Raw genomic sequence first — 57671 nt, 5'->3', positions numbered from 1 at the left:
AGAACCGGACGACGGACTCGAAGGCATCGAAACGGAACGCGAGAACCAGTTGCTCGACCCGACGGCGACCACAGTCGCCGTCGTCGGTCTCGGCTACGTCGGCCTCCCGCTGGCGGTGGGCTTCGACGACACCGGTTTCGACGTCGTCGGCTACGACGTCAGTCAGGAGACCATCGCTGCACTGGAAGCGGGAACGGACACGACGGGTGACCTCGGTGACGAGGCCATCGTGGAGAGCGAGGTGTCGTTCACGACGAGCCCGGACGCCATCTCACGCGCCCAGTACGTCGTCGTCACGGTCCCGACGCCGGTCGACGACGACGACCGCCCGAGCATGGAGTACGTCGTCGCGGCGGGCGAGGAGGTCGGACAGCACATGACCCGCGGGACGACCGCCGTCCTCGAATCGACGGTGTATCCCGGCGCGACGCGCCAGGAGTTCGCGCCGGCGATCGAACGCGGCTCGGGGATGACCTGTGGTGAGGACTTCTTCGTCGGCTACTCACCCGAGCGGGCCAATCCCGGCGACGAGGAACACGGCCTCTCGAACGTCATCAAGGTCGTCAGCGGCCAGGACGAGACCGTCAGAGAGGACGTCGCGGCACTGTACGATCTGCTCGTCGACGCCGGCGTCCACCGGGCACCCTCCATGGAGGTGGCCGAATCCGCGAAAGTCATCGAGAACGTCCAGCGGGACCTGAATATCGCGCTGGTCAACGAACTCGCCACCGTGTTCGAGGAACTCGACGTCGACACGCGCGCCGTCCTCGAGGCCGCGGGGACCAAGTGGAACTTCCACGAGTACGAACCCGGGCTGGTCGGGGGCCACTGCATCCCCGTCGATCCACACTTCCTCGCGTACCGCGCTCGCCAGGCGGGAGCCGAACCCGAACTGATCCAGACCGCCCGCGCGGTCAACGAGTCGATGCCCCACCACGTCGCCGACCTGATGGTGAAGGCGCTGAGCGAGGCGGGACACCCCCTCGGCGAGAGCCGCGTGCTCGTACTCGGGCTCTCGTACAAACCAAACGTGGGCGACCTGCGAAGTTCGAAAGTCGCCGACGTCATCGCCGCGCTCAAGGAGTACGGGATCGACGTCGTCGGCCACGACCCCTACGCCGACGACGAGGCGATCGAGGCGCAGTTCGACGTCGAAGCGCAGCCGACCCTGTCACTGGAGGGATTCGACGGCCTCCTCCTGGCGACGCCCCACGAGGAGTTCCGCGACGTGGACCCGCGCGTCCTGGCCGACCGACTCGACGACGACCCGGCCATCGTCGACGTCGACGGGACGGTCGACCGGTCGCTCCTCCCCGAATCTGTCAGTTACCGGAGGGTGTAGATGTACCGCGACCACACCGTCGGGGTGGTCGTCCCAGCGTACAACGAGGTCGAACACGTCGGAACGGTCATCGAGAAGGTCCCGTCGTTCGTCGACCGGGTCTACGCCGTCGACGACTGCTCGACGGACGGGACCTGGGAAGTCATCTGTGACCACGCGACCTGTGAACCCGCGGCCGAGACTGCGCCGTCCGCGGCGACGGCGACCAGAGCGACGCCCGTAGCCGACGGCGGAACGGCGGCGACAACCGTCGTCCCCATCCGCCACGACCAGAACGCGGGCGCCGGCGGCGCCCTGAAGACCGGCTATCGCCACGCGCTGCTCGACGGCATGGACGTCACCGTCAGCATCGACGCCGACGACCAGATGGATCTCTCCCGGATGGATCGGCTCCTCGACCCGGTCGTCGAGGGAACGGCCGGGTTCGCCAAGGGGAACCGGCTCGCCGACGCGAGCAGCCGCGAGGAGATGCCGACCTTTCGCCTCGTCGGGAACGTGATCCTGACCGGCCTCACCAAGATTTCGAGTGGGTACTGGCGGATGCGGGACCCCCAGAATGGCTACACCGCCATCTCCTACGACGCGCTGGCCGCGATCGACCTCGATTCGGTTCCGGACGGCTGGGGATACCTCAACGACCTGCTCGCGCGGCTGAACGTCGCCGGCGTGGCCGTCGCCGACGTCAGGATGCCCGCCCGGTACGGGGACGAGGAGAGTACTATCGACTTCTGGCAGTACGTTCGGTACACGTCGCTGTCGCTGCTCCGGATGTACCTCTGGCGCCTGCGAGAGACGTACGTGCGACGCGGCGGTGACTCGACGGAGGGCGAATACGGATGAGAGTCGTCGTCACGATACAGCACGCGGGCCACGTCCACTTTTTCAAACACGCCATCGCGGCACTCGAGGACGAGGGCCACGACGTGTTCGTCTTCGCCCGCGAGAACGCCATGTCGACCGCACTGCTCGAACGCTGTGACATCGACTACGAACTACTGGCCGGCGAGTCCGATTCGATCGTCTCGCTGGCACGGGCCCAGTTCGTCTACGAGGCCCGGCTACTCGGTCGCGCACGCGAGATTCAGCCGGACGTGATGACGGCAGTCGGTGGCGTCGCCGTCTCCCACGTCGCCTCGCTCGTCGGCGCGCGGAGCGTCGTCTTCTACGACACCGAGCACGCCTCGATCATCCGGAACCTCTCCTTTCCGTTCGCGGACGTCATCTGCACACCCGAGTGCTTCGAGGCGGACCTGGGCGACAACCACCACCGCTATCCGGGCTACCACGAACTCGCCTACCTCCACCCGGACCGGTTCACGCCGGACCCCGACGTGCGCGAGGCCGTCGGCGTCGCGCCCGAGGACCAGCTCGTCGTCCTTCGCCTGGGCGACTGGGGAGCGTCCCACGACGTCGGCGAGGGCGGCTTCGACGACCACCGGTCCGTCGTCGAGCGACTGGAGGCCGCCGGGGCGACGGTCCGCATCACCGCCGAGGGCGACCTCGACGACGACCTGACGGACTACGAGCTATCGGTCCAGCCCGAACGCCTCCACGACCTGCTCGCCGCCGCCGACCTCTACGTCGGCGAGGGCGCGACGACCGCGGCCGAATGCGCCGTCCTCGGGACGCCGGCCATCTACGTGAACTCGCTCCCACTCGGCTACCTCACCGAACTCGAAGCGGAGTACGGACTCGTCCACGCGTTCACCGACGACGGCCGACACGTCCGTGCGGTCAATCGGGCCACGGCGATTCTGCAGGAAGGCGAAGAGAGCGAGCCGTGGCAGCGCCGGCGCGAGCGCCTGCTCGCCGACAAGTGCGACGTGACGGACGTCGTTCTGGACCAGGTCGGTACGGCGGCACCAGTCGAACCATGAAGGTGCTACAGCTGACGACGACGCCGCGATCGTTCTTCGAGAACCAGGTGACTGCGCTCGAACGACAGGGAGTCGACTGCACGACGCTGGCCATTCCCGGCAGCCATCGCCCGGACTCGCCACGAAGTGTCGGCGACTACCTGCAGTACGCGCCCACGGTCCTCGGCCACTCGCTCGACGGATACGACGTCGTCCACGCCAACTACGGACTGACACTCCCGTTCGCGCTCGCGCAACCGACGCGTCCCGTCGTGTGCACGCTCTGGGGGACCGACCTGATGAGCGACCGCCGGTGGCTCACGGCACTCAGTCGGTTCGGTGCTCGCCGCGCCGACGGGGTCGTGGTCCCCAGCGACGCGATGGCCGCCGAGCTGTCCGTCAACAACGCCGTCGTCCCGTTCGGCATCGACGCGGAGATGTTCCGACCGATTCCCAGGGACGAAGCCCGTGAGCGCGTCGGGTGGGACCCCGACGGAACCTACGTCCTCTTCCCCTACGAGTCGACGCGCCCGGAGAAAGACTACCCACGGGCGAGGCGGATCGTAGAAGGGTGCACCGCGGACGCGGAGTTGAAGCAGGTCAGCGGCGTCGACTACGAAGAGATGCCATACTACATGAACGCGAGCGACGCCCTGCTCGTCACCTCGCAACGCGAGAGCGGGCCGATGGTGGTCAAGGAGGCGGCGGCCTGTAACGTCCCCGTCGTCTCGACGGGCGTGGGGTTCGTCGAGCGAACGCTCACCGACGTCGACAACTCGTTCGTCGCCGACTCGGACGCGACGCTCACTTCCTCCCTCGACGACGTACTCGCGAGCGACGCGCGCTCGAACGGCCGTGCGGTGCTCGACGGACTCGGCCTCGACGCCATGGGCGAGCAGTTGCTCGGTGTCTACGAGCGAGTGCTCGACGAACGAGGGGAACGCGCCGCGCTGCCGTCGCCACGATCGGTCACGCGGTAGCGGTGCGTCGGCGGGGAGCCGTTCTCAGTACTCGGTACCCGTCTCGACGACGTTCGTCGCCCCCCAGTCGCTGACGCCGTCCGGGAACGTATTGTTCTTGAGCCGGACGTCGTTGGCCGTGTCGTACAGTCGGATCGAGTTCACGTCACGCGTGGAGTTGGAGTAACAGTCCTGGATCCAGACTTCGTCACCTTTGACGGTTATGCCGCGACCAGAGGTCTGGATGTCACAGTTGTACACCAGGCTATCCTGGCCGAGCAACGCGATGCCGCGGCGTTGCTCGCCGGCCGTCTGGTCGATCGTGACCGCGCGAAACGACGCGTTGTTGCGTTCACACCGTATCGCGTGGCGCATCAGATTACCCTCAGCGTCGCCGGTGATAGAGACGTCCTCGACACCTATTTCGCCGGCGTCGTCGCCTTCGGCCAAGATGGCACAGTTGCTGTCGTTCATCTCGAACTCGGTGTTGACGATGTAGGTCGGTCCGGCACTGGGATTGATCTCGACACCGAGGTACGCCGGCGTCTCCATTCGTATCGACGAGTTCTTGATGGTCGTCCCGTCGACGTCGTTCTGGATGTGGATCGCTTCGCCGTGGGGCTGGTCCATCTCGATAGTGACGCCGTCCACGATGTGCCAGTCGCCGTACTCCAGCCGGATCCCCTCCTGGTTGATGTCCCAGGGCTGATCGTCGACGAAGACCGTCGCGTTCCTGACGTCACCCCGTCTGGCACCGATACGGATCGACGCGGTTCCGCTGTTGTAGTAGCGGCCGCCTTCGACGATGACGCGACCCGTTCCACCCGACGCGTAGAGCCCGTTGTCCGGAAACGCGCCGAGTTCGCAGTCCACGAACCGTATCGTTCCCGCGTGGCCCTGGTTACAGAGGATGCCGTTCGGGCCGACGTACCCGTCGCCGGGCGAGTTCTCGACGAGTGTCCCGCCATCGTGTGCGCGGAAATCCTTGACGAGCCCGTCGCCGTCGGGGTCCGTGACGACGAACAGTCCGGGCCCCCACGTCCCGCTGTCGTGTCGCCCGACGACGTTGATATTGCGGACTTCCAGGGTGTCCGAGGCGTACGTCTCGAACGCGCGGATACCGGTGTCCTCGGCCGTCTGGTCGACGGTGAAGTGTCCGATGCGGAGGTTCTTCCCGGGGGCGTAGTGCGTACCGAGGCGGAAGAGGCGGTACTGGGGCCCCTCGAAGTCGTACCAGTTCGCCGGCACCAGCGTGGCGTCGTTCCCCCGGAGCCCCAGGTTGTCGAAGTCGGTGAAGCGGACCTGTTCGTCCATGTAGTACCGGCCCGGCGGGAACTGGAGCAGCGTGTCGTCCTCGATGACGTCCCTGATGACTGGCGTGATGGACTCGTTGCCCTCGTTGTCCGCTCCGGCGTCGACCACGTCGACGACGGATCCGTAGTGGTCGGTGCTGACGTCGGCTGCGGCGGTCCCCGTCGTCGCCATCGACGCCGCTGCCGTGGCGGTCACCCCACCTGCGAGCGACGTTAGATACTTCCGTCTGCGAATCCCCCGTGTTGCCTCCTGCTTTGCCATAGTTGAAGCTAACCCCCTGGGGCATATACTATACGGGCCGTAGTCGGATATATTTCGATATTAAGTTCTGGAAAGGCCGGCTATCGGGCCGGCCAGAGGCCGCCAGTCCGGCGGGACTGGTCGTCTGCGTGAGAGCGAATCGGCGACGGTCCGTGATTCCAGCCGCTTCGAAACCCGTTCCGTGACTGTCGATCCATCCGACACACCAGTGCGTACACGAGACGCGGGGTCAATCAGAAGTCAGTATGTTCGTCGAACTCGCCGACGAGGGTCGAAGCTGCGCGGCGTCCGAGGAACGTACACGAGTGGTCCGTATTCGTTCAGTGAGCGGAATCGGAGCGAGTTTAGCAATGTCATAAACCCGCAATCGACCGCCGGAGAGCGGCCCCGTCGCCGGCCCGAACGGGTGGTTAGCAGCTGTGTAGTAAGGGAAGCGCAGAGCGTGAATCCGGTATCCACAGCCGCGCCCATGGCGAAGACGACACAACGACTGTCACGGTCGTCCCGGCGTGGTGCACTAACGGGCCCAGCTGCCTCGACGATCTGTCGTCTCTCTCGTCTGAGGACGTACGCCCGATGGCGAACACGGAGGAGACTTCCACGTGAACAAGGATCATCTGCGACCGACGACTCGCATCGACGGGCCAACCCAGCTGCGGTCGGTTCAGGGGCCAGCGCACCGACTGGCAAGACGCGGCCGCTGGAGGGGCACCGATGAGTAGCGCGCTCCGTCACCGGGTCGCGACGGCGCGATTCGACATCGTCGCCGCGGCCGTCGGACTCCTGATCGCACTCGCCCTGTTCCCGCTTCGCTTCTTCGCCTCGCAGATATACATCCGGACGATACCGATCGTCCTCGGCAGTTCGTGCATCATCTACCTGCTGGCGACGTATCGATCGTCCCCCCGTATCCAGGAGTTACCGACCCTCTCGAAGGGGTTCAGGCGAGCGCTCCCGTCACTGGTGTTTCTGTGCCTCGCCGTTCTGGTCGCGCTCGCGGTCCAGGACGGCCAGCGTTCGCCCCGGTTCCTGGTCGTCGCCGGACTGACCGGGACGCTGATCTTCCTGCAGATAGCGTTCGTTCGCTCCGAGGGGTTCAACAGGACGCGCGTGCTTGTACAGATCGTCGCACTGGCGGCCGTAGTCAGGTTCGCGGCGCTGTACACGACACCGGGACTGATCGGTATCGACATCTGGACGCACATCACCGGGCTGGCAGGAGACGTCTTCGCCGCGGAATCCCTGGAAGCGATCAGCGACAACAAACACTACACCTCACCGCTGTACCACCTGCTCGTCGTCGCGACGGCGCTACTCGGAGACGTCTCGCTTCGCCTCGGCCTCTACCTGTCACTCGGAGTCGTGATGCCGGTCTCCGTGCTCCTGGTCTTCGCGTCGGCGAACCTGCTCGTCGACGAGCGCTGGGCCGCCTTCGCCGCGATGCTGTACTCGGTGGGCGATTACGTCATCGAGTGGGGGATCCACCTCATCCCCACGAGCATGGGGCTGGTGCTGTTTCTCGGGCTCTGCTACTGGCTCGTCCGGACGATGCGGACGGGGCAGGACAGAGTCGCACTGTCGTTCATGTTCGTCCTCAGCGTCGCCATCATCCTCACCCACCAGGTGTCCTCGTTCATCACGCTCGTGATGCTCGGCGGCGCGTTCCTCGCGTATCTCTTCATGGGACTGGACGTGTTCCGGCCCTCCATCCTCGACCCGGACGTGTTCCGCATCAACCAGCCGGTCAACATCGCCGGCCTCATCGCGTTCGACCTCGGCTTCAGCACGTTCCTCTGGTCGATGACTCCCTACAAGGGAGAGACGTTCCTCCTGACGCTCCTGAGTTACCTCCGGCAGACGCTGATCTCGAGCGCGGGCGTGTTGAACCTCGCTGGGCCGAGCTCCGCGGACGGCGCAGCCCCCGAGGGCGCCGACCCGACGCTGATCGACGTCCTCGTTCCGTACATCGACACGCTCGGCTTCCTGCTGCTCCTGTTCGGGACCTTCCTCGGCTGTCTCTACGTCGTCAACCGAACGCGGGCCCGGCAGTCGACGTTCACGCTGCTGTTCAGCGCGGCTATCATGCTCGTGTTCGTCCTCGGACTCCCCATGTTCGGCATCCGGAGCTTCATCCCCCAGCGCTGGTTCGCGTTCCTCTACCTCCCGCTCGTCCTGCTGACCGTCATCGGCCTCCGCCACCTCGAACTGTCTCTCAATCGACGCATCGTCGTCGTCGTCCTGCTTCTCTTCGCGGCCGCGTTTCCGACGGTGATGATGGTGTCGGCGAACGGGACGGTCGACAACCCGGTTTTCGAGGGACAGGGAGCACAGCTCGCCTACAATCAGCAGGAACTGGCCGCCGTCGACACCATCGGGCGGATCACCGGATCGCCGGACAGCGCGAACATCCTCCCGGAACAGTTGCTCTACACCGACCACCCCTACCAGACGGTGTTGAATCGGAACGGGGCGTATCCGTCCCGGACTGCCGGGATCAACGGGACCGACCCGGTCGACCACGAGATGGTCGTCTACCGGCAGGAGCAAGCGAGAGACACGACGTTCTTCGAGAGCAGCCAGGGGTTCGGCGTGAGTCGTGACGTCAACGAATCCGCGGTCTGTCGCCCGGAGATGGCCGTCGTCTACACCAACGACGAAGTCCGTATGTGCACGCAACCGCCAGCGGCGACGACGTGACGGCCCGGGTGTTCACCGGAGGTCCGTCACGGCACCCCTGGACGGCACGCCCGGACAGCCGTCCCGGAACCAGATCCAGGCAGTGAACGACAGCAACAGGAGTTCCAGCGACAGGAACGCCAGCCCGCGGTCCGTCGTGAGGAAGAACAGGAACCGCAGCGCGTAGTACGCGACGTTGTCGAGGAAGCCGCTGCTCGCGGAGGGGGCCGCCTCGACGAGCGGCCAGAAGAACGGGCGGAGTTTGATCTGGCCGTCGAACACCGCCCCGTACACCGCGTCGGCGGGGAGGTGGGAGAGGTAGCCGACGACGAACGCCGCGCCGAGTTTCGGCCGTCCGACCCGACGAGTGAGGGCGACGACGACGGCCGAGAGCGCGACGGCGGTGAACACCGAGTGGGCGACCGAGACGCCGCCCTGGAAAAGGTCCAGCAGCCACCCGAGCGGTTTGTCGACCAGGTCGGGGAACTGCGTCCCGAACGCGACGGCGACGAACGCCGCCGTCGTCGGCGGGTCACCGGACCAGTATCGCGTGAGCGCCGAGTAGAGGAGGTAGCCGACGGCGAGGTGTTCCCAGGGCCACATCCGATTCAGGCACCCCCGGCGTCGGCGTCGGTCGTGACGTCGATCGGGAGCCTGAGGGACCGGTAGGCCGAATCGATAGCGGGATCCGCTGGCGGACTGTCCTCGTACAGCAGGACGACGAGGCGGCGGTCGGTCCCGGTCCCGGTCGGTGAGACCGACAGCGGGAGGACCGTCCGCTCGCCGTGGTCGAGCGACACCGTTCGCCGGTCGAGTTCCGCCTCGGAGCGTACCGACGCGTTCTCGCCGGCGCCGTCCACCCGCTGTTCGAGGACGACCAAGTGGTAGTCGACGGACCGCTGCTCGTGGTTCTCGATACCGACGGGCAACGTCCGGGTCTGTCCGGGCGCGAACTGCGAGGGGTACGTCGACTCCACGTCACCGGAGATGTTCTCGGTCTCGACGTAGAATTCGGTGAATCCCGCCGCCTTGGTCTCCTGTGGCGGATTCACCGCGGCGTAGCCGAGGCTCGTCGCGAACACCAGAATCGAGAGGCCGAGCGCGACGTCGAACATCGTCGAACGGGACTCGTTCCCCCACGACGCGGACGGGCCACCGGAGAACCGGAGTGCGGAGACGAGTCCAAGCGGTCGGGGGACGTATCGCTCCGCTGGGTCGAGCCGAACCCGGCGGACCAGCGCCCCTAGCGTCCACAGCAGCGTCCAGCCGGCGACGCCGAACAGGATCGGGACGACGCTGACGCCCCAGGGAGTGAAGTTCGCGATCAACGCGACCACCGCCACGACGACGACGCTCAGGAGGACCGAGAACGCGAATCGCTCGGCCCCGTCGACGCCGGACTTCGTGGGCATCGGATTCTCGAGCCCGCTCTCGTTCCGGTCGAAGGGATACGTCCGGTGAGTCCCTCCCCGCGGGAACAGGGTGGCGAGGAGCGTGTAGCCGGGAAACAGCGTCACGAACGGGACGATCGCCGCCGCGCGTACCCAGCCAGTCGCGCCCTGTGAGACGAGTGTGACGGTGAAACAGGTCCAGAGTACGACGAACGCCAGATCGAGAAACCAGCCGAACCTTCGGGTCATCGCCCAAAGCTCTGGACCACACGACCGTTATTATCTGTTGGATAAGCCCGCTCGTCCCCGCTCACTCCAGGGATCTGACCGCCGTGACCACGCCGTACAGAACGGCGACCGCCACGAGTCCGACCACGACGGTCGCCGGGGTGGAGGCGCGATGTCGGAACCCGGAGACGCCGGCCCAGGCGAGTCCCGGCCAGTGGCGCGCCGGGACGTCGGCTCGCAGGAGGTGGGCGACGGCTGGCGCGAACTTCCCCTCCTCGAGGAAGCGCATCCCGAGCAGGAGTTCGTGAGCCTGCCGGACGCGGTAACCCTGGGACTCGGCCTCCCTGACGAGCTCGTCGTGCTTGGCCAGGTACTCCTCGTCCGCCCGGCGTATCGTCTCCGCGTCGGGCGTCGCCGTCTCGTAGCGAACCACCAGCGGTTCGTCGACGTAGGCCAGTTCCCCCTCCTGGATGACGCGCAACAGGAACTCCGGGTCCTGGAACCGGTCGAGTTCCTCGTCGAAGCCCCCGATACGGCGGGCGACCCCGGTCTCGACGAGCAGTGTCGACCCCGCCCCGGAGTGGAGGTTGTCTGCGAGGATCTCACCGGCCAGTTCCTTCCCGCCCTCCATGAGGACGTCGCCGTCGGCCCTGGCCAGCAGCGACGCCACCGCCCCGATGACGCGACCGCCCACGCCAGAGTGCGAGCGGTCGGCGTCGCAGTACGCGGCGACGTACTCGCCGTCCCGGACGCGGTCGAGCTGGCGCTCCAGCTTTCGGGGGCGCCACTCGTCGTCGGAGTCGAGGAAGGCGACGTACTCGCCCTCGGCCTCCTGGATGCCCGTGTTTCGCGCCGCGTTGGCCCCCTGGTTCGTCTCGTGTTCGACGACGCGCAGTCGCTCGTCGTCGTACGCTTCGAGGAGGGCGACCGTCCCGTCGGTCGACCCGTCGTCGACGACGAGCAGTTCCAGGTCCGCGACGGTCTGGTCGAGGACGCTCCCGACCGCCCGTGGCAACACGTCGGCCCGGTTGTACGTCGGAATGACGACGCTGACGGTAGTCATAGTACACGAGATACCCCGCTCCTGAATTACTAGTCACCGGGTAAACGGCCAGGTGTCGGCGGGCCTGGGCCGGCGGCTGCGGGCGCGTCCCGGTTAGAAACTCGTCGGGAACCGTACCAGTGAGAGGATCCCGCCCGATCCCGAGTCGTCCGTCGATTCGGTCTCGTCGCCGGACGTCGTGTCTGTCGCCGACCCGTCTGTTTCGGTATCGTCAGTCCCAGTCCCGTCCGTTCCAGTGTCGGTGGTCGTGTCCTCCGGCGTATCGGTCTCGGTATCCGACGCCGTCTCCGTGTCGCTCTCCGTCTCGGTGTCAGTGTCGGTCTCGGTTTCCGTGGCCGTCTCCGTGTCGGTGGCCGTCTCGGTCTCTGTCGGGGTGTCCGTCTCGATCTCCGTGTCCGTCTCCGTGTCGGTGGCCGTCTCGGTCTCCGTCTCAGTCGCCGTCTCGTTCTCCGTCTCCGTGTCGGTATCCGTCTCCGTGTCGGTGTCCGTCTCCGTGTCGGTGTCCGTCTCGGTCTCGGTCGGGGTGTCCGTCTCGTTCTCCGTCTCCGTGTCGGTGTCCGTCTCGGTTTCCGTGTCGTCGGAGTCGTCGGGGTCGTCGGAACCGTCGGACCCACCCGAGGAACCGGACCCGCCCGACCCATCGGAGTCGTCCGAAGAGTCGGACCCGCCGGAGGAGCCGGATCCACCGCCGGATCCGCCGGTGTCGTCGTCTCCGTCGTCCGCGTCGGTCCTGATGTCGATCGGTGTGACGCTATCGCTCTCGCGCTGACCCCGGTCGACCGTTCCCGTCCCGTCCGACGACGACGCAGTGGTCTCGCTGTCCGAGGCTGTCGTCGGACCGGCCGTCGCGTCGGACGGTATCGGGGTCTCGGTGCCGTTGATCGCCGACGACTCGTTGCCGCCGCCGTCCAGCACCGCCGTGGCGAGCGCGAACCCGGTCCCGGCCGCGAACAGCAGGATACCGAGGACGGCGAGCCAGCGCTGGCCGTTGACGACGGCGCGTTTGCTCATCAGCGCCGGCCGGTCGGGGTCGCGGGCGCGGGCGACGAGTCCAGGAACCGGCCCAGGGAACGCCGAGAGGAGGTCCCAGCACTCCTCGACGTCGAGTGCCCCCGTCACGAAGGAGAGTGCGAGGAAGATCGCGAGGCCGACGGGCGGAACGACAGCGATGGCGACCCAGCTGGACAGGACCGTCGGGAGCAGCAAGATGGGGACCGCCGACAGCCCTGCCGTCACGGCGATGCGGGCGAGTCGCGAATCACTCAGCGGGTTGAAACCGAGCTTGCGAGCGCTCCAGACGTGGAAGATGAACATCGACCCGTAGCCGACGCTCGTCGCGACGGCCGCGCCACGCATTCCGGCGACGGGGATCAGTATCGCGTTGAGGACGAAGTTGATCCCCGCCGCAGCCCCCGTCGCGTACAGCGAGTATCGCAGGTTGCCGTGGCCCTCCTCGATGGCGAGCGTCGGCCGGACCGCCGCGAAGCCGAGGGCGCCGGGGAGCAAGAACAGCAGTGGCGTGACCACCGGCGCCGAATCCTGGCCCCAGTATATCGGAACCACGATCTCGGCGAGTGACGCCAGCCCGAGACACATGAGACACGTCAACAGGAGCGTGTACCGGGTCGTCTTCGAGGCGATGTTCGCCACCCGGTCTAACTGCCCCTTCGACCACATCTCGGAGGTCGAGTGGATGTACACCGCCTGGATCGTCGCCGGGACGAACCACAGGAACTCGGCGAGTTTGAGCGCCGCCTTGTAGTGGCCGACCATGTCGCCCCCGCGCAGGTTCTGGAGCATGATGACGTCGACGTGGTACAGCGACAGCATCAGGAACGACAGGCCGATGGCGCTCGTGTTGTAGGTGAATATCTTCTCGCGCGGGAAACCCGGGTGGGGGTTGCGTACGAGTGCACGGACGCCGACCTGTCGGACGACCAGAAGTATCCCACCAATTGCGGCGATCAGCGTCCCGAGCATCTGCCCGGCCAGTGCGCCAACGACGCCGTATCCGAGCGAGACGAATCCAAGCGCGAGAACGCCGAAACCCACCCATTTGACGATCATCAACGGCTCGGAGTGGCGCTCGAGACCGAGACCCATCAGTCCCCGCCGGGCGAACGACCAGGTCTGCGAACTCACGACCGCAGCGATCATGATCAGGAAGTACGTCTCGAACGTCGGGTCGTACAGCCACGCGATCACCCCGAACCGAACGGCCAGGAAGTACACGAGCGCTCCGGCGGTAGCGAGTGCGACTGCGAGACGAAAGTAGAACCCCACGACGTGTGCTTCCCAGTCGGGTAAATAGCGGTCCTCGGCGACGTACTTCTGGACGCCACGCGTGATGCCCGAGCTGACGAAGATCATGAGCAGCGCGTGTGTCGAGAGGACCGTCGCGTACTCCCCGAACTTTGCTGGTCCGAGCATCCGATACAGGAGCGGCGAAGCCACGAGACCGATGACCAGCGTGACCACTTTCGCCGAGACGACCGAGAGGACGCCGCTGACAATATTCCGTGACATATGATATAGCAGCTGCCCGTTTCCGGCTCACCGCATCAGAAGACAGGGAACGCGTCTGTCCCTGCAGTGCGTCGCGGAGAGGCGGACCCCGTCGAATATGGATCGTGGGCGGACAGTTTGAATAGATAGTCGGCCCTCACTGGGATTATTATACACCAGCTATCCGAGCGCACGCTGGCGTTCGGGCCCCGGTGACGGGGATGCCTGCCGCCAGGAGCGACTGAGTAGGCGGTCGAAAAAACCCCGGCATGCGCTCAGATACCGCGCCCGATCGGGCCAGATTCGGCGATAGAGACGTGATTCGCGTGACGTGAACCGGGTTGGACGGCCTCGTGGCAGAGCCGCATACGTCTGCGTCGGCTCCGTCAACCGTTTCGCCGAAACGCGGTGGGGCCATCACGGATGAGAGTCCCGCACTACGGCGTTTTATCACATCCATAACCTTGGCCGGCGGCGTGGTCGGATCCGGTAATGGGATCAGTCGTTATCTCTCTCGACGCCGAGCTCGGGTGGGGGTTCCACCACGAGCGGCCGCTTCCCGCCGCGCGAATCCGTGACGCTCGGTCCGCGTGGACCGACCTCCTCGGACTCTTCGACGAGTACGAGATTCCCGCGACGTGGGCGGTCGTCGGGCACCTGTTTCTCGAAGACTGTGCGGGCGGTCACACCAACCATCCGGCCGGATCGCAGTGTTGCGTCGACGCCCCCGCCGGCATTCCGAGGGACGACGCGTGGTTCGCCAACGGACTGGTCGACCAGGTCGCAGACGCCGACGCCGACCACGAACTGGCGAGTCACGGCTTCAGCCACGTCCACTTCGCCCACGAACGCATGAACCGGGACCTGGCCGAGTCGGAGTGTGCGGCCGCTGCCGAGACGCTCGCACCGTACGGTACCGAACCACGATCGTTCGTTTTTCCGGTGAACGAGGTCGGGTACCGCGAGTTACTCGCGGAACATGGATTCGCCTGCTATCGGGGCTCGGCACCTGCCGATCGGGGGCCCGTCGAGAAGCTCTGGAACGGCCTCAGAACCCGGAACTCTCCCCCGATCGTGAGACCGGCCGTCGACGAGTACGGGCTCGTGAACGTCCCCGCTTCGCTGTATCTATTCTGCTTCGAAGGCCTCGTACGAAGAATCATCGAGGGGGTCCACGACGACCCCATCGTGGATGCCGTCCGCCTGGGGATCGAAGCGCTCCGGGAAACGGACGGTGTCCTCCACCTCTGGCTCCACCCCCACAACGTCGTCGACGAACACGACCGGGAACGGATGAAACGGGTGCTCGCGACCGTCGACCGCGCCCGTCGAGAGACAGACGTGACCGTCGAAACGATGGGGGACGTCGCTCGGCGAGTCAGAAACGACGAACCAGCGAGCAAGCCGTCGATCGTCTAGCGTCGTGGTACGGGTCCGACGCTACTGTGAGGAAAAACCAGTCTAGAACTCGTTGCCGACCAGCTTCAGCCCGGCAGAGCCGGCGTCCCTGATACCGCCCCGGAGGCGATTGTTCTTCAGGTAGACGTCTTCGCTGTCGTCGTGGAGCGCGATGGCCTCGCGGTCGCCGTAGGAGTTGGCGTAGTTGTCCTCGACGTGGGTCCCGGTGCCGGCCTCGAGCAGTGGGTAGTTCGCGGTCCGGACGTTCGACTTGTACACGAGGCAGTCGTCCCCGAGGTTGACCAGGCCGTAGCGCTTCTGGCCCCCGGGCTGGTCGATGGAGACGGCCCTGAAATCGACGTCGTCGCGCGTGTTCCGGATCGCTGCGCGGGCGCCCTCGTCCCCCACGTCACCGACGATGTCCACACTCTCGACGTGGGCAGAGGCCGACGCATCGGGCCCCTCGAAGACGATGCCGTACCCACCGGGTGCGCTCATGTCAATAGTCGAGCTGTACACCGTCGTCTTCCCCGCGTCGGGGGAGACCGAGATCGCCGTGTTGCCGACCGACGAATCGACGGTCACGTCCACGTCTTCGATCCAGACCGTCCCGGCCGAACCGGGAACGTGGATGGCGGTGACCCCCTGGTCGACCCGGACGTCGACCGTCGTCTGCAGAATTTCCGCGTCGGCGGCGTTCTGCAGCCGGATACCGCGCTGGTCGTCGAACCCGACGGCGGGCGTCTCGTCGACCGTCACCGTGACGCCTCGAACGACGGCCTTCGCCCCGCCGACCCGGATGTTCGGCGCGTTGCTGTTCCGGTAGTGACCACCGTCGACGATGATCCGGCCGGACCCGCCGGACGCGTAGAGACCGTTGTCCGGGAAGCCACCGAGTTCGCAGTCCTCGAACCGGAGCGTGCCCGCGGTCATGTTCGCGAGGATACCGGTCGGCCCGCGCCAGATGTTACCGGCGTTGGGCGTCTCGCTCTCCCACTGGCCACCGTCGGGAGCCCTGAACCGTCTGACGAGACCGTCCCCTCCAGCGTCGAGTACGTTGAACCGGCCTGGCCCGAAGGTACCGCTGTCGTGACGTCCGTCGACGTAGACGTCCTCGACGTGCAGGCCGTCGTCGACCACCGCATCGACGACGCGGATTCCGGTGTCCGGCGCGGTCTGGTCGACGGTGAATCCCACCACCAGCAGGTCCGTCCCGGGACTGTAGTGGGTCCCGAGGCGGAAGAGCCGATACTGCGGCCCGTCGAAGTCGTGGAAGTTCGCCGGCACGAGCGTCGCGTCGTCCCCGACCAGTCCGACGTTGTCGAAGTCCGTGAAACGGACCTGCTCGTCCATGTAGTATCGACCAGGGGGGAACGCCAGCAGCGTGTCGTCGTCCAGGTGTTCCTGCAGCACGGACGACACCGGTTCCTGGCCGGAGTTGTCCGCGCCTGCGTCGACGACGTCGACGACGGTCTCGAATCGGTCGGCGTACTGGCTCGGGTCTGCGGCCGCAGCCGCACCAACCAACCCGCCGCGCTGAACGAGGCCACCAGCCAGCCCGGCTGCGCCCAGTCCCCGAAGATAGCTCCGGCGGGAAAATGTCGTAGTACTGTGATCGGTCGGTGCGTCCGTCTCGCGAGTTTCCGAACTCCGGTTGTCTTCCTTCGTCACGGCATGTGACTCTTGTGTACTTTCTCGCAATACCCTTGGCCTGTCCCACTCCAGTGTTTAAGAGGTCATTAAGCCAGGTAGGGATCGATTAGTTACCGATTAATCGTGGAAAACTGACGTGAACTGGAGTGCCTACTGCCCGGGATTATCTTTATATTTTCACGATACCCAACACAATAAAGTCCTGCCGGTAAACTCGCTGCCTTTATCTTCCGACCCCAGTCTCACCAGCTTCGACTGGACGCCGAAAGACTCGCTTCGCTCGTCGTTCGAGCCCGGCCACTCACAGTTCGGTCGGTAGTCAAAACCGAGTCCGGAACCTGGAGGACGCCAGCGTCTCGGCGAGCAACTGGTTCGTCGCGCGACGGATGCGCTGGGAGACGGCCGACGGCGAGATGTCCAGCTGCCTGGCGAGTTCCTCCTGTGTCGCGCCGCGTGGCACCTCGAAGTAGCCCATCTCGTGGGCGGTCGAGAGCGTGTCCCACTGGCTCGCGGTCAACCCGAGGTCGTCACCACGCGTGTGCTGTTCGTCCGCAGAGAGTTTGAAGAGCCGAAGCGTCACTTCGTGACTCGAACAGAAGTTCCGAAAGGACGCGAAGGCCTCGTGCGACGGAAAGCGGACGTGAAACGACCAGCTTCGACCCGCCGTCCGGACGTCGTACAGGAGCGCCCCGAGATCGGCGAACACCGGTGAGAACTGCAACGCCTCGGAGCTAAACCGAACGCGGTACGTGCAGGCGTCGTCGGTTCTCGCCAGGAGTTGCGGGTCGCGGACGGTGTGGTCCGTCGACAGCGCCGCGTCGAACTCGACGATAGATTCGCCTGCGGCAGTAAACACGAGGACGGCGGCGCCGCCGTCGGTCGTCCGGTAGTTCGGTTCGACTGTGACCGACGGCGCAGCACGGATGGCCTCGCCCAGCACGACGTCGCGGTGTGAGACGGCAAGTTTGGCGACGACCGGGTCGTCGTCCCGGGCACTCCCGAGCGAACACAGGACCACCTCCGAGTCGGATGGCTCGTCACGCCGATCGGCGTCGTCTGCCCTGGCGTCGGAATCCATCGGATCGCCGGCAGAGTTCCACATGGGCCCACATGTGGATTCCCTCTAATGGATTTTCTCGCTACACTGTTCGTACCAGAAGCGATCGGTTACGCTAGCATGCTAGCTTCCGAAACGATCGAGCCTTCATGACTGTTCGACGACGAATAGCAGCGACAGCAGCTTGCGCTCGGCGGTCCGGAGGTGGCGACTGAACGTCGGTTGCGAGATGTCCAGCAACTGGGCGACTTCCTCGCCCGTGCTCTCACGGGGCCACTCGAAGTAGCCGCTCAGATACGCCGTCCGGAGCGTCTCCAGTTGCCGGTCGGTGAGGGACTCCTCGAGTTTCGCCCAGACGTGCTGCTCACGGGCGACCGGCCGGGTCCGCTCGCGTCGCGACCGGAGGCCTACCTGGTCGTACCGCCGTTCGAGCGAGTCGACGAACCCCTCGACGTCCGCGTCGGTCGGAAGTGTCAGGACGACACGCGTCCCGTCCGCAGTTGCCTCCACCGACTGGGGAACCGCGCCGGCCTCGACGAAGTGCGACAGGAGCCACTCCTCGCGCAAGAGCACCTCGAGGCAGTCGGCGTCGTCCCGGCGCACCGGTTTCACCGAAGCGACCGCCGGGTCGCCGGCGAGCGTGGACTCGACCGAACCGTCGCCACCGCTGGCGGTCGTCAGAAACAGAACGAGCTGGCCGTTGCTCGTGGTCACCCCGTCGAGTCGGAGGTCGGTCTCCGCCGCCCGTGCGATCCGTCCGAAGACGTCGTCACCGCCGACCAGCTGTAACTCCAGTTCGACGACCGCGTCGGAGAGCAACGCCCGCTTGCGGTCGAGGGACCCGACGGCGTGGGTGACGACCGCTGCGACGTGGTCCAGCGTCCGCCGCCACAGGTCGGTCCCGGCGCTGTCGTCTGCCGAGTACACCGCGAGGACCCCGGCGAACCGGTCGTCGACGGTGAGCGGAACCGCCTGGGCCGACTGCACGTCCCGGGCGAGCGCTTCGCGCCGCCACGACGCCGACCGGCGTCCGCTGGCGACGGTACCGACGGTCGTTGCCTCGCGGTCGCGGGCCGCGACGACTGCGGGCTCGGAGTTCGACGACGTGAGCGTGCGGTCGACCGCATCGAGGTAGCCCCGCTCGCGGCCGGCGGTCGCTGCCGGGACGACCCGTTCGTCGTCCGGACCGACGTGACCGATCCACGCGAAGGCGACGCCCTCGCTCGCCGCGAGCCGTTCACAGACTGCTCGTTCGATGTCCGCCCGGCACGTCGCGGCGGTCACTGCACGTTCGAGCCCGAACACCACGTCGGTCACGTCGTCGAACCGGGCGAGGCGGGCACTATCGCGCTGGCGGTCTCGCGTACACCGGCGAAGCCCACGCTCGCATTCGATCCGTTCGAGTCGGTGCGTGGCGACCGCCGCGAGCGACGTGAGAAGCGTCCTGGATTCACCATCGACGGTGGCCCCACCGGTGACGGAGACGAGGGTGCCGTAGCCGCCGAGCGGTTCGATGGTCGCGCTGGCGGCCGTCCCGCTATCGGTGTTCAGTTCGGTACAGACGACCGGGTCGCCATCCAGGTAGGCGTCCCGGGCGATAGTCCCGATCCCGTCGGCCAGTGACCGGTCGTCCCGGTCGAACGTGCTGGCCGTCTCCCGGAGACTGCCCGCCGTCCCGTCCACCAGGAACGCTGCGGCGCCGTCGATTCCCCGGATGGCAGTCACTACCTCGACGAGCACGTCCGCGACTGCCTGCGGCGAGGCTGCGGCGGAGAGCGCCTCGCTCGCGGCTCGGACGCCGCTCGCACGTCGTCTGGGGGCTTCGTCGCGGTCAAGCATCCTCGATAGCCCGACCGATGTGGCCGCTTTCGGCGCCAGGACGCATCGTCACCGACCCCGGATCACCCCGTCGATTCGACGACGATGCGAACCGAGTCGCCGTCCTTCATCACGTACTCGTCCATATCGACCGGTTCGTCGTTGACGGTGACCTCGACCGTCGTGTCGTCGTCCGCGGGGTCGTACGTCGTTCCGTTGTACTCGACGACGCCGTCCGCCGCGTGGATCCCCTCGAGCGTCGAGAGCGCGTACGAAAGTGTGATCGACGTGGAGTGGGCGTGCCAGATCTCACCGTCCCCGTGCTCGTAGTGGAAGTGCCGGTGGCCCGCCTGGTACTTCTCCTTCGAGAAGTCGAGTTCCTCGCCTTCGACGACGAAGCGCATCTCGCCGTGTGCGTGTTGCTGGGCGGCCTTGATGTAGGTTCCCGGGCCAGACACGTTCGTCTCCGCCGTGGTGACGGTTATCCAGACCATGTCGGCGTCTTCGAGGACGTACGCCTCGGGGTCGACCGACTCGCCGTCGACGCGGTAACTCACCGTCGTCCCCTCGGTCGACTCGGTGTAGCGCTCGCCGTCGACCGCGAGTGTGGACTCGGTTGCGTTCACGTCGAGACCCGACAGGGCTGCCGCGAGCGTCATATCGGAGTCGTTGGCGGTCCAGGTGTGCTCGTCGGACTCGGCGACGCCGAACGCGTCACCGTCTCGGTCCCGGTCCTGGAGGTCGAGTTCGGAGCCGTCGACCGCGATAGTCATCTTCCCGTCCAGTTCTGCCAGCGACGCGTTGGCAGGCGCTGAGTCGGCGTCCGCGTCGTCGCCGGTCTCGTTCCCGGCGTCGTCACCGCCGTGGCTGTGGCCGTCGTGGCTGTGGCCGTCGTGGCTATGCCCGTCGTCCGAGGTCGATTCGCTCTCGGTGGCCGTCGCCTCGGTTCGGTCGTCCGTGACGTTCTCGGCCGTTCCCTCGGTCGATGATGCACCGACGTCGCCGTCACCGAGACCGATCCCGGAACACCCGGCCATGAGGACCAGGGCGCCTGCGAAGACGAGCGTCACGACGGTGCGCGTCGAAGTCGTCTGCATAGTGTTCGCTCACACCCACGCGACCATCGGGGATTACTATCCATCGGGTATGCCCCGCTTACCCCCCGCATAAGTACGGTATCGGCGGCCAATCTGTCGGTTAGATGACCGACGGACGCCGTTCGGACTCCGAGGGGGGCGGGCCCACCGAATCGACGGAAGAGGGGTGGTGGGGCCGTGGGGCGACAGTATCGACGGACCGAACAGGGATCGATGCGGGCCGACGAGGACCGGCCGAGATGGAGCGATGAACCGCGAGCGAGTGGTCGTCGTTCTCTGTGCGGCCTGCTGTTGTTTCGCGCTGGTGACGCTCTCCTCGTCGCTCGACGCCACCGTCTCCGGGAGCCCGGAAGACGAGTTCGACGTCGGCGCGGACGAACTCCCGCTCTCCGACGACGACACCGGCGAACTGAAAGACGCGTACCAGTCCGGCAGCGGAGCGGAGGGAGAGTCGTCGAGCAGCGACCAGAACGGGGAGGGCGCGCCTGCCGCCGCGGAGAGCCAGAATTCGGACACGGGAGAACAGGATGGCGACGCGAGTAGTGACGCCAGTAGCACGCGGACGGCGACGGACCAGGCGGCGGACCGATCGGCGGCCCAGTCGGCCGACGCCAGCGACAGCGACAGTGGATCGAGCCAGTCCGGTGAGGGAACTGGACTGACGACCCAGGACGAGCAACGCGACTGGCTGGCGACGGCACGGGACCTGCTGTCCGGCGTGCTGGGCCTCGGCGTCGTCGGCGCGGTGGGTACCCTCGGGTGGCTCGCGGTCCGTTACCGGGAGCGACTCCTCGGCCGGGTGGTCGGCGACCATGGCGGCGGGGAGCGATTCGGTACCGCCGGGTCGACGGACGGACCGACGTTCGAGCCGCCGGCGAACGAGATCGAACGAGTCTGGGTCGAGATGGCCGAGCGTGGTGACGTCGCCATCGACCCCGGCATGACGCCGAGCGAGTGTGCGGACCGGCTCGAAGCTGACGGGTTCGACCGCGACGCCGTCGAGGAACTCACCGACCTGTTCCAGCGGGTCCGCTACGGCAGCGCCGTCACGACGAGCGACCGCGTCGAGCGGGCCCGCGAGTGCCTGCAACGGTCGGTGCCGACGACGGACGGAGGAGAGCGACAGTGACGGCCGCTCCCTCGCCCGAAAACCGCGTCGCGCCCGTCGGCCGGGTCCTGCTGGGACTCGCCGGGTTGCTCGTCCTCGCCGTGGCCGTCGTCGCCGACGGTCCCGTCCGCGGAACGGTGAACGCGCTCCTGACGCTGTTCGGTAGCGAGTACCTGCTGGTCGCGGTCATCGGCCTGGTGGCGTTCGTCGTCGGCGTCGCCGCGTTCGTCACCAGCCGCGAGGCGGCGACCCAGGCGGCGACGCCCGACCCCGAGCGGGCCGTCGCAGTCCCCGCCCCCGGCGAGTCGTTCGACGAGATGGCGGCCGACTGGCGGTGTCTACTCCCGGGTGCGGGTCGCGACCACCGGGCGGCAGTCCAGGAGCGGCTCCGCCGGACCGCTGTCGAGGCGGTGGCAGTCACCGACGACTGCGACCGGGAGACGGCCGCCCGGCGTGTCGCCGAGGGAACCTGGACGGCCGACGGCGTGGCGGCGGCGTATCTCGCCGAGCAGACGGACGCGACGAATGAGGAGGAGTGGTTCGAACTGCTAGTGGGCCGCCAGACGCCGACGCACTATCGCGCAGAGCGGACCGTCTCGGCCATCGCCGACGTCGCCGGCGTCGGCGGGGAAGACGTGGACGACGGAGCGGGCGAGGAGACCGATCGATGACTGACCCCTCACCGACCCGCCGGTGGCGCGGCGTGCTCGCGGTCACGCTCGTCGCGGGTGGACTCGCTCTGGTCGCAAAGCGGCCCGCACTCCTGTCGAGCGCCGTCGTCGGCGTCGTCTTCGTCGCGTACGCGCGCGTCACGTCGCCACCGTCGCCGGCGGTCGAACTCGACCGGCGCCTCGACGAGGCAAGCCCGAGCCACGGTGATCAGGTAGACGTGCGCACGACCGTCACGAACGTCGGCGACCGGACGCTGTTCGACCTGCGAATCGTGGACGGCGTCCCGCCCGCGCTCGCGGTGGTCGAGGGGGCGCCGCGCCACGGGACGGTGTTGCGGCCGGGTGAGTCGACCACACTCAGCTACACCGTCGCGGCACGGCGTGGTCGGCACCGTTTCGAGCCGGCGACCGTCGTCGCGCGCGACGTCGGCGGGTCCTGGGAAGTAGAGATCGGCGCCGACGACGGGACCACGGTCGACTGTACGACCGACGTCCCGGCGGCGCCGTTACGTGGTCGGACGCTCGAAGCCGTCGGCCGCGTCCTCGCCGACGACAGCGGCGCCGGCACCGAGTTCCACCAGACCCGCGAGTACCGGCGTGGCGACGCGCTCAGCCGGGTCGACTGGAACCGCTACGCGAGCACGGGCGACCTGACGACCATCGAGTTCAGGAAGGAGCAGGCGACCCGCGTTATCCTCGTCGTCGACGCCCGGCCGGTCGCCTACCGGGCGCCCGAGGGAGATCCCCACGCCGTCTCGTACGCCGTCGCCGCCGCCGGCCAACTCGCCAGAGCCATCGTCGACAACCGGAACCACGTCGGTCTCGCGGCCTTCGGCCGGGAGCCCTGCTGGCTCGAGCCGGGAACCGGCCGCAACCACGCGCTCCGCGTCCAGCAACGGCTGGCCGACCACGCCACCTTCGGGGCCCGGCCGCCCGACGACGCACCGCCCGTGGCGGACCAGGCGAAGGCCCTCCAGGCCCGGCTCGAGAACGGCGACCAGTTGCTCGTCCTCTCACCGCTGCTTGACGACGACGTCGTCGAGACCGTTCGCCGGTTCGAAGCGGAGGAGACGCCCGTCAGCGTTCTGTCGCCGGACGTCACCGACGCCGACGGCGGCGGGCGGACGCTGGCCCGTATCGAACGCGACCACCGCCACCGAACGCTCCGCCGTGCCGGCGTTCGCGTCGTCGACTGGGACCCCGACCGGCCGCTGTCGGTCGCGGTCACCGACGCCATGGGGGCCCAGCAGTGAGCGCTCAGCCCGTTCGACGGCGGCCGGCGACATCGAGCGGGACCCTCGCCGTGCTCGTCGCCAGTGGTGTCGCGCTGGTGCTCGGCAGCGGTGCGGTCCGGACCGGGATGGCGATAGAACTGGCCGGACTGGCCGGTATCGCGGCCGGTTTCACTTTGTGGCGTCGGGGACGGAAACGGTGGAGTCTCGTGCTGGCCGGCCTCGGATTCGTGGGCTGCCTCGTCGGCGTCGTCGCCTTCCTCGGCCGGGCACCGGGGCCGAGCGCGGCGATACAGTCCCTCCCCGCCATGCTCGGCGTGCCGGTGCTCGCGGCGGCGCTCGTCCCCGTCCGCGGCAGTGGGTCGCGAACCCTCGTCAAACTCGGCGTGGGATCGGTGTTCCTCACCGTCCTGCTGGCCGGCTTCTTCCGCTCGGCCGCTCCGGCCGTCCTCCTCGGTGCGACGGCGGCCAGCGTCGTGGCCTGGGACGCCGGCGAGCAGGCCATCGGCCTGGGCGAACAGCTGGGCCGGTCGGCGACGACCTGGCGGCTGGAACTCGTCCACGTCGGGGCGACTGGGCTGGTCGCCGTCGCCGCCGTCGGCGGCGTCTACGCCACCCGCACCGTCGCGACCGGAACGCCGTCGTTCGCGGGCTTCACCGCGACGGCGGTCGCCCTGCTCCTGCTCGTCGTCGCGCTCCGTCCGTGACCGTGCGCTCGCCGTACGTGACCGGGTGTGCGTTTTACCCTACCGCTGTCCCTCGGGCGTGGGCCGTGGAACCGTCACCTGCTTCAGGAGGTCGGCGACGACGTCGGACCGCGTCGTGTCCTCCACGGTCGCGTCGGGCGTCAGCACCAGCCGGTGGGTGACGACGGCCGGCGCGACGGCTTTCACGTCGTCGGGCGTCGCGTACTCGCGCCCGTCGAGGGCGGCCCTGGCACGACACACCTCGAACAGCCGCTGACACCCCCGGGGCGAGACGCCGACCGACACCCGCGGGTCCTCGCGCGTCGCCCGGACGAGGTCGACGAGGTACGCCTTGACGTCGTCGGCGACGCGGAGGCGCTCGGGCACCCGCTGGAGCAGGAGGACGTCGTCCCTGCTCAACACCCGACCCGCGGACGGCGTCGGCTGGTCGCGCGCCTCGCGCCGGTCCAGGAGCGACCGCTCGCCCGCCTCGTCCGGGTAGCCCAGGCCGGTCTTCACGAGGAATCGGTCTTTCTGTGCCTCCGGCAGCGGGAAGGTCCCCTCGCCCTGCTCGACCGGGTTCTGGGTCGCGATGACGACGAACGGTTCCGGGAGGTCGTGAGTCGTGCCGTCGACGGTGACCTGGCCCTCCTCCATCGCCTCCAGCAGGGCGGCCTGGGTCTTCGGCGAGGCGCGATTGATCTCGTCGGCCAGGACGACGTTGGCGAACACCGGCCCGCTGTTGAACTCGAACTCCCGTTCGCGCTCGTCGAACACGTACGTCCCTGTCACGTCGGTCGGGAGCAGGTCAGGGGTAAACTGGATCCGGTTGAACGAGAGTCCCAGCGCCGTCGCGAAGCTCCGCGCGGTCAGCGTCTTCCCCGTCCCCGGTACGTCCTCCAGCAACACGTGCCCCCGGGCGACGACTGCGGTCAGGATGGTCCTGAGCACGTCCTCGTCGGCGACGACCGCGGTCGAAACCTCCTCGAGTACCTCTTCCCCCAGTGAACCCGCCGTGGTGACGTCCATGGTGGCCGGCCGTCCACGGACAAGTTAACTATACGACTGGTAGCCGGAGCGCACGTCGGACCGGATAGCGGTGACACCCACTCGCCGCGGGCCACGGTCCCTGCAGTATTGGGTGACGGTTCCAGCCACCCCGAACGCGATCCGTACCGGTCACGGCCTGCGACACCTGCGAGTCGGACCGGGACTTATCCGGTCGATAAGGGGATCGGACGGGCGGGATAGTCACGAGAGGGAACCGAACTGCGACTGGCCCGCTGTTCCGCTGCGACGTGTCGATCCGCCGTAATTACCACCCCGTTAATAAGGACCGCTCCGGCCCGAGTGGGCCACGTATGGGATCACACGCTCATCGAAGGTACGGGATCGCGGTCGTCGTCGCGATACTGGTGGTGATGGCCGGCTGCTCCGGGCCGTTCCAGTCCAGCGACGCGTCCACGAACGATCCGACTGAGACGACCGAATCGACGGTCACGACGACTGCAGCCACGGAAGCCGGCGATGCGGACGACGCGTCCGCGACGAACGAGACCGGGTCGGCGATTACCGGTCGAATGCTCCTCCTCCTCGACGGAAGTGACACGCACGTCGACCCGTGGACGTCGAACCGGGCTGACGGCGTCTGGATGAACGACACCGAGACCCACCGGTGGCACGTCGAGAACGACTCGACGACCCTCGCGGCCGCACTGGGCGGGCTCGGTGTCGAGGCCACGGCCGAGTCGCTGGCCTACGACGGCGAGACGTACAACGAGTCGACGAACGGGACGACGGTGGCCTACCGCGTCGACGGCACCGTCGTCAAGGACCCCAGCGAGTACCAGCTCGAAGACGGCGACGAGGTCCACGTCCTGGTCCACACCGCGAACGTCTCCGTCCCGGGCCGGGAGTACAGTTCGAGCCACCCGCACGCCCACGGCACGCTCGAAGCGAGCATCGAGGGTGAGGAAGTGAACTTCTCGAAGGAACGCTACGTGATGAACGACGACTACTTCCACTTCCACGGGGACGAAGACGGCAGCCGATGGCACGCCCACTCGACCAACCTGACGGTGCGCTACGCCATCTCCTCGTTCGACGAATTCGACGTGACGAACGGCTCGATAACCGTCAACGAGACGACCTACGACGCGGACCAGACCACGTTCCGGGTCAACGGCGAGTCTGTCGACCCCGAGCGGTACGTCCTGAAGGACGGCGACCAGCTCGAACTCGTCGTCGACGAAAGCGGCTGAGCTTTCGGGTACAGCTCGATCAGGGCGACCAGTTTTGCAAACACTTCCGGACCGTCGGCATTCCACGACGATGGTCCGAATTCGAGGTCTCTTCTCGACCCCCGTCCAATCGATCGAACCCGCCCATCGATCGAACCCGCCCAGTACCCGGCAGCATCTGCACGGGTACCACGGCGGCCAGCGGTACCAGTCTCGTTCGAATCGGTCGCTATCTGACCAGCTGTTGAGCACGTGTGTGAGTTGAGTGGGTGGTTCTGTGGGTCTGGTGCTGGAAGAAAGGAAACCGCCAACACCCAGAAAGCCCTCGGCGCGCTCCGGTCCCGGGGCTTGCTGCGCTCCTCGTGGTTCGAGAGAGCTTCGCTCTCTCGTCATCACGAAAGGCGCGAAGCGCCTTTCGAACGACTCCGCTGCGGTGCTTACTGCGCCCGGGTTCCCGGAGCCCGCCTCGCCCTTTCAATCCTCCAGGCCCGCACAGCACCCCAGCCCTGCCCTCCCCCTGGTCGCGGCATGAACGCCGCTCCCGGCCGGGCAGTTGCGTAGCGGTCAGGAAGCGTGTCGCGCCGCGAGGTGGCGCGTCAGCGCCACCTCACCGCGAACGGCGCCAGCCGTGAGCAAGGCGCGACCGGGGAGGGGTGGGGAGTCAATCGCGAGCGCCTCCGTGGCGCGAGCGATGCTGAGCCTGGAGGACTGAAAGGGCGAGGTGCGGTCGGCGAAGTCCGAACCCGTAAGCACGCGAGGAACGAGCGCGCACAGCGGGTTCGCACGAGCCGAGCGCGCCGAGGGCTTTCGAGTTCTTTGACGTCGTGCTAACAGCGACAATCCTGGAAGCCACCGATCGCTAAGTGATTGATCTGTATTGACCGGGGAAGAGAGGTACCGACCGCATCAGACCCGAGAAATCTTAAGAATACCCACTCATCACCAGCCGATCGGAAACATACCTGTCCAAACCCCATCCGATAGGTCATACCATCTCGCAATATCAGTCATTCAAACACACTTGCCCAGTTCTAGCTATCGCATTGGAACCGAGTAGAACCAACCCAACCAATTTCTATATAGCAATATGAAGTTTATTGCCTGATGTCACCGCTATTCGACGGAATCGGATAATTTCGGCCCCAGAAGCCCCCTCGGTAAAAATTTCTAAGCTATGGGACTAAAACTACCTTTGAATTTTTGGAATTATAATCGGCCCTGGCGACAACTGTTATCGAGCGGGATCCGTCGAGAGAAGGGCTCGGCAGGTACACCAGTGAGCTCCCCGAAACAGGGCACCGTCCACTTGGGGAAGATCGTGCACGACGTCGACGGTCGGATTCTACTCCACAGATCCACGACTCCAACCCACACGAAACGTGAAAGCTCGGTCAGGTTTCCGAACGAACGCCATAGACGAACCAGGGACCGATCCAGCCTCGAACGAGACGCACCACTCTAAGAAGCGCTGGAAAGCGTCTGAACCCCAGGTTCGAGACGGGAACACAGCGGTGCAACGAGGAGGAACCGGAACCAGAGACTCGCAGTTCGACGCCACGCCGTCGCGCTGACTCTCGACTCGAAATCCGAATCTGGACTACGAGAGACGGTGCAGGAATCGATCGACGAACGATGCGCCGCCCCATGGTATGCAATAACTCACCAACCCCAACCGCCAGAATTCGGCACGAGAGGCACTCTACCGACAAATTATCGAAGAAGGTAGCCGGCACGACGAATCGCGGTATATCTCATTTCGCGATACGAAATCGAAGATCGCGGCCCGAAAACGGACACAGATCGGGCGACGAAGACGGATCGCAGGGACGAATCGTGTCTCGAACTACGAACAGAAGCGCACGTCCAGAATTCAGGCAGAGGACGGGCCGCTCCTATCACACCCCGACGATACGCCGTCTGCAGTTTGGGGTGCCGTCCGGCGCCGACTACACGCACCCGGATTGCTTTCGTCCGCCCCGGCTAGCGGTTTCCGAGCCCACAGATCCCTTCTCGAAGCAGGGGTTCGTGGCCCGAACGGCGCCCTCCAGGCGCCGTGCAGGTGCCGTTCAGTTAAAATCTAAAAAATGTTAGCATATGACACGCCACATAGACTTCCGGGCAAACAACATCGATCTCCCCAGAGAAATCGCGTAGCGATCTGCCCGGTGTACCAGAAAATCGTGACCGCAGAACGCGGGACGGAGATAGACCGAATCGAGAAACACTTTCCGGAGGTTTAGAAGCCACAGAGGAGATTCGACTGGGCTTCCGCACAACTGGAGAGAACTGGGCCGCCGATTCGACCGGTTAGAGCTGGGGCCTGCGAACATTCGAGAGACAGCGGTTTCCGGCAACCGACGGACCGAGACCTCGAGAATTCGAGACTGCCAGACAAACGAGAACGGCTAAAGGGTTGAATCCGGCCCTGCGGTGCCCTCGGACGGCGGAATCGACTGGCACGAGCACGAGCTCTCGTCGCTCTCGTTCACGCGTGCACGCAATCAGGACCACCCCCATCGTCGACGCGGAGAGATCGGCGTCGAGCCCGTACCCCAGTTCTGGACTGATAGTGGTGGTTTTAAGCCCGGGCGGGCGTTCGACGCGGCAGATGCCGTCGAACGCCGGTACAAAGTTACAACCACCACTATGAGACAGGCCCGGTGACCCACGTCGCGGACGGGAACCGCACCCCGGACGCCCTGGGCGTGATTCGCTACCAGCCCACCTGTTAGCGGGCCAGGACTCAGGACGGCGACGCCTTGCTCCTCGGTACCAATTCAGAGCTTCGAAGCGACCGAGCCCGTCCGACGCGACGTCGAGCGTTCGACGAAGCAGAGTCTCGGCGTATTTAGAGCCAACCTGGAAGTGACCAGAACTGCCGCGAATTCCCAATAGAACCCTTCTCTGGGGGAGATTCTGTGTATTCCACATTTCGAGCGAACAGAGCGGTAAATTGCATTTCGCTATATAGAATGTGGGTCGGTGCTCGAATACTCAGATCGGTTTGACCGTCGAGATCGTTCGATATAGCGCCCAGATCCCCCGATATCGAATTTCCCTTATAAATAAATCCAGCACCAGTCGCCCGGCTAGTGAACCACCGGCGCCGTCGGCACACAAGCACAACCGTTTTGTTTAGGCTGACCTAATCGCCGGTAATCCATGGAACTGACGCGTCGAGACGTGCTCGGAGCGCTCTCCGCGGCCGGCGTCGGTTCCGTCAGCGGCTGCTCGGATCTGCTCGAGGGCGGGGCGGTCGGTGAGAGCCCGACCGACGACGACCCGGTCACGGACCACGACGTCGAGACGCTCGTCGCCCTGGCCGAGGTCGTCTATCCCTCCGGCGTAACGGAGATCGGCTCGTTCGTTCGCGAGTACTCCGTCGCACGAGTCCGGGACGACGCGTCCTACGCCCGCGGCGTCGGCGAGACGGTGGCACGGCTTGACGACTACGTCGCGGAGTGGCACGACGACTCCTACACCGACCTCGCCCCGTCCACCCGTGCGGACGTGCTGGACCAGATGGGCGTGGACGCCGCGGACCCCGACCCCGGGGGTGTCGCGAGCGAGCGGATCCGGTACTACCTCGTAAACGAACTACTGTACGCCTTCTACGCGTCGCCCACCGGCGCAGGGCTAGTAGGCCTGGAGAATCCCCCGGGCCATCCCGGTGGGACGACGTCCTACCAGGAGGGACCACATGAGTAGCCAGGGCGGAGCCGACGTGGACCGGACGCCGGCTGACTCCCGCAGGTCGTCATCCGAGCCCGGTCGAACCGAGTTCGACCGGACGCCCTCGGATCGGGTGGACGTCTGTATCGTCGGCGCTGGGCCGTCCGGCGCGCTGATCGCGGCGGAGCTATCCGCCGCGGGCCACGACGTCGTCGTCCTCGACGCCGGGCCAAGATTCGACCCGGCCGACCGAGAGGACGAGATGGAGAATCACCTCCGGCCGGGGAACCGCGAGCCGCTGTGGGGGATGGGCGGCGAGCGGGACGCCTACACCTCGTCGGGCGACCGCCACTATCCGCTGAACGCGACCCGCGTCAAGGGAATCGGCGGGAGCACGCTCCACTGGCAGGGGATGGTGATGCGGCTCCACGAACAGGACTTCGAACTCGACAGCGCGGTGGGCCTGGGGGCGGACTGGCCGATATCCTACGACGACCTGCGGCCGTACTACGCGGCCGCCGAGGAGGCGTTCTCGGTCGCGGGCGCCTCGGACAACCCCTTCTCGCCGCCCCGCGAGGAGCCCCACCCACTGCCGGCGTTTCCGCCGTCCTACAGCGACTCGCTCTTCGCCGAGGCCTGCGAGTCGCTGGGCATCACCACCCACTCGGTGCCGAACGCGCGCAACTCGGAGGCGACCGACGAGGCCGGCGCCTGCGTCGGCTACGGGACCTGCAAGCCGGTGTGTCCGTCGGGGGCGAAGTACGACGCGACGCGCCACGTCGACGTCGCGGTGGCGAACGGCGCCCGGGTCCTGGACCGTGTTCCGGTCCAGCGCCTCGAACACGACGACTCGGGCGAGCGGGTGACGACGGCCGTGTACGCGAGGCCGGACGGCGAGGAACACCGCCAGGAGGCCCGCGAGTTCGTCCTCGCTGCCGGTGGCGTCGAGACGCCTCGCTTGCTGTTGCTCTCGGAGTCCGAACAGTATCCAGACGGGCTCGCGAACTCCTCGGGACTGGTCGGGCGGTACTTCATGGACCACCTGTTCGCCGGCGTCGGCGGGACGCTCGACCAGCGAACGCGCCAGAAACACGTCGGCTTCAACACGACCGAGAGCCACCAGTTCTACGACCGACCGGACGACTCCCGGACGGCGATCAAGCTGGAGTTCCTGAACTACGCGGGGCCGGCGCCCGCCGACGTGGCGATGGGGTCCGACAACTTCGGCGACGACCTGTTGAACGAGATCCGGTCGGCGTACGGCAACCACGTCGCGATGGGGGCGCTGGTCGAGCAGTTGCCCCGGAAGGAGAACCGGGTGAGACTCGACCGCTCGCGGACCGACGACCACGGCAACCCCGTGCCGGACGTCGTCTGGCGCCTCGACGAGGACACGCGGAGAACTATTCGGCGGGCCAACGAGATACAGCGCTCCGTCCTCGAGGAACTGGGCGCGGAGATAACGTGGACCGTCGGCCCCGAGGACACGGGGCCAGCATTCCACCACATGGGGACCACCCGGATGGGGACCGACCCGTCCGAGAGCGTCGTGGATCCGCAACTGTGCACCCACGACCTGGCGAACCTCACCGTCGCCGGCAGCTCCGTCTTCGTCACCGGCGGCGCGATGAACCCGACGCTGACGATCGCAGCGCTCTCCCTGAAAGCCGCGGACCACCTGAGGGACAGGTTGTGAGCCGTTCACAGTGTTTAGGCTGGCCGAAAGATCGTCACACTTTAGGGGAGCCTAAACGAGGGAGTACCTAATGACTGAGAAACAGGACGTCTGCGTCGTCGTCCCGACGATTCGAGAGTACGAGTGCATGCGAGAGTACGTCGCTAACGCGCGCGAGCACGGGTTCGACACCGATCGGCTGTTCGTCGTCCTCGTCACCGAGGACTTCTGTGACACCGACGAGATGGAGCGGATGCTCGTCGAGGAGGACGTCGACGGCACGGTGTTCGACGGGAGCGCCCGCGAGGAGTGGTTCCGCGCGCAGGGCATCGAGGAGTACAGCCACCTGATCCCCGAGGCGAGCCACGCCCAGACTTCCTTCGGCCTGCTGTACCTCTGGGCCCACGAGCGCTTCGAGTACGGCGTCTTCATCGACGACGACACCCGACCCCACGCCGACCAGGACTTCTTCGGCACCCACATGGCGAACCTCGACCACGAGGGCCCCGTCGAGACCGTCGGGTCCGACGAGTCCTGGGTCAACGTCCTCTACCAGAGCGAGCACGACCTGTACCCGCGCGGGTACCCCTACGCAGCGATGGACGAGAGCGTCGAGACGAGCAGGTCGGAAGTCGACTCCGTCGTCGCCTCCCAGGGCCTGTGGACGAACGTCCCCGACCTCGACGCCGTCCGCATCCTGATGGACGGCGACCTGGAAGGCCAGGCCCAGACCCGGACCGCGGTCGAGGACTTCGACCGGGATTTCGTCGCAGCCGAGGGCCAGTATCTCACCGTCTGCTCGATGAACCTGGCCTTCCGCCGGGAGGTCGTCCCCGCGTTCTACCAGTTCCCCATGGACGACAACCGCTGGGACGTCGGTCGCTTCGACGACATCTGGTCCGGCCTCACGCTCAAGCGGGCCTGCGACGTGCTCGACAGGCAAATCTACAACGGCGGCCCGCTCTGTCACCACGACAAGGCGCCCCGCTCGACGTTCGACGACCTGGCCAACGAAGTGGCGGGCCTCGAACTGAACGAGCACGTCTGGGAGGTGCTCGACGACGCCGCCGCCGACGCCGATTCCTTCGCCGAGGCCTTCGCGGACATGGCCGACGCCCTCGCCGAGGGAGAGTTCGACGAGTGGAACAACGGCGCCTTCCTCAACCACTGCGGCGAGTACATGCGCGACTGGCTCGACTGTCTCGCGGCCATCGACCCGACCGGGATGCCGGTCGACGCCGGTGCCGAGGCCCCGGAGGTGGTCGCCGATGACTGAGCGAGACCAGGATTCGACGCGGGAACGTCTGCGAGGCCGTCGCCGATTCCTCGCCGGCCTCGGAGCCGCCGGTATCGGCGGGCTGGCCGGCTGTACCGGCTTGCTGGGCGAGGACGGGTCGGCCGGCAACGGCAACGGTTCGGGCAACGAGACCAGCGCCAGCGAGGCGGGCTTCGGCGAGTTCCGTGGGTCGGGCCCGCTCGCCGAGGACCGCGAGGAACTGCAGGGTACCCGCATCGCCGACCTCCCCGATCTGTCGGGCGAACTGACGATCTACCTGGGCGGCGGCGAGGGCGGGCTCTACCGCGACCTGCTCGCGCGCTTCCAGGAGATTTACCCCGATTTCACCGTCAATCCCCGCGAGTCGGGGACCGCAGACGCCGCGAACACGATCATCAGCGAAGGCGACGCGACGCCCGCCGACGTGTTCTGGTCCGTCGACGCCGGGTCGCTCTCCGCGGTGGCCAACGAGGGACTCACCGCCTCGCTGCCCTCGGAAGTCGTCGACCCGGTCCCCGAAGAGTTCCACCCCGACGACGCGTGGGTCGGGACCGCCGGACGCGCCCGAGCGGTACCGTACAACACGAACGAGCTCTCGGCCGACGACGTGCCGGACACCGTCATGGACTTCCCGGAGACCGAGGGGATGGCCAGCGCGATGGGGTGGGCCCCGACCTACGGCGCCTTCCAGGCGTTCGTCACCGCGATGCGCCTCATCGAGGGCGAAGACGCCACCCGACAGTGGCTCCAGGACATGGTCGACGCAGGCGTCACCGAGTACAACAACGAGTTCCTAGTGTCGAACGCCGTCGCGGACGGTGAGTTGAACGCCGGCTTCGCGAACCACTACTACGCGCTCCGCGTGCAGGCCTCCCGTCCCGACGCGCCCCTCGACCTGGCGTTCACGAGTGGTGACGCGGGCGCGCTGATCAACGTCGCCGGCGCGGCCGTCCTCGGCGCGAGCGAGAACACAGACCTGGCGAACAACTTCCTGCGCCACCTGCTCTCGGCGGAGGCCCAGGAGTTCTTCGCTACCCGGACCTACGCCTACCCGATGGTCGAGGGCATCCCGCCGGTCGGCGGCCTCCCCTCCATCGACGAGCTGAACCCGCCCTCGATCGACCTCTCGGAGCTCTCGGACCTCCAGCCGACGCTCGAACTGATGCGGGAGGTGGGCGTCCTCTGATGGGCGCCGGGAGCGACCGGGCGGGGACGACACGCGACCGCCTCCGTGGAATCGCGCGCGACGACGACGGCCCGAGCGTCGCGCTCGTCCTGCTCGCGGGCGGCGTCGCCGCGGCCGTCCTCACCCCGCTCCTCTGGCTCCTGTTGCGGGCCTCGACCATCGAACCGGCCGAAGCGCTCTCCCTGCTGACCTCGCCGACGGCGACTGACGTCCTCGTCAACAGCCTGGGTCTCGTCGCCGTCGTCACGGCCGCGTCTGTCGCACTTGGCGTCCCGCTCGCGGTGCTGACGGTCCAGACAGACCTCCCCTTCCGCCGGTTCTGGACCGTCGTCGTCGCGCTGCCGCTCGTCGTCCCGAGCTACATCGGCGCCTTCGCCTACGTCTCAGCGTTCGGCCCGAACGGCGCGCTCGCCGACCTGCTCGCGCCGCTGGGTATTCCGGTCCCGACGGTGTACGGCCTCGGCGGGACGGCGCTGGTGCTGACGCTGTTCGTCTACCCCTACGTCTTCCTCACGACGCGCGCGTCGCTGCTCTCCTTCGACGAGAGCCAGCTCGAGGCCGCCCGCACCCTCAACCACGGCTACCGGGCCGCCTTCCGCCGGGTGATCCTCCCGCAAATAGCGCCCGGCGTCACCGCCGGTGCGCTGCTGGTTGCGCTGTACACGCTCTCTGACTTCGGGACGCCCGCAATCATGCGCTTCGACGTGTTCACCCGCGTCATCTACGTCGAACTGAACAGCTTCGGCATCGGGCGGGCGAACGCGACCCTGTTCTCGCTGGAATTGCTCGCCGTGACGGCGGTGATCCTCGCCCTGGAGTCCCGCGTCGGCGGCGACGGCGGGTCGGGCTACGGCTCGCCGGCGTCGGCGAACGCGGTCGTCCCCCTGGGACGCTATCGCTGGGTCGCGGCGGCGCTCCCCGCGCTCGTGGCGACGTTCACGCTCGTGCTCCCGGTCGGCGTGCTCGCGATGTGGCTCGTCCGCTCCGGCCCGGGCTACGCCGGCGGTGGGCTCGCCTTCCAGCCCGAGTTCGCGTTGAACTCCGTCTACGTGGCGGCGCTGGCGGCCCTGGCGACGGTCCTGTTCGCGCTGCCGGTGGCGTACTACGCCGGCCGGTCGAATACGTGGCTCGCCCGGGCCGCCGAGCGGGCGACGTACCTGGGCTACGCGATGCCCGGCGTCGTCCTCGGCCTGGCGCTGGTGTTCTTCGGCATCCACTACGCGCCCGCGGTGTACCAGACGCTCCCGCTGCTCGTGTTCGCCTACGTCGTCCGCTTCCTCCCGCAGGCGGTCGGGTCGACGCGCTCGTCGGTGCTCGGCGTCGACCCGGAACTGATCGGGGCGGCTCGCGTCCTCGGCGCCCCGCCCAGGCGAGCGTTCCGCCGGGTGACGCTGCCGCTCATCGCGCCGGGGCTGCTCGCCGGGGCCGCGCTCGTGTTCCTGACGACGATGAAGGAACTCGACACGACCCTCATCCTGCATCCGACAGGCTTTACGACCCTAGTAACCTACATCTGGCGAGTACAGGAGGCGGGCTACTACGGCCGGGCGGCGCTGCCGGCGCTCGTGCTGGTCGTCGTCTCCGGCCTCTCGATGATACCGCTGTTACGCCAGCGAGGTGACGATGCATAACGACGTTCGAATCGACGACCCGGCGGCCGAGCGCTTCGAGGCGGCACCAGCCACCGGTACGGACGCGGACGGGGACCCGGGCGACCCGGTCCTCGAACTCGACGGGGTCGGCAAGCGATACGGCCCCGAAACCGCGGTTTCCGAACTGGATCTGACGGTCCGCGACGGTGAGTTGCTCACTCTGCTCGGCCCCTCCGGCTGTGGCAAGACGACGACGCTCCGGATGATCGCCGGCCTCGAAGACCCCAGCGAGGGGACTGTCACCGTCGCCGACGAGACGGTGGCCGGCGACGGGGCTACCGTCCCGCCCGAGGAGCGCGACGTCGGCATGGTGTTCCAGGAGTTCGCGCTCTTCCCACACCTGACCGTCGCCGAGAACGTCGCGTTCGGACTCGAGGACCCCGACAGCGAGGCCGCCGAGGAACGAGTGACGGAACTGCTCGACCTCGTGGGCCTGGGCGAGTACGGCGACCGGACGCCCGGGGACCTCTCGGGCGGCCAGCGCCAGCGGGTCGCACTCGCCCGCTCGCTCGCCCCCGAACCCGACGTTCTGCTGCTGGACGAGCCCTTCTCCAACCTCGACGTCCGCCTCCGGGTCGCCATGCGCGAAGAGGTGCGCCGGATCCTCGACGAGGCTGGCGTCACCGCCGTCTCCGTCACCCACGACCAGGAAGAAGCGCTCTCTATCTCCGACCGCGTCGCCGTCATGCACGACGGCCACGTCGAACAGGTCGGCAGCCCCGCCGAGGTGTTCGAACACCCCGAATCGCGCTTCGTCGCCAGCTTCCTCGGCCAGGCGAGTTTCCTCCCCGCGGCGGTCGGCGATGACTCCGTCGAGACGATCATCGGCTCGTACGACCGGGATCTGCTCGAAGGGCTCACCGAGGAGTACACCGGCGCCGACGTCGATGTCCTCGTCCGCCCGGACGACCTGCGGGCGACGCCGGCCAACGAGTCCGAAGCGGACGGCAACGTCGTCCGTCGCCAGTACACCGGTCCCTCCTTCGTCTACCACGTGGAACTCGCCGACGGCAACGTCGTCCGCTGCCTGCACAACCACGCCGAGGACTTCGACGTCGGCGAACCGGTCGGCGTCACCCTCGTCGCCGACCACACCCTGGCCTGGTACCCCGCCGAGCGATGAGAGAGTGGGATCACGGGAGGAGATTCGACTGGGACGTCCCAGAGGTGGACCGCTACCGCGTCGCGACGCTCCTTCTGGCCGCGGTCGCGGCCCTCGTCGCCGTCCTCGTCGCCACACGCGTCTTTCCGCACCACTCGATCAACCACGACGAGGGGGTGTACCTCCAGCAGGCCCAGATGCTACTGGCGGGCGAGCTCTTTCTCCGGCCGCCCGTCGAGGACGCCTTCCGTCCCTGGTTCTTCGTCGAAGACGGCGACCGGCTCTACCCGAAGTACTCGCCCGTCCCGGCGGCCGTCTTCGCCCTCGGGAAGCTCCTGGGCGGGTTCACCGTAGCCCTCGCCGGCGTCGCCGCGGCCGTCGTCGGCCTCACGGCCGCCCTCGGGCGCGAGCTATTCGACGGGCGGACGGGGCTGCTCGCCGGCGGGCTGGTGCTCGCCTCGCCGCTCTTCCTCGTGCAATCGGGAGTCTACCTCCCCTACGCGCTGACGACGGCGCTGAACCTCGCGTTCGCGCTGGCCTACCTCCGGGCGGAGCGACGGGGCAGCCTCCGGGCCGCGGTGGTGGCCGGCGCCGCCGTCGCCCTCGCCTTCTTCGCCAGGCCGTACACCGCCGTGCTGTTCGCCGCCCCGTTCGTCGCCCACGCCTGCTGGACGCTCGTCCGGTCGGGCGCCTGGAGAACCGCGTTCGGGGCCGACGGTGACGGAAACCGCGCGCTCCTCGAACGACGGGTGGTGACCGCGAGCCTGGGCACCGCCGGCGTCCTCGTCGCGCTGGGGTACAACTGGGTCGTCACCGGCGACCCGCTCGTCTTCCCCTACCAGGCGTTCGCGCCCCACGACGGCGTCGGCTTCGGCCACCGGGAGATCCTCGGCCACGAGGCCGACTACGACCTCGAACTCGCCACGCGGTCCAACGGCCTCGTCCTCCGCCGGCTGTTCACCGACTGGGTCGTCGCCGGGCCTCTGGGAACCGTACTCGCTGCCGCCGGCGTGGCGGTCGCGCTCGCGAAGCGTGGCTCGCCCTCGGCGACCCAGCGGGCGCTTCTCGCCGGTCTCTTCCTCTCGATTCCGCTCGGCAACCTCGCCTTCTGGGGGAACTTCAACGTCCTCGGGGACCTCTCGGTGCAGCGCGACGGGCTGATCCACTTTCTGGGCCCGTACTACCACTTCGACCTGGTGGTCCCGACCGCCATCTTCGCGGCCTACGCGGGGGTCTTCGGCGCAGACCGATTGCGGACGGCCCTCGAGGGCCGGCTCTCGGCCGCTGGCGCCCGGCGCGTGGCCGCGGCCGCCGTGCTGGTGAGCGCCACGGCGTTCGGCGCCGTCGCCGTCGACACCGCCGACGGGCCACTCGAACGTAACTACGACGCCGGGCAGGAACTCGAGGCCGCCTACGAACCGTTCGACGACGGCGCGCCCGGGAACGCCGTCGTCTTCCTCCCCGAACCCTACGGCCCGTGGCTCAATCATCCCATCCAGGGGCTCCGGAACGACCCCTCCTTCGACGGCGCGACGGTGTACGCCCTCGACGGCGACGAACTCCCCGTCGCGGCTGCCTACCCGGACCGGGAGCTGTACCGCTACGTCTACGCCGGGTCGTGGTCGCCCACCGACGGCCAGCGCGTCGACGCCGGACTCCAGCCGGTCGACCGCGTCGCGGGCGAGACGGTCCAGGTGGACGCGACGACGACACTTCCGGCAGGGGCCGACGGAGTCACGCTCCGGCTCTCGACGGACACGGGCTCGACCTACGTCGTCGCGAACGGGACGGAGGAGACGCTGGACCTGACCGTCACCGTCGACGGGGACCGGGCGACCCTCTCGGGCCCGAGCGTGCCGTCGACGGCGAACGCGACCGCCGCCGTCGAACGACGGGACGAAGTGACGCTCGAAGTATTCGTCGCGACGGGCGGCGCGTCCGGCTTCACGTACCGGATCGAGTTCCCCATCGCCGCCGACGACGGACAGATCCGGGCGCTCTCGCCGACGAGCGAACGCTGCCAGGTGCCCACCCGGTGTACGCCGGTGGGCGTCGACGGCGTGGCTGCCGAGAGCATCGAGACGACGGTCCGCGCCGGGAGCAACTGAGAAGAGAAAGGTCGGTCGTCTCAGCCCGTCACAGCAGGTCGCGCTCTTCCAGACACACTTTCACGATTGACTTGGCGATCTCCGCACCACCACTGAACGGATCCAGCTTCGTCTCGCCGAGTCGCTCGTCGTACTCGATGGGCTCCTCCCTGACTCGATAGCCTCGCATCACCGGTCGAAGCAGCAGTTCGGCGGAGAGGCCGGTGTTCTCGGTCCACTGAATGTTTTCGATCAGCTCGCCCCGGTAGGCCCGCATCCCCGTCGTCACGTCGTGGACGCGCTCGGCCATCAGGCCGCTGGCCAGCGCCGCGAAGGCGTGGTTGCCGTACCGGTTGAGCGTCGGCATCGTCCGCGCGCCGTGGTAGAGCCGGTCGCCGCTGACGACGTCGTAGCCGTCGTTGATCAGCCCGAGGAAGTCGGGAATCCGCTCCAGCGGGTACGTGCCGTCGCAATCCGTCGTCACCCGGACCGGGTTTGTCGCCGACAGCAGCGCCTCGCGCACGGCGACGCCGTAGCCCTGTGGCGGCTGTTCGACGACCGTCGCACCGTGGTCCCGGGCCACCTCGGCCGTTCCGTCGGTCGAGCTGTCGACGACGACGACCTCGGCCGCGCCGTCGGTCGCGTCGTCGATCTCCTCGAGCACCGGCCCGATAGCTTCGCGCTCGTTGTATGCACCCATCACCACGCTGACGTCGTCGAGACCGTACTGTCCGTCGGTTTCGCTCATTACCGGGCGTTCGGAACAGAGGTATTTTAGGCTTGCCAAAACCGGACGCTGGCAGGTGCTTCAGCCCACTTCCTCGCCCATTTCAGCCGAGAACAGCTACCCACGCATCGTGGTTCGATCTGTGTCTCGACGATCGTTCGCCACCGCAATTTCGTATAGCGAAATAGAATATACTGGCGTCTGATCGGGGCACAGCGGATCGACAGGAATCGGACGGTTCAGCGGCCAAATCGTCCGATTCCCGGAACGAGAGCGAAGATCCGCGGAGCGACGCTCCCGTTTTGGCGAATACGGGAGTACGGCGTCACGCCTGACGCCCAGCCGCCGGGCATCTGTTTTCGCGTCTCCATTCGCCCGCCATCCGGAGTTCGTCACGTGCGATTATAGGGCGGGCGACGATGCACCGAGCAAACTGGTCCGTACCGAGGGTCGAGCGTTCTCCTCCAGGGGCGATCGCGAACGACGAACCCTGGAGGAGACATCGAAACAGTGTACCTGCGGGTTTCGTGAGCGTGCGACCACAGTAGTCGGGTGCGCCCAGCTATTCGTCGTCGCACCCCCACTCCGTGGACCCTGTGCTATCACCCCACATCTGTCCACCCAGCTGGAGTCGGTTCGGTCAGGGAAGCGGGCTTGCTCCACTCGGTAACTCCGAATTTTCCATCGGCAACCACCAACGGCCGGTTTTCGAGATGGAGACAGAATCGAACCCGTCCAGGCCAGTCAATCCCATTTCGCTATACGAAATCCGATCACACGCCGTCGATCAGACTCGCGACCGGGAGACAGAAGCCGGTCAGTCCCTGGTTCGAGCTGCCAGAGGGGGCAAAAGCGCCGATCCTCACGGCGCCAGCCCGGGAAATCGAACTGTCGCGTAGTGAAATCGAACCCGCGAAAGGAATCGAACGCCGAGAAATCCCACGAGTCACAGAATCGCTGGTCGAGGACAGCCTCGCGGATAGTTTTAGCGTCGCACCTGCCAGCGACGCGGTTCGGTATCGCCGAGACCGAATCGCTCGTCGTGGCGGGGTCGCAGTTGCGAGACACAGACCGCGCATCCTTCTTGCTGAGATCGTCCATCACGCTAGATAGTGTCTAGCAGTCGGCTGGAACATCGTCTTCGGGCCCCACGCCCCCGGTTGGCGTGCGCGTGAACCACCCGTTCGTCCCGCGGGGAGTTCCCCACACAGGATTGGCAACAAACCGATCGACGGAGTGCCCCCACAAAACAGCGCACCGGCACAGATCTGTGCTGACAGAGACTCGGATTCGAGCGGAATTGCCGAAAGACGTGCAGTCTCCCACCGGGCGGCACGTCCGAGTTCAGAGTGGACAGCGGCAGAGTAGTCCTGTCCTGGTCGACCTGCGAAACCAGTTCGAAGTGGGAGAACTACTCGCTGGAGGCAGTTCCGCCTGCGACTGCCGAATCCGCCGGCATTGGCCGCTCTGAGTGAGAACAGTACCCAGACGCACAGAACTCGTCGATCTCGTGTGTCTCGAAAACTGCCGGATAGGTATTTTGTATAGCGAAATGTGGTATGTAGACGGAGATTAGCAGTCAGGCCCGAGAGGAGCGATTTAGACGAATACGGAACAGAGAGCACGCCTAACCGTTCGATTCGAGCGCGGACGTCGGGAACATCGGCCGAACGTCGTACTTGGAGAGACTGTGTGCGCCCATGGTAGCCCTTTCCGCCAAGGAAGCAGATCGAGGAGTGGACGAGACGGTATCGTCCCGGGTTCGAAGACCGAGACGCCCGGTCACGACAGAGCACGTAGTCAGCACAGCGAGTCTGTTCGGTATCGAGATTCGACGCTGAATCAACTGCCAAGAAGAGACGTGGATCTATCGGGTAGATCTTACGTCGTGTGAGTTCTGTCTGAGAAGACGGCACGAAGGTCTCCTAACCAGGTCTCGGCGTGGTCATGACCATAGTACCGGACTTCGTCGGTTCTACGGTCGTGGTCAATCCAGCCTGTGCGAGCCAACTTCGGGAGGTGGGTGTGGACGAGTTTCATTTGAAGCTTATCCGCACTCGTCTCGGGGATCCGACCCAGAAGATGCGAGACAAGTTCATCGACGAACACCGTCTGTGATTCGGTGTAATTCTCGAAGAAGTGAATGATTTCGCGGCGAAGATTGTGGCCCAGTACGTCTAGTAGCCGGCTCACTTGTGGCGCTTTGTCTGGATAACAGGACTGAGATGCCATCTGGACTAATAACATCACCGCTAATACGGCATAGTGTCCAGTGAGCGATTTCTGACTGTGAAAAGACCGTCGCAAATCGCCATACTAGTCAAGCCAGAGATTGTTCAGATGGAATTCGTACTGGTCTCTTTCCCGTAAGAGAGGAACTGGGTTCTGTACTGAGGCGCCAATTCCGTTCTCGCACCGCTCTCGATGTGAGCTGCGTATGCGCGCTCCATTCAAGCGATACGACAGACGCGATCACTACCAGGCAATACTCTCAGTGATCAATTCACGTCCGTACTCACCGCGATTCTCGGGTAGCGTCGTCGACGGCGCGGGCGAGAGACGGACATCGGTGCAGCCCGACAGTGAGGGATTTGCTCGACTACCCAGCTAAAATTCTCGCTTTCTCCAGAGAATATTTTAGACACAGGTCACAGAAGCGGCACATACTCGAGAATAGGGAAATTCGGCCCCTCGACAACGATAAACTGATATTCGCGATATCAAAATGTATGCTACGGACCTCCTACTTTGGCTGGAATCTGACTGCGCAGCTGCTGTCGGCAGTCAAAACACGGAAAACCCGCTCTCGAAGCGAGATCAGCTCAGAACTCGTCGGTTGGCGCGGGAACGCCCTCTTCGTCGTCACCGCCGTGGAGGTCGTACTCCTGGCGGAGCTCCCGGATACGGTCGCGGATGTCAGCGGCGAGTTCGAACTCCAGGTTGCCGGCGGCCTCCTGCATACGTTCCTCTAACTGCTCGATCTGCCGGGCCGCCTCGTCGGCGTCGCTGGCACCGGCCCCGGCCACGTCGGAGGTGTCGGTCTTGGAGCCGGGTAAGGAGGTCTCGCCGATCTCCTTCTCGATAGTCGTCGCCTCGTAGCCGTGTTCCTCGTTGTACTCCTGCTGGATTCGGCGGCGGCGCTGGGTCTCGTCGATGGCGGCCTCCATGGCGCTGGAGCGCTCGTCGGCGTAGAGTACCACTTTCCCGTTGACGTTCCGGGCGGCCCGCCCCATCGTCTGTACGAGGGTGGTCTCGCTGCGGAGGAATCCCTCCTGGTCGGCGTCGAGGATGGCCACCAGGGAGACCTCGGGAATGTCGAGCCCCTCGCGGAGGAGGTTGATCCCGACGAGGACCTGGATCTCGCCCAGGCGGAGCGAGCGGATGAGTTCGTGGCGTTCGAGGGTGTCGGTCTCGTCGTGCATGTAGGCGACGTCGACGCCCGACTCCTCGAGGAACTCGGTGAGGTCCTCGGCCATACGTTTGGTGAGCGTGGTGACGAGGACCCGTTCGTCGTCGGGCATCGAATCGATCCGGTCCATCAGGTCGTCGACCTGGCCGGTGGCCTCGGCGACTTCGACTTTCGGGTCCACGAGGTGGGTAGGACGGACGATCTGCTCGACGATCTGGTCGCTCTCTTCGCGCTCGTAGTCGGCGGGCGTCGCGGAGACGAACAGCGTCTGGCTGGCCTTCTCCTGGAACTCCTCGAAGGTGAGCGGTCGGTTGTCGTAGGCAGTCGGGAGGCGGAAGCCGTTCTCGACGAGGCTGTCCTTGCGTGATTTGTCCCCCGCGTACTGGCCCTTGATCTGGGGGATCGTCTGGTGAGACTCGTCGACGACGGTGAGGAAGTCGTCGGGGAAGTAATCCATCAGCGTGTACGGCGCGTCGCCGGAATCGCGGTCCGAGAGGTGGACGGAGTAGTTCTCGATCCCCGAACAGTAGCCCGTCTCCTTCATCATCTCCAGGTCGAAGGTGGTGCGCTCCTCGATCCGCTGGGCGGCGACCAGGTCACCCTGGCGTTCGAAGTAAGCCACGCGTTCCTCTTTCAGTTTCTCGATCTCTCGGATGGCCTGCTGGAGGGTGTTCTCTGGAATGGAGTAGTGCTCCGCCGGGTGGACGAGGACGGCGGGTTCCGTGCTCTTGACGTCACCCTGCATGGGGTCGACCTTGAGCATGCGGTCGATCTCGTCGCCCCAGAACTCCACCCGGATCGCGAAACGACCGTACATCGGGTAGATCTCGACGGTGTCCCCGCGCACGCGGAAGGTACCCTGGGTGAAGTCGACGTCGTTGCGCTCGTAGTTCAGATCCACGAGCCGTTTCAGGAGTTCGTCGCGGTCGATCGCCTCGCCCTGTTCCAGCCTGAGACTCATGTCGACGTAGTTACGCGGGTCACCCAGCCCGTAGATGGCCGAGACGCTGGCGATGACGATGACGTCGTCACGAGTGAGCAGCGAACGGGTCGCGCTGTGGCGCAGTCGGTCGATCTCGTCGTTGATCGATGCGTCCTTGTCGATGTAGGTGTCCGTCTGTTCGACGTAGGCCTCGGGCTGGTAGTAGTCGTAGTAGGAGACGAAGTACTCGACGGCGTTGTCCGGGAAGAGGCTCCGGAACTCCTCGTAGAGCTGGGCCGCCAGCGTCTTGTTGTGGGCGATAACGAGGGTCGGTTGCTGGATCTCCTCGATCACCCACGAGACGGTGTTGGTCTTGCCCGACCCGGTCACGCCGAGGAGCGTCTGCTTGTCCATACCCTGCCTGTAACCGTTCGCCAGTTGCTCGATGGCGTCGGGCTGGTCGCCCGCCGGGTCGAACGGCGCGTCGACCCGGAACGGGCGGTCGACGTCGGGACGGTCGACGGACAGCGGGCTGCCGGAGTTACTCATTGGGATCAAGTAGGGCTCGACGAACTTGAGAAATGCGTTCTCGGAGTGAGCGAGAATTCGGCCAGCTCCGCCTGCAAATCGCCATAAATCGACGGGAAGAAGCGTTCTTTCGGCCCACCCCAGATAGAAACGAAAGATCGTGTATAAATTGTATATCGCCATATCAAATGACTGCGACTGCGTTCCAGCTGGCTACTATACAATCCGAAATTGAGCGCTTGTCGGTGACTACCGACAGGTATTCGACCGGATACGCACGTAGAACCGTCGTATAGGGCACTGCTCGTCGATTTTGACGAAGTCCGGGGTGAAGGTGTGCCCTCTCGATGTGACGTCGTGACTGTCCGGACGTTCACGTCCTCCGACGAGACAGCCCTTTTACACTATCCACTCGAATGATACGATAGTCGCCAATGCAAGTCATCTGCACCGACGGGACGACGTTCACCTGCAAGGGGTTCGAGCTCACGGAGTACGGCGTCGCCCTCTACGGCCAGAACCTCGCCCAGGAGAAGGAACGGTACGACAACGAACCCGAGCAGACGGGATACGTGCCACACGACCGGCTGTGGTACATCCTCCCCGAAAGCGTCCAGCCAGAGATCCCGCCGCCCGGAGCCTCGCATGGCCAGCCCGGCCGACACCCCCCGAACCCGGATCAGCAGCCGCCGACGGGCCAGTCGCCGACGGGACAACCCTCGACGCCACCGATCCAACAGTTACAGAACCAGCCACACCAGCGGCCACCCGGAGGACAACAGACGAACCAGCGGTAGGGACAGCGGAGAACGCCAAAGAACGACAGCGAACCGATTCTACGCGGCCGTCACGCGGCCGATGGCACGTCGTACCGCGGTGCCCCCGACGAGCGAGCAGACGAAGTACCAGACGGTCCACACCTGGATCGGCCCGAGCAGGCGCGCGGTCCAGACGATGCGGCCGACGAAGGGGAACACCGTCGCCGTCGGCGTGATCGCTGCCGCGGGCGCGACGGCGAGCCAGGTGAGCCAGAGGAACACCGGCGCCGTCAGGAGGACGGTGTATGCCATCGGCCGCAGCATGTCTTTGAACAGAAGCAACTGGTCGCTCATCAGTTCGCGCTGCTCGGCCTCGAGCCGCTCGACGGCCGCCTCGTCGCCCCGGTCGCGGGCGTCGGAGAGCCGGTCCCGGATAGTCCCCATCCGCGCCTTGACGCGGTCGGCCCGTTCGGTGTCGCGGAGACGCCGATTGAGGACGCCGGAGGCCCCACCGACGACGACGGCCAGCAGGGCGACGGTGAGAGCGAATGGTAGCGCCGCCTCGACGGGGCCGAGGAACTGGTGCATCGTACTCCCGACGGCGCCGCGGGCGCTCGGGATCTGGTAGCTCGCCATCAGCGCGAGCGCACCGACGCCCGCGACCTTGTCCTGGAGCGACCAGGACGTGTCACCGGGCTCGTCGGCTCCGGCACCGACGGCATCGGGGTCGGGCTCGACGTCGTCGACCACCTCGCGCGCCGTGGTCGGGTCGTCGACGACGAAACACTCGCCCGCGTCCACGAGCAACCCAGTTTCGAGCAGGCGGCCCCACTGCTCGGCCGGGACGTCGTCGGTGACGCCGGGCCACGTGACGGTGCCGTCCGTGGCTTCCGCGTGGTCGAGCACGGTCGAGAGCGCCGCGGCCAGCGCCTCGTCGTCGCGCACAGTCTCACGTAACTCCGAATCCATACCTCGAAACTGGACGTGGCCGGCGTATGAAGATTACTCACTAGCGTCACGAACCGACGGGAATTAAAGGTCGCTCTCGACGAACGATAGGCATGGAAGCCCTGCGTCAGTTGCGCGACCTCGTCGCAGTCGTCGTCGTCATCGCCGTGGCAGTGATGAGCCAGAGCCTGTTGCTGGGAATCGTCGCCCTGCTGTTGCTCCGGATTCTCGACGTGCTGATCGACATCCGCAATTCGCTCGACGAGCGTCCAGTGAGAGAATCCGCGGGTAGCTGAGTCGTCCGAGAATAGATGGTGATCCGGTCCGAACGGGACGCTCAACAAACCGGTTTGGGGTTGACGCCCAGGTCCTCGAGCGTCTCGAAGTACTCGTCGTAGGCGTCCTGCACGACCGCGTCGGCGGCCTCGCGGGCGGCGTCCCAGTCGTCGTCGGCGAGCGCGTCGAGCGCTTCGTCCCGCACGTCCTCGATTTCGCCGCGGATGGTCCGGAACACCTGCGAGGTTTTGGGGTCGGCCTGGCCGGTGAAGTAGCCGGTGAGCTGGCCGGTGGTCTCGCCGACGACGACGGCCCAGCCGACGAGTCCGCCGAGGCGGGCGGCGGTGCCGTCCAGGTCGGCGAGGGTGTCGTAGATGACCGAGGCGTCGCCTGGCTCGTGGTCGTCGAGCTTGCCGACGATGGTGTCGTAGTGCTCGCGCTCGGCATCGGCTGCGGCGGCGAAGGCGCCGTGGTCGTCGGCCCAGTCGTCGAACGTCTCGGCCGCGTAGTACGTCAGGTCGGCCGCGCGCGCGAGGACGACGTCCTCCTCCATCTCACCCTCCGTCAGTGCGTACAGCGATTTCGAGGAGCCGAGCCGCGAGAGCGCCGTCTCGTTGGCGTCGCGGACCGACTCGGTGAATTCGGATGGGTTCATACCTGCGTGAACGGGGGGCGGGCGTTAGAAAGCATCGGATAGGCTGGGGCCGAGCACAGCGAGGGCCCAGCTATACAGCGAACGGTGAGCGAAGCGAGCCGTGAGCAGGACGGGCCCGACCGTAGGGAGTAGGGAGGTCTGAGCGAAGCGAAGACCTCCGGCAATCCGAACGGCGACCGAACGGGAGCCGTGAGGAGGGGCCGTCGAAAATGCGAGCGGCGGCAGCCGCGAGCAGGCTGGGGCCGAGCACAGCGAGGGCCCAGCTATACGGCGAACGGTGACGGATAACGGTCGAAAGTACCGGACAGCAGGCTGACAGCAGGGCCCATCCTTTTTGGACTGGCCGTTTAGTCAGGACGTATGGAGTACACCACACTCGGCTCGACCGGGATGGAAGTCTCGCAGATCTGTCTGGGATGCATGAGCTTCGGGGACGAGGAGCCATGGATGCTCGACGAGGAGGAGGGACGGGAGATCATCGACCGGGCCATCGACCTGGGGGTCAACTTCTTCGACACGGCCAACGCCTACTCCGACGGTCGCTCGGAGGTGATCCTCGGAAACGCGCTGGCGGAGTACGACCGCGACGAGCAGGTCGTCGCGACGAAGGTACGGTTCCCCGTCGGCGAAGACACGCCCAACGCCTCGGGGCTCTCGCGGAAGACCATCGAGCAGGAACTGGACGACTCGCTGGACCGGCTCGGGCTGGACACCGTCGACCTCTACCAGACCCACCGCGTCGATCCGAACACGCCGCCGGAGACGACGCTGCGGGCGCTGGACGACGCCGTCCGGCGCGGGAAGATTCGCCACGCCGGCACCTCGTCGATGTACGCCCACCACCTCGCCGAGCGCCTGCGGACGAGCGAGCGCGAGGGGCTGGTGAGCTACGAGACGATGCAGAACCACTACCACCTCGCCTACCGCGAGGAGGAACGCGACATGCTGCCGCTGTGTGACCGGAACGATATCGGGGTCATCCCGTGGGGCCCGCTGGGTCAGGGATTCCTGACTCGCCCATTCGAGGAACTGGCCGAGACCGAGCGCGGCGATCCGGACAACTTCCACAACCCCACCTCCGAGTACGAGCGCGGCGGCGGGCGGGAGATCAACGAGCGCATCCAGGAGGTGGCCGAAGACGAGGGCGTCACGATGGCCCAGATCGCGCTGGCCTGGCAGTTCCAGAACGAGTACGTCGACGCGCCGATCGTCGGCACGACGAGCATGGAGCACCTCGAGGACGCCGTCGAAGCCCTGGAGATCGACCTGTCCGACTCGGACGTCGAGTACCTCGAAGAGCCGTACGAACCCCAGCCCGTCGTCGGAATCTGAGGGGCCGACGCGGACCGCGAGCAGCGACGGTCGCCCCGCCCGTCTGAATCTGCGGGGACGAATTCCCGAGTGGACCTTTATTGCGGTCGCGGTTGAGACTCGCTAGCATGCAAGCCGTCCAGTTCACGGAGCACGGCGACGTCGACGTCATCGAGTACGGCGAGTTCCCCGACCCCGAGGTCGGTCGCGAGGACGTCCTGGTGGACGTGAAGGCGGGCGCACTGAACCACCTCGACGTCTGGACGCGGCGCGGGTTGCCCGGGGTCGACCTGGAGATGCCACACGTCCCCGGGAGCGACGCGGCGGGCGTCGTCCAGGAAGTCGGCGAGGACGTCACCCGGTTCGAACCCGGGGACCACGTCGCCGTGCTGGCGGGGGTGAGCGGCGGGGACGACGAGTTCAGCCGCAAGGGCGACCCGACGCTCGCGCCCGACTTCCACATCATCGGCGAGCACGTCCCAGGCGTCCATAGCGAACTCGCCGCCGTCCCGGAGGACAACCTCGCGCCCGTGCCCGACGGCGTCGACTGGGAGACCGCGGCGGCGGCACCCCTCGTCTTCCAGACCGCCTGGCGGATGCTCCGTGACCGCGGCGACCTCAAGGCCGGCGAGAAGGTGCTCGTGCTCGGTGCCTCGGGGGGCGTCGGCCACGCTGCCGTCCAGATCGCCGCCCACGCCGGCGCGGAGGTGTTCGCCACGGCCAGCAGCGACCAGAAGCTCTCCTACGCCGAGGAACTGGGCGCCGACCACACCATCGACTACAGCGAGGAAGATTTCGCCAGCGAGGTCCGCGACCTGACCGACGGCCGCGGCGTGGACATGGTCGTCGACCACGTCGGCGCGGACACCTGGCAGGATTCCCTCGGGAGCCTGGCCAAGGGCGGACGGCTCGTCACCTGCGGCGCGACGACCGGCGGGCGGCCGGAGACTGACATCAACCGGATCTTCTGGAACCAGCTGTCGGTCATCGGATCGACGATGGCGACGCCCGGCCAGGCCGAGGAAGTCCTGGAGCTGGTGTGGGACGGCACGTTCGAGCCGCGCATCCGCGAGACGCTCCCGATGAGCGAGGCGGCCAGGGCCCACGAGCTGCTGGAGAACCGCGAGGGCTTCGGGAAGGTGGTCGTGGTGCCGGACAGCGAACGCTAGCACTCGACCGTCGCCAGACACATCCCGCTCCGGGCCGAATTTTCGGTGATGACCATCGAAACGGACGTCCTCGTCGTCGGCGGTGGTGCGACCGGTGCCGGCGTCGCCCGCGACCTGGCCCTGCGCGGCGTCGACGTGGTCCTGATCGACCGCGGCGGCCTCGCCAGCGGGACTTCCGGCCGTTCACACGGACTCTTGCACAGCGGGGCGCGCTACGCGGAGTTCGACCCCGTCGGCGCCGAGGAGTGCATCGACGAGAACCGGATTCTGCGTGCCATCGCGGGCGAGTGCGTCCGCGAGACGGGTGGCCTGTTCGTCCAGTTGCCGGCGGACGACCCGGACTACTTCGAGGAGAAACGACGGGGGTGTGAGGAAGTCGGCATCCCCGTCGAGACGGTCGACCTCGACGCGGCCCGCAAGCAAGCCCCGGGTCTCTCGACCGACGTCGAGCGGGTGATGGAAGTCCCGGACGGCGTCGTGTACCCCTCACGTCTGGTGGCCGCCAACGCTGCCGACGCCCGCGAGAACGGGGCGGCGATCCACCCGCACGCGCCGCTCGAATCCCTGACCGTGGCGGACGGCCGCGTGGCGGATGCGCGAATCGGTGAGTCGGTCGACGACGTGGTCGAAACGCAGTTCGTCGTCAACGCAGCCGGTGCGTGGGCGGGCGAGGTGGCGGCGATGGCGGGCCTCGACGTCGAGATGCAGCCCACCCGCGGCGTGATGGTCTCGGTCGAGTACGACGACCTCGGACCGGTGCTCAATCGCTGCCGGGACCCCGACGACGGCGACATAATCGTCCCTCACGAGACGGAGGCGGTCCTCGGGACGACCAGCGTCCCCGTCCAGGACCCCGACGAGTACGAACGCGCCGAGTGGGAGGTCGAGCGGACCGTCGAGGAGTGCGCCGCGATGGTCCCCGCCGTCGCCGACGCACCGGTCGTCCGCGAGTGGTGGGGCGTCCGGCCGCTGTACGCGCCCGACGAGGCCGAGAACGAGGGACGGGGCATCTCGCGGGGCTTTTTCCTGCTCGACCACGACGGGGACGGAGTTGCGAACGCGGCGAGCATCGTCGGCGGGAAGCTGACGACCTACCGCCAGATGGCCGAAGCGACGGCCGACCTGGTGTGTGAGAATCTGGGCGTCGACGCCGAGTGTGTGACGGCGGAGCAGCGTCTGCCCGGCGCCGACGACCCGGACCGGCTGGACGAGTTCGTCGACGAGTTCGACGGCCAGGGGCCGACGGACGAGGACGTGGTCGGTGGCTAGGAGTTCGTGACGCGAACCCGGACGGCGTCGGCCACGACGGTGCGATAGCGCGCCGCGAGTTCCTCGAAGACGAGCCGGTCCCGCGGGTCGATCCCCAGCGCGTGGAGGGCACCGGCGTAGGCGACGAGGCCGATCAGTGTTCCGAGCCCCGCCGCCGGGAGGCCGTCGACCACCGTTCGAACGGCGACCATCGCGACGACCGCGACCGCGCCGGCGGCGAGGGGGTCGAGGAACGTCGCGTCGAAGGGCCAGAGCCCCTCGAAGTGCCGGATCAGCAGCACTTGCAGTCCGTTCTGGACGCTGATCGCGAGCGACGTGCCGAGCGCGGCGCCGACGAGCCCGAACTCGACGACGAAGGTGTACGTGAGCACGACGTTCAGCGCGGCGAGGAACCAGTCGAGCGCCATCCGGGCGTACTGATGGTCGGTCATCATCAGGAGCCAGCCGGTCGCGCCGACCGAACTCCCGACGAACACGCCGGCGAGGTAGACCACGAGCGGGACGTACCCCTCGACGTACGTCGGGCCGAACACCGCCAGGAGCTCTCGCCCGAACACAGCCAGTACGGCCAGAATCGGGACCACGGTCGTGAGGATGAGACGTGTCGCCGACGAGTAGACCGCGTTGAGCGTGTCCATCTCGTCCCTGGCGTAGAGGTCGGACGCGACGGGTGGCAACAGCTGATTGAACGACAGCAGCGGGATCCAGGCTATCGACACCAGCACCAGGACGACGTTGTAGATCCCCGCGGCCACCGCCGTCAACAGGGCGCCGACGAGCAAGACGTCGACGCGGTTCTGGAACACCTTCCCGAGGCTGCTCATCGCCACCGGTGCCGCGTACTCGTAGAACCGGCGCACGTCGCCGCGACCGACGCGGAGGGTGGGTCGGATCCCCGTTACGCCGACCGTCCAGGGGAACCCGACGACCACGAGCGCCACGGTACAGGCGACGATGGCTCCGGCGACGCCCACGACGGAGTAGCCGAGCGCCAGCGCTACGACCGCGCCGACCAGTCGGACGCCGGGCCGGAGGAGCTTGTTGAAGAGAACCTCGCCGCGGGCCGAGCCGACTGCTCGAAAGGTGGCAGCGTAGATCATCACGAGCCCGGTGAGCAGGACGAGGACGCCGAACAGCCCCAGCGCGGTCGGAAACGACGGGTACTCGACGGTCGCCTCATCGATCCGCGGCGCCAGGAGCCAGACGGCGGCCGCGATCGCCGCCCCGAATCCCAGTGTGGTAGCGTAGGCCAGCCCCGTCGTTCGTGACTGGGTTTCGGGGTCGTCCTCGGCGGCAGGGAGGTATCGCTGGAGCGCCGGGACGCTGCCGAACGTGACGAGTTGAATCAGCAACTGTGCGATACGCCAGGCGAGCGCGTACACCCCGTAGGCGACGGGACCGAGCCCGCGCGCGAGAAGGAACTCGGTCGTCGTAGTGAGCACCCGCTGGGCGGAGACGCCACCAGACGTCACGACTGCACCGTGTGCGATGGTGACGAGCGCGTCGCGCTCCTCGTCCGGAACCGTGTCGTCGTGCCCTCGACTCATTATCGGCGTTCACCCACGGATTTCCGTTTCGGGCATTAAGTGACCCGATACGCGGGAGGACGACTCTGACGCCGCGTCCGGCGTTGTTTTGACGCTACTGAGACCGGAGAGCGGAGTCAGCGCTGCTCGGGAGTCGTGCCGAAGAAATCGAATCGGTCGAGGGAACCGACCTGGACGAATCGGTTTACTCGCCCTTCTCCACGGGTCGCTGACGCTCCCCGTTCCGATACTCGGGCTCCGTCGCTTCGCTCAGTCGCCCGAGCCTTTCTCGATGGGGACGCCGACGAGGTTCCCCCACTCCGTCCAGGAACCGTCGTAGTTGACGGCGTCGTCGTAGCCCAGCAGCTCGTGCAGGGCGAACCAGGCGACGGAGGAGCGCTCGCCGATGCGGCAGTAGGCGACGGTCGTCTCGTCGCCGTCGATGCCTTCGTCGGCGTAGAGCTCCTGCAGCTCGTCGAAGTCCTTGAACGTGCCGTCGTCGTTGGTGACGGCCGCCCAGGAGATGTTCTGTGCGCCGGGGACGTGGCCGCCGCGCTGGGCCGTCTCCTGCAGTCCCGGGGGCGCGAGCACTTCGCCGGAGAACTCCTCGGGGGAGCGAACGTCGACGAGGGGGAGGTTCTTCTCGATGGCGTTCTCGACGTCGTCGCGGTAGGCGCGGATGGACTCGCGCGGGCCGGAGGCCTCGTACTCGACGGCGGAGAAGTCGGGCTCCTCGTCCGTCGTCGGGTAGTCGTTGTCGACCCAGTACTCGCGGCCGCCGTCGAGGAGTCGGACGTCGTCGTGACCGTAGTACTTGAACTGCCAGTAGGTGTAGGCGGCGAACCAGTTGGAGTTGTCGCCGTACAGGACGACCGTGGAGTCCTCAGAGATACCGTGGCTGCCCAGCAGGTCGGCGAAGTCCTCCTTCGAGAGGATGTCTCGCGTGGTCTGGTCCTGGAGCTGGGTCTCCCAGTTGAAGCCGATGGCGCCCGGCGCGTGGGCCTCGTCGTAGGCTTCAGTGTCCACGTCGACCTCTACGAGGCGATAGTCGGAGTCGTCGTCCTGGAACTGGTCGAGGTGGTCCGCGACCCAGTCGGCGGAGACGAGAACGTCGTTGGCGTACTCACTCATAATCCATTCAGTCCTACACCCCCACCTCTTAAACTACCTCTCTTGACGGCGTTCCCTGCCCCTCCTCCCCTGTCCCGGCAGATTCTGCCCCGACTGGCCGGCGAACCCGTGCGAAACGGTCTCATTCCACCGGACTGCCGGCGGCCACATTCACCCGAGATGGCCGCAAGTCCACTTAAACGGTGACGAACCAGTGGCAACTATCTCCGCTATCTTCGAGTGCGGGCAGCCAGGGGGCGAGAAACACAGGTTCAAACGCCCGGGAGTGAAAGATCCGGCGATGACCGACATCGTCTCGACCGACTGGGTCGCGGACCACCTCGGCGACCTCGGCGTCGTCGACGTCCGCGACGCCTGGGAGTACGACGGCATCGGCCACCTCCCCGGCGCGGTGAATATCCCATTCGACTCGTTCCGGGCCGAGGAACACGCTGCCGAGGGAAGCGGGGGAGCGAACGACGACAGTTCGACCGGCATGCTGCCCGACGCCGAGGACTTCGAGGCCCTGCTCGGCGAAAACGGCATCGCGACCGACGACGAGATCGTCGCCTACGACGACATGCACGGTGTCTTCGCCGCGCGCTTCCTCGTGACGGCGGAGCTTCTGGGCCACGACCCAGAGAAGCTCCACTTGCTCGACGGCGACTTCTCGGCCTGGCAGCGCGAGCACGAGACGACGAGTGACGCGCCCGGCGTCGAAGCCACCGACTACGTCGTCGACCCGCCCGCCGAGTCCGTCCTGGTCGACGCCGACGCGGTCGCGGCCGCCGGTGACGACCCGGAGACGGTCGTCGTCGACACGCGCGAGGACTGGGAGTACGAGGAGGGCCACGTCCCGGGCGCGATCCTGCTCGACTGGAAGGACCTCGTCGACGACGAGAGCCGCGGCATTCTGCCCAGAGATGAGGCCCTGGCGGTGCTGGAAGAGCGGGGCATCACACCGAACAGGCGGGTCGTGCTGTACTGCAACACCGCCCGGCGAATCAGCCACACCTACGTCGTGCTCCGACACCTCGGCTTCGAGGACCTGGCCTTCTACGAGGGGAGCCTCACCGAGTGGGAGGAACAGGACCGTCCGCTCGAAACTGGTTCTTAGGGAGTTGCTAAATTCGGTTCGACGTGGCTCCGGGCGAGGGGCGACTCACTGCACGGCTTTCTGTCGGGGTCCACGCTCGGCGGCGAGCAGGTCCATCGACTCGACGAACAGCGCCACGACGAGCGGGCCGGCGATGAAGCCTACCAGGCCGACCGACAGCACGCCGCCGGTGAAGCCGACGAAGTAGAGGCTGCCCGGGATGCCAGCGGTGTAGGGCGCGAGCTGCGGGCGGACGACGGCGTCGGGGAGGAAGCCGACGAAGACGAGGCCGACGACGGTGAGCGCGATCGCGCCGGGGACGTCGCCCGCGAACACGTCGGTGGCGGCGACGGTGAGGATCACCACGCTCGGGCCGATGATGGGGACGAACTGGAGGATGCCGGCGAGGGCGGCCAGCGCGAACGCGGAGTCGTAGCCCAGCAGCGTGAAGACGACGAAGGCGACGAGGAAGGTGCCCAGCGCCGTCGCACCCTGGAGGACGTAGATGGCATAGAGGGTGTCGCGGATGCGCTCGTGGAGACGTGTGACGACGTCGTGGTAGCTGTCGGGGACGGTGCGGTAGACGACGGTCCGGGTGGCCGTCGGCCGGAGGAGGAGCGCGTAGACGAGCAGCGCGAAGAGGAACAGCTTCAGGCCCAGTTCGGGCGTCTCGCCGGCCACGTCGACGGCGATGGCGGTGACGAACTGCCGGATCGTGACGACGGCACTGGCCAGGTCCACGACGTAGACGGTGTCGAACAGGCCGATCTCGATGGCGTCGGGGAGTGCCCGCAGGAAGGCGAGTAATTCGGCGCGGCGCCGGTAGAGCGACCAGATCACCGGGGCAGCCAGCGCCGCCGCGGCGGCGAAGGCCACCAGGGTGCTGAGCGCCGCCGCGACCCGCCGGTTGACGCCGCGGCCGACGAGAAACTCCCGGAGCGGGTAGAGGACGTACGCGACCGTGATGGCGAAGAAGACGGTCGAGAGCACCCGCGAGAGGATCGCGAGCGTCAGGACACCCGTCACGACCGCGAGGAGGACGAGTAGTTGCTGACGGGTTGGCATACAGTCGGGTTCGTCCCTGTGAGTAAAAGCCTTCCCCGCGCCCGAATCGCCGGACGTGACCAGTGGTTCCCGAGGGTGACAGCCAGGACACGACGGTCACGGTCAGGGAACGACGCCGACGGTCAGGATACGACGGTCACGGTCAGGGCGCGACGCCGACGGTCAGCAGCGTGCCGTACTCGCGGTAGCGCTCGACCATCGCCTCCCGGGTCTCCCAGTCCTCGGTGGGAAAGTCCGTCTCGGGCGGGATTTCGGTCTCCTCGTCGGGGATGCGGTCCTGGCCGGCGACGTGGAAGCCCGCCTCACGGAACGCCGCGCGGTACTCGCGCTCGCTCCACAGCACCATTGGCACTCCAACCAGCTCCTCCCACTCGTGGGAGTAGACGTTCTCCTCCCAGCGGTTGACGGCGCAGTAGAACGTCCCGCCGGGCCGGAGCACCCGCAGCAGTTCCCCGAGGACGGCGTGGGGGTCCTCGGCGTAGTAGAAGGCCTCCATCGAAAAGCAGTGGTCGACGGAGTCGTCGGCGAAGGGGAGGTGTTCGAAGTCGCCGCGCAGGAACCCGGAGTGGCGGTCGTCGGTGTACGAGCGGGCGTTGTGCACCATCTCGGCCGCGGCGTCGATGCCGTACGTCCGGCCCGCGCCGCGAGTCTCGCGGAGCGCCCGCCCGGCGTAGCCGCTCCCGCTGCCGAGGTCCAGCACGGTGTCGCCCTCCTCGACGGGCATCTGCGAGAGTACGTGTTTCGCCGTGTGCCAGTGGCGCTCCTCCATCCCCTGGTCCTTGCCCTGCCGTGCCCACTCGTCGAAGGCGTCGCCGGCGCTCATACTGTGATCGAGCGTCGCCAGCGGCAAATTCAGTTCGGTCCCGGTCCGTTCGAACCGGATCACTCCAACCCACGGACAGCGTTCGCGAACGTGTCGGCGAGAGGTGAAATATATGGTTCTTATCGTCGTGGCATCGGCCATGTCATCGGCCCTGCCGACTGCCCTCCGCCAGTTTGGGACGTCGGCGCCGACAGTCGTGGTCGTGATGGGCGCGGCCAGTGTCGGCCTCCTCGCCTGTCTGTCCCTGCTGTTCGTGTACTGGGTCTACCTTGACGCGGGTGACCGGGGCAGCGACAGGCCTCGTCTCTGGGCGCTCTGTACGCTCGTCGTCCTCCCCGCGAGTGGCCTCTATTTCGTCCTCGCCGGTCGGATCGGCGAGCGCCAGGAGCCAGTAACGGCTCGGAAGCGACTGGTCGAGACGGCGCTGATCGCCGGCTGTGCTGGAGTGTTCCTCACGTTCCTCTTCGCACCACCAGACCCGTTCGTTCAGCTCACTTCCATCCCCGCGTCGCTCGTCCTCACATTTCCCGCCGCGTATCTCCTCTGGTACCGTCGCGGGCTCGGACGGCTCCGTTCAGTCGGCTGAGCCACGTATCCCGTTCCAGCAGTGCGAACGAGCCCGACTGGACGGAAAGAACTACGTACACTAGCTGACACGACGTCAGTGATGGCCCTCCAGCCACCGTTCAGCGACGCCCGGCCCTGGATGCTCGCCGGCTACGCGTTCATAGCATTCATAATCGCCCTCCGGATCCTCGTCGCCTACTGGGTGTACCGCGACGCCAGCGCCCGGGGGAGTTCGAATCCCCGGTCGTGGGGCGTGTGGGTCGTGATCGTCGACCTGGTTCTCCTCTCCTACCTCTACAATCGGTGG

45 protein-coding genes (2 of these 45 only partly in view) are annotated in these 57671 nt (G+C 66.7%); 26 read left to right on the top strand and 19 right to left on the bottom strand.

All coding sequences use genetic code 11. The features are described from left to right. The 4 genes in view from BM337_RS02675 to BM337_RS02660 are tightly spaced (each overlapping or abutting the next) and all read left to right on the top strand, a layout consistent with a single transcriptional unit that may run on beyond the window. A protein-coding gene (locus BM337_RS02675) for a nucleotide sugar dehydrogenase (RefSeq protein WP_089813646.1) crosses the window boundary here: on the top strand, window positions 1-1342 show its 3' portion. The gene continues 14 nt to the left of window position 1, outside the view; the window shows 1342 of its 1356 coding nt (coding positions 15-1356); its start codon lies beyond the left edge, outside the window; its stop codon occupies window positions 1340-1342. Next, a complete protein-coding gene (locus tag BM337_RS02670; protein WP_089813644.1) occupies window positions 1343-2182 on the top strand; it encodes a glycosyltransferase family 2 protein in 840 nt (279 codons plus the stop codon). Further along, window positions 2179-3219, top strand: coding sequence for a DUF354 domain-containing protein (locus tag BM337_RS02665; RefSeq protein ID WP_089813642.1), 1041 nt, complete (start codon window positions 2179-2181; stop codon window positions 3217-3219). The genes BM337_RS02670 and BM337_RS02665 overlap by 4 nt, the downstream gene beginning before the upstream one ends. Continuing rightward, window positions 3216-4178, top strand: a complete 963-nt coding sequence (locus BM337_RS02660; RefSeq protein WP_089813640.1) for a glycosyltransferase family 4 protein — start codon at window positions 3216-3218, stop codon at window positions 4176-4178. Before BM337_RS02665 ends, BM337_RS02660 begins: the two co-directional genes overlap by 4 nt. Window positions 4179-4202: 24 nt before the next feature. Here the strand turns inward: BM337_RS02660 and BM337_RS02655 are convergent, their stop codons facing one another. Beyond that, window positions 4203-5666, bottom strand: coding sequence for a hypothetical protein (locus tag BM337_RS02655; RefSeq protein WP_218155506.1), 1464 nt, complete (start codon window positions 5664-5666; stop codon window positions 4203-4205). Window positions 5667-6446: 780 nt separating this feature from the next. Between BM337_RS02655 and BM337_RS02650 the strand changes: the two genes are divergently transcribed. Next, the gene (locus BM337_RS02650) at window positions 6447-8429 is read left to right on the top strand and encodes a hypothetical protein (protein ID WP_089813639.1); all 1983 of its coding nucleotides are present in this window, start codon (window positions 6447-6449) and stop codon (window positions 8427-8429) included. A gap of 12 nt (window positions 8430-8441) precedes the next feature. On the opposite strand, the gene BM337_RS02645 is transcribed toward BM337_RS02650, so the two are convergent. The 4 genes from BM337_RS02645 to BM337_RS02630 form a co-directional block, all read right to left on the bottom strand. Then, complete coding sequence (locus BM337_RS02645) at window positions 8442-9011, bottom strand: metal-dependent hydrolase (protein WP_089813637.1); 570 nt, start codon at window positions 9009-9011, stop codon at window positions 8442-8444. 5 nt (window positions 9012-9016) lie between these two features. Then, complete coding sequence (locus BM337_RS02640) at window positions 9017-10048, bottom strand: DUF1616 domain-containing protein (protein ID WP_089813636.1); 1032 nt, start codon at window positions 10046-10048, stop codon at window positions 9017-9019. A gap of 61 nt (window positions 10049-10109) precedes the next feature. Beyond that, a complete protein-coding gene (locus tag BM337_RS02635) occupies window positions 10110-11090 on the bottom strand; it encodes a glycosyltransferase family 2 protein (protein ID WP_089813634.1) in 981 nt (326 codons plus the stop codon). 93 nt (window positions 11091-11183) lie between these two features. Then, complete coding sequence (locus BM337_RS02630) at window positions 11184-13616, bottom strand: lipopolysaccharide biosynthesis protein (protein WP_089813632.1); 2433 nt, start codon at window positions 13614-13616, stop codon at window positions 11184-11186. Between the two features lie 471 nt (window positions 13617-14087). Between BM337_RS02630 and BM337_RS02625 the strand changes: the two genes are divergently transcribed. After that, window positions 14088-15014: a polysaccharide deacetylase family protein gene (locus tag BM337_RS02625; protein ID WP_089813631.1), complete on the top strand. Its 927-nt coding sequence runs from the start codon at window positions 14088-14090 to the stop codon at window positions 15012-15014. A gap of 42 nt (window positions 15015-15056) precedes the next feature. Here the strand turns inward: BM337_RS02625 and BM337_RS02620 are convergent, their stop codons facing one another. The 4 genes from BM337_RS02620 to BM337_RS02605 all read right to left on the bottom strand — a co-directional run bounded on the left by BM337_RS02620 (window position 15057) and on the right by BM337_RS02605 (window position 20618). Next, window positions 15057-16664: a hypothetical protein gene (locus tag BM337_RS02620; protein WP_218155505.1), complete on the bottom strand. Its 1608-nt coding sequence runs from the start codon at window positions 16662-16664 to the stop codon at window positions 15057-15059. A gap of 301 nt (window positions 16665-16965) precedes the next feature. Then, entirely contained in the window at window positions 16966-17748 is a 783-nt protein-coding gene (locus BM337_RS02615) for a helix-turn-helix domain-containing protein (RefSeq protein WP_089813629.1), read from the bottom strand. 102 nt (window positions 17749-17850) lie between these two features. Beyond that, entirely contained in the window at window positions 17851-19542 is a 1692-nt protein-coding gene (locus tag BM337_RS02610; protein WP_089813627.1) for a bacterio-opsin activator domain-containing protein, read from the bottom strand. 62 nt (window positions 19543-19604) lie between these two features. Next, a complete protein-coding gene (locus tag BM337_RS02605; protein WP_089813626.1) occupies window positions 19605-20618 on the bottom strand; it encodes a hypothetical protein in 1014 nt (337 codons plus the stop codon). A gap of 247 nt (window positions 20619-20865) precedes the next feature. Here BM337_RS02605 and BM337_RS21365 point away from each other — a divergent pair, with 247 nt between their 5' ends. Genes BM337_RS21365 through BM337_RS02585 form a run of 4 tightly spaced genes read left to right on the top strand, consistent with a single transcriptional unit; the run spans window position 20866 to window position 24336 of the window. Then, window positions 20866-21747, top strand: coding sequence for a DUF4129 domain-containing protein (locus tag BM337_RS21365; protein WP_089813624.1), 882 nt, complete (start codon window positions 20866-20868; stop codon window positions 21745-21747). Further along, complete coding sequence (locus tag BM337_RS02595; RefSeq protein ID WP_089813622.1) at window positions 21744-22397, top strand: DUF7269 family protein; 654 nt, start codon at window positions 21744-21746, stop codon at window positions 22395-22397. Before BM337_RS21365 ends, BM337_RS02595 begins: the two co-directional genes overlap by 4 nt. Continuing rightward, a complete protein-coding gene (locus BM337_RS02590) occupies window positions 22394-23650 on the top strand; it encodes a DUF58 domain-containing protein (RefSeq protein WP_089813621.1) in 1257 nt (418 codons plus the stop codon). The genes BM337_RS02595 and BM337_RS02590 overlap by 4 nt, the downstream gene beginning before the upstream one ends. After that, entirely contained in the window at window positions 23647-24336 is a 690-nt protein-coding gene (locus BM337_RS02585; RefSeq protein ID WP_143117620.1) for a DUF7519 family protein, read from the top strand. The genes BM337_RS02590 and BM337_RS02585 overlap by 4 nt, the downstream gene beginning before the upstream one ends. Window positions 24337-24375: 39 nt before the next feature. Here the strand turns inward: BM337_RS02585 and BM337_RS02580 are convergent, their stop codons facing one another. After that, the gene (locus BM337_RS02580; protein WP_089813616.1) at window positions 24376-25344 is read right to left on the bottom strand and encodes an AAA family ATPase; all 969 of its coding nucleotides are present in this window, start codon (window positions 25342-25344) and stop codon (window positions 24376-24378) included. A 332-nt stretch (window positions 25345-25676) separates the two neighbouring features. Between BM337_RS02580 and BM337_RS02575 the strand changes: the two genes are divergently transcribed. From BM337_RS02575 to BM337_RS02535, 8 genes are all read left to right on the top strand, one after another. Continuing rightward, window positions 25677-26576 (top strand): hypothetical protein, encoded by a 900-nt coding sequence (locus BM337_RS02575; RefSeq protein ID WP_089813614.1) that lies wholly within the window; start codon window positions 25677-25679, stop codon window positions 26574-26576. A 3141-nt stretch (window positions 26577-29717) separates the two neighbouring features. Continuing rightward, window positions 29718-30263, top strand: coding sequence for a gluconate 2-dehydrogenase subunit 3 family protein (locus BM337_RS02565; RefSeq protein WP_089813610.1), 546 nt, complete (start codon window positions 29718-29720; stop codon window positions 30261-30263). Next, the gene (locus tag BM337_RS02560) at window positions 30256-31923 is read left to right on the top strand and encodes a GMC family oxidoreductase (RefSeq protein ID WP_089813608.1); all 1668 of its coding nucleotides are present in this window, start codon (window positions 30256-30258) and stop codon (window positions 31921-31923) included. Before BM337_RS02565 ends, BM337_RS02560 begins: the two co-directional genes overlap by 8 nt. Window positions 31924-31993: 70 nt before the next feature. Then, window positions 31994-33178 carry an alpha-1 4-glucan-protein synthase gene (locus tag BM337_RS02555; RefSeq protein WP_089813606.1) on the top strand — a complete coding sequence of 395 codons (1185 nt, stop codon included), beginning with the start codon at window positions 31994-31996 and terminating at the stop codon, window positions 33176-33178. Further along, window positions 33171-34364: an extracellular solute-binding protein gene (locus tag BM337_RS02550; protein WP_089813604.1), complete on the top strand. Its 1194-nt coding sequence runs from the start codon at window positions 33171-33173 to the stop codon at window positions 34362-34364. The genes BM337_RS02555 and BM337_RS02550 overlap by 8 nt, the downstream gene beginning before the upstream one ends. Then, a complete protein-coding gene (locus BM337_RS02545; protein ID WP_089813602.1) occupies window positions 34364-35995 on the top strand; it encodes an ABC transporter permease in 1632 nt (543 codons plus the stop codon). Before BM337_RS02550 ends, BM337_RS02545 begins: the two co-directional genes overlap by 1 nt. Beyond that, window positions 35988-37139: an ABC transporter ATP-binding protein gene (locus BM337_RS02540; protein WP_089813600.1), complete on the top strand. Its 1152-nt coding sequence runs from the start codon at window positions 35988-35990 to the stop codon at window positions 37137-37139. Before BM337_RS02545 ends, BM337_RS02540 begins: the two co-directional genes overlap by 8 nt. After that, the gene (locus BM337_RS02535; protein WP_089813597.1) at window positions 37136-39226 is read left to right on the top strand and encodes a DUF7846 domain-containing protein; all 2091 of its coding nucleotides are present in this window, start codon (window positions 37136-37138) and stop codon (window positions 39224-39226) included. Before BM337_RS02540 ends, BM337_RS02535 begins: the two co-directional genes overlap by 4 nt. A gap of 28 nt (window positions 39227-39254) precedes the next feature. Here the strand turns inward: BM337_RS02535 and BM337_RS02530 are convergent, their stop codons facing one another. From BM337_RS02530 to uvrB, 3 genes are all read right to left on the bottom strand, one after another. Then, a complete protein-coding gene (locus tag BM337_RS02530) occupies window positions 39255-39953 on the bottom strand; it encodes a dolichyl-phosphate hexose transferase (RefSeq protein WP_089813595.1) in 699 nt (232 codons plus the stop codon). Between the two features lie 1860 nt (window positions 39954-41813). Next, window positions 41814-42164 carry a DUF7344 domain-containing protein gene (locus tag BM337_RS21955; protein WP_449271693.1) on the bottom strand — a complete coding sequence of 117 codons (351 nt, stop codon included), beginning with the start codon at window positions 42162-42164 and terminating at the stop codon, window positions 41814-41816. 590 nt (window positions 42165-42754) lie between these two features. Beyond that, complete coding sequence (uvrB, locus tag BM337_RS02520) at window positions 42755-44812, bottom strand: excinuclease ABC subunit UvrB (RefSeq protein WP_089813591.1); 2058 nt, start codon at window positions 44810-44812, stop codon at window positions 42755-42757. A gap of 413 nt (window positions 44813-45225) precedes the next feature. Between uvrB and BM337_RS02515 the strand changes: the two genes are divergently transcribed. Next, window positions 45226-45588 (top strand): hypothetical protein, encoded by a 363-nt coding sequence (locus BM337_RS02515; RefSeq protein WP_089813589.1) that lies wholly within the window; start codon window positions 45226-45228, stop codon window positions 45586-45588. A gap of 39 nt (window positions 45589-45627) precedes the next feature. Here the strand turns inward: BM337_RS02515 and BM337_RS02510 are convergent, their stop codons facing one another. Next, the gene (locus tag BM337_RS02510; RefSeq protein ID WP_089813588.1) at window positions 45628-46518 is read right to left on the bottom strand and encodes a DUF106 domain-containing protein; all 891 of its coding nucleotides are present in this window, start codon (window positions 46516-46518) and stop codon (window positions 45628-45630) included. A gap of 92 nt (window positions 46519-46610) precedes the next feature. On the opposite strand from BM337_RS02510, the gene BM337_RS02505 reads away from it, so the two are divergent. Then, window positions 46611-46793: a hypothetical protein gene (locus tag BM337_RS02505; RefSeq protein WP_089813585.1), complete on the top strand. Its 183-nt coding sequence runs from the start codon at window positions 46611-46613 to the stop codon at window positions 46791-46793. A gap of 41 nt (window positions 46794-46834) precedes the next feature. Here BM337_RS02505 and BM337_RS02500 read toward each other — a convergent pair whose 3' ends face one another. After that, window positions 46835-47428, bottom strand: a complete 594-nt coding sequence (locus BM337_RS02500; RefSeq protein WP_089813583.1) for a rubrerythrin family protein — start codon at window positions 47426-47428, stop codon at window positions 46835-46837. A gap of 360 nt (window positions 47429-47788) precedes the next feature. Here BM337_RS02500 and BM337_RS02495 point away from each other — a divergent pair, with 360 nt between their 5' ends. From BM337_RS02495 to BM337_RS02485, 3 genes are all read left to right on the top strand, one after another. Further along, entirely contained in the window at window positions 47789-48760 is a 972-nt protein-coding gene (locus BM337_RS02495) for an aldo/keto reductase (RefSeq protein ID WP_089813581.1), read from the top strand. Window positions 48761-48867: 107 nt separating this feature from the next. Then, the gene (locus tag BM337_RS02490) at window positions 48868-49908 is read left to right on the top strand and encodes a zinc-binding dehydrogenase (protein ID WP_089813579.1); all 1041 of its coding nucleotides are present in this window, start codon (window positions 48868-48870) and stop codon (window positions 49906-49908) included. Between the two features lie 48 nt (window positions 49909-49956). Beyond that, the gene (locus BM337_RS02485; RefSeq protein WP_089813577.1) at window positions 49957-51177 is read left to right on the top strand and encodes an FAD-dependent oxidoreductase; all 1221 of its coding nucleotides are present in this window, start codon (window positions 49957-49959) and stop codon (window positions 51175-51177) included. Here BM337_RS02485 and BM337_RS02480 read toward each other — a convergent pair. Both BM337_RS02480 and BM337_RS02475 read right to left on the bottom strand, forming a co-directional pair. Continuing rightward, on the bottom strand, window positions 51174-52724 hold the full coding sequence (locus BM337_RS02480; protein WP_089813575.1) for a lipopolysaccharide biosynthesis protein: 1551 nt from the start codon (window positions 52722-52724) through the stop codon (window positions 51174-51176). The two genes, BM337_RS02485 and BM337_RS02480, sit on opposite strands and share 4 nt — an antisense overlap. A 249-nt stretch (window positions 52725-52973) precedes the next feature. Then, entirely contained in the window at window positions 52974-53834 is an 861-nt protein-coding gene (locus BM337_RS02475; RefSeq protein WP_089813573.1) for a sulfurtransferase, read from the bottom strand. A 280-nt stretch (window positions 53835-54114) separates the two neighbouring features. Here BM337_RS02475 and BM337_RS02470 point away from each other — a divergent pair, with 280 nt between their 5' ends. Then, the gene (locus tag BM337_RS02470; RefSeq protein WP_089813571.1) at window positions 54115-54930 is read left to right on the top strand and encodes a sulfurtransferase; all 816 of its coding nucleotides are present in this window, start codon (window positions 54115-54117) and stop codon (window positions 54928-54930) included. 45 nt (window positions 54931-54975) lie between these two features. Here BM337_RS02470 and BM337_RS02465 read toward each other — a convergent pair whose 3' ends face one another. Next, complete coding sequence (locus tag BM337_RS02465; protein ID WP_089813569.1) at window positions 54976-55974, bottom strand: AI-2E family transporter; 999 nt, start codon at window positions 55972-55974, stop codon at window positions 54976-54978. Between the two features lie 142 nt (window positions 55975-56116). Beyond that, window positions 56117-56797, bottom strand: a complete 681-nt coding sequence (locus tag BM337_RS02460; protein WP_089815526.1) for a class I SAM-dependent methyltransferase — start codon at window positions 56795-56797, stop codon at window positions 56117-56119. A 139-nt stretch (window positions 56798-56936) separates the two neighbouring features. Between BM337_RS02460 and BM337_RS02455 the strand changes: the two genes are divergently transcribed. Both BM337_RS02455 and BM337_RS02450 read left to right on the top strand, forming a co-directional pair. Next, window positions 56937-57383 carry a DUF7534 family protein gene (locus BM337_RS02455; RefSeq protein ID WP_089813567.1) on the top strand — a complete coding sequence of 149 codons (447 nt, stop codon included), beginning with the start codon at window positions 56937-56939 and terminating at the stop codon, window positions 57381-57383. An 81-nt stretch (window positions 57384-57464) separates the two neighbouring features. Continuing rightward, window positions 57465-57671 carry the 5' end (the start) of a hypothetical protein gene (locus BM337_RS02450; protein WP_089813565.1) on the top strand. 222 nt of this gene lie beyond the right edge of the window, so the window shows 207 of its 429 coding nt (coding positions 1-207); it begins with the start codon at window positions 57465-57467; its stop codon lies beyond the right edge, outside the window.

The organism is Halomicrobium zhouii (assembly GCF_900114435.1).
In the GTDB taxonomy this organism is placed as follows: domain Archaea; phylum Halobacteriota; class Halobacteria; order Halobacteriales; family Haloarculaceae; genus Halomicrobium; species Halomicrobium zhouii.
The sequence above is the reverse complement of the archived record's forward strand: the minus strand, read 5'-3'. Positions and strand labels throughout refer to the sequence as shown.

Bases quoted from the DNA above. Each gene is read 5' to 3' on its own strand.
- BM337_RS02670 (WP_089813644.1), top strand. From the start codon at position 1,343: ATGTACCGCGACCACACCGTCGGGGTGGTCGTCCCAGCGTACAACGAG.
- BM337_RS02665 (WP_089813642.1), top strand. From the start codon at position 2,179: ATGAGAGTCGTCGTCACGATACAGCACGCGGGCCACGTCCACTTTTTC.
- BM337_RS02660 (WP_089813640.1), top strand. From the start codon at position 3,216: ATGAAGGTGCTACAGCTGACGACGACGCCGCGATCGTTCTTCGAGAAC.
- BM337_RS02650 (WP_089813639.1), top strand. From the start codon at position 6,447: ATGAGTAGCGCGCTCCGTCACCGGGTCGCGACGGCGCGATTCGACATC.
- BM337_RS02645 (WP_089813637.1), bottom strand. From the start codon at position 9,011: ATGTGGCCCTGGGAACACCTCGCCGTCGGCTACCTCCTCTACTCGGCG.
- BM337_RS02640 (WP_089813636.1), bottom strand. From the start codon at position 10,048: ATGACCCGAAGGTTCGGCTGGTTTCTCGATCTGGCGTTCGTCGTACTC.
- BM337_RS02635 (WP_089813634.1), bottom strand. From the start codon at position 11,090: ATGACTACCGTCAGCGTCGTCATTCCGACGTACAACCGGGCCGACGTG.
- BM337_RS02630 (WP_089813632.1), bottom strand. From the start codon at position 13,616: ATGTCACGGAATATTGTCAGCGGCGTCCTCTCGGTCGTCTCGGCGAAA.
- BM337_RS02625 (WP_089813631.1), top strand. From the start codon at position 14,088: ATGGGATCAGTCGTTATCTCTCTCGACGCCGAGCTCGGGTGGGGGTTC.
- BM337_RS02615 (WP_089813629.1), bottom strand. From the start codon at position 17,748: ATGTGGAACTCTGCCGGCGATCCGATGGATTCCGACGCCAGGGCAGAC.
- BM337_RS02610 (WP_089813627.1), bottom strand. From the start codon at position 19,542: ATGCTTGACCGCGACGAAGCCCCCAGACGACGTGCGAGCGGCGTCCGA.
- BM337_RS02605 (WP_089813626.1), bottom strand. From the start codon at position 20,618: ATGCAGACGACTTCGACGCGCACCGTCGTGACGCTCGTCTTCGCAGGC.
- BM337_RS21365 (WP_089813624.1), top strand. From the start codon at position 20,866: ATGAACCGCGAGCGAGTGGTCGTCGTTCTCTGTGCGGCCTGCTGTTGT.
- BM337_RS02590 (WP_089813621.1), top strand. From the start codon at position 22,394: ATGACTGACCCCTCACCGACCCGCCGGTGGCGCGGCGTGCTCGCGGTC.
- BM337_RS02580 (WP_089813616.1), bottom strand. From the start codon at position 25,344: ATGGACGTCACCACGGCGGGTTCACTGGGGGAAGAGGTACTCGAGGAG.
- BM337_RS02575 (WP_089813614.1), top strand. From the start codon at position 25,677: ATGGGATCACACGCTCATCGAAGGTACGGGATCGCGGTCGTCGTCGCG.
- BM337_RS02565 (WP_089813610.1), top strand. From the start codon at position 29,718: ATGGAACTGACGCGTCGAGACGTGCTCGGAGCGCTCTCCGCGGCCGGC.
- BM337_RS02560 (WP_089813608.1), top strand. From the start codon at position 30,256: ATGAGTAGCCAGGGCGGAGCCGACGTGGACCGGACGCCGGCTGACTCC.
- BM337_RS02555 (WP_089813606.1), top strand. From the start codon at position 31,994: ATGACTGAGAAACAGGACGTCTGCGTCGTCGTCCCGACGATTCGAGAG.
- BM337_RS02550 (WP_089813604.1), top strand. From the start codon at position 33,171: ATGACTGAGCGAGACCAGGATTCGACGCGGGAACGTCTGCGAGGCCGT.
- BM337_RS02545 (WP_089813602.1), top strand. From the start codon at position 34,364: ATGGGCGCCGGGAGCGACCGGGCGGGGACGACACGCGACCGCCTCCGT.
- BM337_RS02540 (WP_089813600.1), top strand. From the start codon at position 35,988: ATGCATAACGACGTTCGAATCGACGACCCGGCGGCCGAGCGCTTCGAG.
- BM337_RS02535 (WP_089813597.1), top strand. From the start codon at position 37,136: ATGAGAGAGTGGGATCACGGGAGGAGATTCGACTGGGACGTCCCAGAG.
- BM337_RS02530 (WP_089813595.1), bottom strand. From the start codon at position 39,953: ATGAGCGAAACCGACGGACAGTACGGTCTCGACGACGTCAGCGTGGTG.
- BM337_RS21955 (WP_449271693.1), bottom strand. From the start codon at position 42,164: ATGGCATCTCAGTCCTGTTATCCAGACAAAGCGCCACAAGTGAGCCGG.
- uvrB (WP_089813591.1), bottom strand. From the start codon at position 44,812: ATGAGTAACTCCGGCAGCCCGCTGTCCGTCGACCGTCCCGACGTCGAC.
- BM337_RS02515 (WP_089813589.1), top strand. From the start codon at position 45,226: ATGCAAGTCATCTGCACCGACGGGACGACGTTCACCTGCAAGGGGTTC.
- BM337_RS02510 (WP_089813588.1), bottom strand. From the start codon at position 46,518: ATGGATTCGGAGTTACGTGAGACTGTGCGCGACGACGAGGCGCTGGCC.
- BM337_RS02505 (WP_089813585.1), top strand. From the start codon at position 46,611: ATGGAAGCCCTGCGTCAGTTGCGCGACCTCGTCGCAGTCGTCGTCGTC.
- BM337_RS02500 (WP_089813583.1), bottom strand. From the start codon at position 47,428: ATGAACCCATCCGAATTCACCGAGTCGGTCCGCGACGCCAACGAGACG.
- BM337_RS02495 (WP_089813581.1), top strand. From the start codon at position 47,789: ATGGAGTACACCACACTCGGCTCGACCGGGATGGAAGTCTCGCAGATC.
- BM337_RS02490 (WP_089813579.1), top strand. From the start codon at position 48,868: ATGCAAGCCGTCCAGTTCACGGAGCACGGCGACGTCGACGTCATCGAG.
- BM337_RS02485 (WP_089813577.1), top strand. From the start codon at position 49,957: ATGACCATCGAAACGGACGTCCTCGTCGTCGGCGGTGGTGCGACCGGT.
- BM337_RS02480 (WP_089813575.1), bottom strand. From the start codon at position 52,724: ATGAGTCGAGGGCACGACGACACGGTTCCGGACGAGGAGCGCGACGCG.
- BM337_RS02475 (WP_089813573.1), bottom strand. From the start codon at position 53,834: ATGAGTGAGTACGCCAACGACGTTCTCGTCTCCGCCGACTGGGTCGCG.
- BM337_RS02470 (WP_089813571.1), top strand. From the start codon at position 54,115: ATGACCGACATCGTCTCGACCGACTGGGTCGCGGACCACCTCGGCGAC.
- BM337_RS02465 (WP_089813569.1), bottom strand. From the start codon at position 55,974: ATGCCAACCCGTCAGCAACTACTCGTCCTCCTCGCGGTCGTGACGGGT.
- BM337_RS02460 (WP_089815526.1), bottom strand. From the start codon at position 56,797: ATGAGCGCCGGCGACGCCTTCGACGAGTGGGCACGGCAGGGCAAGGAC.
- BM337_RS02455 (WP_089813567.1), top strand. From the start codon at position 56,937: ATGTCATCGGCCCTGCCGACTGCCCTCCGCCAGTTTGGGACGTCGGCG.